Origin of the sequence: Flavobacterium sp. B183, from assembly GCF_023539155.1 — a bacterium.
Classification (GTDB): Bacteria; Bacteroidota; Bacteroidia; order Flavobacteriales; family Flavobacteriaceae; genus Flavobacterium; species Flavobacterium tructae.
Genome location: NZ_CP097434.1, coordinates 519,045 through 576,715, shown reverse-complemented (window position 1 = coordinate 576,715; position 57,671 = coordinate 519,045). Strand labels below are relative to the sequence as shown.

Genomic DNA, 57,671 nt, shown 5'->3' with positions numbered 1-57,671 from the left:
GGATATCGGCTTCAAGCCACTCTATTTTTTCAAACAGATCCACTTTTTTGTACAACTCAAAAACCGATTTGGTTTTTTGAATGTTATTTTGAGTTTTGTAAATAGCCCGAACACTTTCTCCATTCTCAATCAGATGAAGTAATAAATGTGCGCCAACTAAACCTGTACCTCCAGTTACTAATACCATTTTGTAAAGATAACTTTTTTGTTTTTAAGGTGCAAAAGCTCAAAGATGCAAAGGTCTGATTTTGCTATCAGCAATTGTAATCTTCTCTTTGTTACTAAGAATTTAGATGTTGAAATTGCTTTTTACCATTGATATTGAAACTGCTTTTTGTCATTGCCATTGTCATTGATTATATTTGCACAAATTATTTTAAAAATGAAGAATCTAGTTGAAGAATTAAAGTGGCGCGGGTTATATCATGATAGCATGCCAGGAACGGAAGAACAATTGCTAAAAGAGGTAACTGCTGCTTATATAGGTTTTGACCCAACAGCAGATTCGCTGCACATTGGCAGTATGGTTCAGATTATTTTATTGGTTCACTTAAAGAATTTTGGACATCAGCCTATCGCTTTGGTAGGAGGTGCTACCGGTATGATTGGTGATCCATCAGGGAAGTCTGATGAAAGAAATCTGTTGAACGAAGAAACTTTGGCTAAGAACGTTGCCGGTATCAAAAGTGTTTTGTCGCGTTTTCTTGACTTTAATTCAAAAGAAGCAAATGCTCCTGTTATGGTAAACAACTATGACTGGATGAAGGAATTCTCATTTATTGATTTTGCACGTGAAGTTGGAAAACGTATCACGGTAAATTATATGATGGCGAAGGATTCCGTTAAAAAGAGATTTGCCGGAGACGGTGTAGGAATGTCTTTTACAGAGTTTACCTATCAGTTAATTCAGGGTTACGATTTTTATCATTTATATAAAAATAACAATTGCGTGCTTCAAATGGGAGGTTCGGATCAATGGGGAAATATCACCACCGGAACGGAGTTGGTACGCAGAATGGGCGGAGAGAGTGCAAAAGCTTTTGCATTGACAACGCCATTGATTACAAAAGCAGACGGATCTAAATTTGGAAAATCTGAAGGTGGAAATGTTTGGTTGGATACTGATAAAACCTCAGTGTATAAATTTTACCAGTTTTGGGTGAATTCAACCGATGTTGATGCAGAGAAATACATCAAAATCTTTACGTTTTTAGATAAAGAAACGATTGATGCTTTAATCGAAGAGCACAGAACAGCTCCGCATTTAAGAGTTTTACAAAAGAAACTGGCAGAAGAAATTACCATTTTTGTTCACTCTGAAGAAGAATTGGAAAAAGCAATTCAGGCGTCGAATATTTTGTTTGGAAATTCTACAGCCGAAGATTTGAAAAAACTGGATGAAGCTACTTTTTTGGAAGTTTTTGACGGTGTTCCTCAGGCTGAAATCGCAAAAGCCGATTTAGAAAACGGTTTGGAGATTATTACGGTTTTAAACGAGAAAACGGGTTTCTTTAAATCAAACGGAGAAGCAAGACGTGCCTTAACCGCAAATTCGATCTCGGTGAACAGAGAAAAATAAAAGAAGATTTTGTCTTAACTGCAAATGATTTAATTAATAATCAGTTTGTGTTATTACAAAGCGGAAAGAAGAATTATTTTGTGATTAGAGTAAAGTAATCTTTGAGCCAGATCAAATATTTAAATTTTAAAGACCGTTTCAATACTTACTTTGGAACGGTTTTTTTTATCTGTTTTTTAGGGATTGTTTTGCGAAGTGTATAATCTAAAGTAAGCCCCTAACACTTATTTATCTCCTGGTTTTTAAGAGGTTCGTTTTCTTCTTGTGGCGTATTTTATTTGATACTCTTTGAAATCTGTTATTTCTTCTTTCAATTTCTTATTAGCATTTTTCAGCAAATCATTCTGGTGTCGCATGATACTGATCAAATCGTTCATTGCGTTTAGGTTTTCTAGCTGACTGTGAATTAATTCTTCCAATTGTAATTTCGTATAGGTGTTTCGTAGTGACATGTTTTTTAGTTTGGTTATCCGATTTTCTAAACAAACGTATTGATTTTCGGATAAAAATCCAAATCAAGTTTTAGATTTTCAGAAAAATTGTTCTGTTTTACTAGATTTATGTCTGTAAAAACAGATAATAATGACAGAATTAGGATTATTTTTTTCTAGAAAATCAGTAAATCGTTCAGATGTTTCCCGTAAAACCGGAATTAGTAAAACACGCTTGAGTGAATTAGCGAATAATACTAGTACAAAATTACGTGCAGACGAATTGTATTTGATTGCTTTGGCAATTGATGTCGATCCATGTGAATTATTAAAGGATGTTTGCAAAGGACTTAAACTTGTAGATTAAGGAATAAGGATAACACAGTCATAGCAGGAGGGTGCTTTAATTTAAATAATTGATCAGATTTATGGAAGAGCTTCTGGAACAAATTAAAAACTGCCGTGTTTGTGAAGATTACCTTAAAGATGGCGTAAATCCCGTTGTTGCTGCCAGCAGAAAGAGTAAAATTGTAATTATAGGGCAGGCACCAGGGCGAATCGTACACAATACAAATATTGCATGGAACGACAAAAGTGGAGACAATTTGAGGAATTGGCTGCAAATTGATAAAACAGTATTTTATAATACCGATAAGATAGCGTTGATGCCAATGGGTTTTTGCTTTCCGGGTACGGGAAAGACAGGAGATTTACCTCCACGTCCAGAGTGTGCACCATTATGGCATGAAAAAGTATTGAGATTAATGCCGGATGCAGAGCTTGTATTATTAATAGGGCAGTATTCGCAGAAATATTATTTAGGGGATACTATCAAAAATACATTGACCGAAACGGTACGAAATTTTGAAGATTATTTACCGTACTTTTTTCCTTTGCCGCATCCGTCACCGAGAAACAATATCTGGCAGGCCAAAAATGAATGGTTTCAGGATGTGGTTTTACCTCAGTTAAGAGAAAAAGTTAAAGAGATATTGCGAGAATAGCTTTTTAAAGAAATAAGCGTTTGTACTAGTGCCCAACTTTTTTAAAGTACTATTAAGTTACAGCCATGAATGTCGGAATTATCAAAGCGTCCTAAAAATACCTCAAAAGAGTTGTTGGGATATTTTTTAATCGATTTTTTACCGATTAAACGATTAACCAGATCAACGATTCAACTTTTACAAAACCATCAGGTTACAGCCACGAATATCAGAATTATCAAAACGTCCCAGTACCTCGAAAGAGTTGTTGGGATATTTTTTGCCTAAATCCTGAGTAGCAATAAAGGAACAGGAATTAATGTTGGCTAAATCGATAACGTTGATTCCTCCGGTTTTTCCGTCTTTAACGTAAGTGAGTGCATCTTCTGGATCACGAACTAAAATGTGCATCCATGACGGACACTCAAAAATACCTTCACCCAGAGAATAAGCTTGTCCCAGAAGTTCGGTCATGCCGTATTCCGAGTGAATAGCCGAAACACCGAAACCTGAACAAAGCTGCTCGTGTAATTCTTCACGAATCATTTCTTTTCGTTTGCCTTTCATACCGCCAGTCTCCATAATAATAGTATTCTGAAGATTGAATTGGTGTTTCTCAATCAGATCCAGTAAGGCATAAGTAACACCAATCAGGATTACATTTTGACCGGATTCGTCTAAAGCGGTTAATTTTTTTATAAGATCGTCGTGATTGTGCAGGTAGAACCCACTCTCAGGCTGATTGGAGAGTTTTATTAAATCTTCGACCATGTAAATTAACGAAGATCCATCGCGCTCGAGATAAGACGGTAAAAGCGCTAAAACAACGTAATCTTCGATATTGCCATAGAATTGTGAAAATCCATTGCGGTAACTCTCTTCGTAGAGACTTACATCAGTAACAATATGTCTGCTGGTGATTGCGCCTGTAGTTCCGCTGCTGGTAAAAGTTACCTGAGCAGGATTGTTATTAGAAACTACATGATGACTTTTGAAAAACTGAATAGGTAAAAAAGGAATTTGTTCCAATGATTTTACCTGTTGTGGATTTACTTTTAAAAAATCGCAAAAATCACGATAGACAACGTTATTCTCATGTTGAAAACGAAACACTTTTAGTGCTATTTTCTCAAATTGTTTCTGACTCGAAATCGTGAATATATCGTTGGCTGTGATCAAAACTTTTTTTGTGCAAAGATATTGTTTTTAGTGTTTAGTCACAGTATTCAGCCACAGTTTTCAGTTGTCATTTTAGGGTTTCGCAGAAACTGAAAACTGTGACTGCGACTGAAAACTAAAAAAGCTCTAATTTTCATTAGAGCTTTTGTGTTTTATCGAATAATGAGCTTTCGTGTTGCTGAAGCATTTTCTTCACTTATTTTGATGATGTAAACGCCTGGAACCAGATCAGAAACGTTTAATTCTCGAGAACTTAAATGTGTTTGAAGTACTTTTTTACCCAGAACATCAAAGATGATAATCTCTTTTTCTAAATCATTTTTAGAGGAGATAGTTACTTTTCCACCAGTTACGGGGTTAGGGTACAAGCTTAGACCCTCAATGGTTGCTACCTGTTGAGGTTTTGGTAATTGCTTACTGTCTTGTGCCGAAACACTAACAGTAAAGAAAAAAGCCAATAAGAAAGTAATATAAAAGTAATTTTTTGCCATCGCGTTATTTTGGTTAGTGTAAATATACAAAAAAAAGTACAAAAATTACACCAAAAAAAAACATCCTAAATATTTAGGATGTTTTTAACAGTTTCTACTCGAAGTAATTAGAAACCAACTACTACCGATGATTATCGATTATTGAAGTATGTCGTGATATTTAGGAATTTAATGCGATAAAAAAAGCTGCCTGAATTCAATTTCAGGCAGCTTCGTTTTTAATTTTTTGTATTTAATTACTTAGTCCAGTTTGCCCAACTTGGTAAGTCAGCACCAGCACCAGCTCCAACTGCACCAGTTGTAGTTCCTGATAATTTAGGACCAACTAAATTAGTTACAGAAGCTCCAAAAGTATAGTTTGTGATGGTAAAGTTACCAGCAGCAATGTTTGCAGTTGCACCAGCATCAGTAGACAATTTAGCTAAGTCTGCAGGCATTCCATTAGCAACATATAAGTTTGTGTAAGCTTGTTTTCCACCACCTTCTTTGTAGTTGATTGCTTTTTCGTCTGCTAAGAAAGCAGCATCACCTTTAACGATAGAGATATTAATGATTTTAGCGTTAGTCATTGGAACAGCTCCACTTGGATCTTTTGCGTTTGTAGATCCTTCAACACCTGCTTTAGTAACACCTTTAATATAAACGTTTGTAGCAGTACCTACCCATCCGTCAGCAAAATCTAATGAATCATCATAAGAGTTGATGATTGTAAGGTTAGTAGCGTTTACAGCTCCACCAAAAAACTCGATTCCGTCATCACCACTTTCAAAAGTGTAAATGTCAGATACTACAGTTCCAGAACCTACTCCGAAGAAAGAAACTCCATTGTATTCTTTTTCAGCAGTATATTTAGAACCTGTATAAGATATTTTTAAGAAGTTGATATTTCCAGAAGAATCTGCATTATCATTACCTCCGTAGCTTAAACCACCAACTTCAGTTGTACCGTTATCTCCAGTGTTTACTTTAGCATTACCAGCGATAATTAATCCACCCCAGTCACTTTGAGCAGGAGCTGCTTTTCCAGAGGTCATAATTACTGGTTTAGCGGCAGTACCGTTGATATTGATTTTAGCGTTTCTTTCTACAGCAATAAATAAAGATGTAGCAGGTGCAGTAGCAGAACTTTTAATTGTAGTTCCAGCAGGAATAATCAAAGTAGCTCCACCCTTAACAACTAAACCTCCAGTTAAAGTGTAAGTTTTAGTTGGGTCTAAAGTTACAGTACCGTCATTAATGTTTCCTTGTAAATCGTCAACTTTCAATACAAAAGTACTTGTGTTTTCGTTCTTTTTATTGTTGTCGTCAGAACTACAGCTTGTTAAAGCAAGTCCTAATATTGCAGCCATTGCAAATAATGATTTTTTCATTGTTGTTGTGTTTTATTGTTTTATTTATTCATGGCAAAGTAAATGAACATATGTTTTTGCTGAGTTAAGACCGCATTAACAATATATTAAGTATGCCGGATAATAAACAAAGCGGCTTAATGTAAAGTTTACATTGGATCATGGCTAATAAAAAAAGGTGATTAGCATTAGCTAATCACCTTTTGAGTTTTTATTGATTTCGTTTCTTTTAGAATGTGTAGCTTAAAGTAAGTCTGAAATCTGAACCTGCTTTATATGAAACTGCGGTAATATCACCAATAGATTCTTTTCCTGGTACTTTTCCCTGCTCTTGTACACGTTTGAAAGTTGGATTCAGGATGTTATTGTAAATAAGACCTAATTTTAAGTTTTTAGTTAAACTTGCATTAGCGATAAAGTCTAATTTGTTTACAGCTTTGTCAACCAGGTTACCTACTCTTGAAGTTCCAATAACAGCTAATTTATCTGAAAAATAAGAATAAGATATTGTTGCGCTGAAATCCTTTCCTTCTCTGTATTCATTTAAAAATGATAAGTTAGCATTTGCTAAAAAATTAGAAGCTCCTGTTAATTTACTTTCTGTAAAAGTAAAGTTTGCTCCAAAATCATTTTCGTTGTTTACTTTATCATTACTTAGGTCTTGGTTTGTGTATAAATAAGATCCGTTTGCGTCAAAAGTAAGTTTTGTCTTTAAGTTGTTGTCTTTTTCAATTTCAAAAATTTCTTTTTTAAATTCTACTTCAACTCCTGCTACTGTTGCTTTATCACCTGTATTTGCATAAGAAATGTCATTTGAAGAAGAGTTTAGGAACATTTCATTGATTGGATTTTGAATAATTTTTCCGAAAGCCGTTACAGAGATTAATTCTGAACTTTTCGGGAAGAATTCCCATCCTAAATCGAAGTTGTAATTTGTTGAAGCATATAATCTTGGGTTTCCTTCGTATGCTTGTGCAACATCTTCGTAAATAATTGGTACTTTTTCTTTAAACTGAGGAAGTGTATACGTTTTACTTGCAGAGAATTTTAAATTTTGCTTATCTGTCAAGGTGTATTTTGAGATTAAACTTGGTAAAATGTTAAACTTTGAATCATTAGAATTATCACCATTTGGAACTGTAGTGGTGATATAGAAAACATTTTGAGTTAATTGCTCTAATCTTGCTCCCAATATTACACTTAATCTATCCGTTAAAGAATATTGAACATTTGCAAATGCAGCATTAATATCTAAATTTCCATTGTACACTTGGTTAATTCTGTTTGAATAAGAAGAACCCCAATTTGCTTGATTTAAATACTTGTCTACGTGATGAATATCTTCTTTAGGGAAAGAAATGGTAGTTCTGTTCGGGAAGAATGAATATTGTTCCATGTTATAATCTACATCCTTGAACTTTCCTGAATAACCAACAGTTATTTTTCCTTTGTAGGTATCATCGCTTTTTTTGTTGAAATTATACGATAATGCAATATTTGCAGCGATTTCATTTTCCTTTAAGTCTTGAAAGAATCGGTGATTGTTGATGTTAGAGTTGGTGAAAAATGTATAATCTTTAGCATTAGGGGCGTATACAAAAGAGTTTTGCATACGATCCGGAATTGAACTGTTAGACATACTGTATCCTACTCCCCAGTTTAAATTCCACTGATCGTTGAATTTGTTTTTTCCTGTCAATTGATTTACAATTAATTGAGTTCTTTCAAAAGTTCCACGTTTGATAAAACCTGAAATTTGTTGAAGAGCGTCTCCGCCACCGTCAAAATTCTGGTTTGTTCCTTCGTACTCACTGTAATCCTGATCACTTGAATTTAAGAATAAAGAAGTGAAAAAGATTGAATTTTTGTTGTTGATTTTATAATCAGCAGTACCCATAACAGTTGTAGTGGTGCTATGTTTGTAAGACGTTCTGATAAAGTCAGAGAAGATGTCTCCATCAGAAGTAATTCCTCCTCTGCTGTATCCTTCTGTGTATTTGTTTTTTGCGCTAAATGAACCAGTAACAAAAGTACCGATTGAACTTTCGTCATTTATAGTAAATCTTTTACCGGCAGATAACGTATAAAAAGCATTTAATATATTCTTGTTTGCTTGTCTGTCCCAGCTTGTTGCATAGCTATATGGCTGAAGTGGAGCATTAGGAACACCAACTTTTTTAAATCCGGTATAAGTTGGTCCGTCTTGTAAGTAAAATTGATCCTGACTTAATACGTTTGTGTTAGCTCCTGTTCCAATTGAAAAAGTAACGAATGGTTTTCCATTGAATTTTTTTGCGCTAATATCAATATTTGCTCCTCCGAAATCTGCATAATTTTGAGATTCAAAAGTTTTACTAATTCCGATATTGTCTACAATATTTGTAGAGAAAATTTCCAACAAAATATTTTTGTTTGCCGGATTGTTTGATGGTAAAGGAAGGCCGTTTAAAGTAGTAACATTATAACGATCTCCTAATCCTCTTACGAAAACATTTCCCGAGTCATCCTGTTTTGAAACACCACTTACTTTAGCAACAGCATTTGCAACATCGTTAACTCCCTTTCTTGAAATTTCTTCAGCACCAATCGCAGCTTTAAATGCTACTGCATTTTTCTGTTCCAATAGCAGTGCTGATTCTTTTTGTTTGTTTACTGCCGATGATTTTACTACAACATCTTTAAGTGTAAAACTTCCTGACGAAAGTACCTGATTTACAGTGATTGTTTCATTTGCTTTTACAGTAACTGGTTTTTCTACAGATTCATATCCAACGAAACTAAAAATAATGATGTAATTTCCCGGATTTACATTTAAGGAATATTTTCCCTCAATGTCAGTGTTTGCGCTAATGTTTGTTCCCTTTAATAAAACATTTGCAAAAGGTAGGGCTTCATTGTTGGTTTCTTTGTCGGTTAATACACCAGAAATCGTACCTTTGTTTTGTGCGATCGAAATCGTACAGATGAATAATGTGATAAATAGAAATTTTAAATTGAATTTCATTTCAGTGTTGTGTTTAAATTTTTGTGCAAAGAAAAAGACGCTGTGTAAAGTTCATGTTAGCCACTTGTTATGTTTTCGTGTCGCGTAGATTATCAAATTGTTACCAGATTAAATTACCGTTAACCGCAATTTTTAACGGTCGTTTTATTAGTATATTTACCATCTCAAATGAAAATCATCGAATGTATAATAAAGAAAATTTGATGTAAAAATCTCAATTTTTGCTATTTATGAAAAAAACACAAACCAAGATTTTACTAGTTGACGATGAACCAGATATCTTAGAAATCGTTGGCTATAACCTTGCTCAGGAAGGCTACCAGATTGTAACTGCCTCTAACGGAAAAGAAGCAATTGCAAAGGCTCAGAAAGAATTGCCGGAATTGATTATTATGGATGTAATGATGGCAGAAATGGATGGAATGGAAGCTTGCGAACACATTAGAAAAATTCCCGAATTAAATAATGTTATCATAACATTCCTTACAGCAAGAAGTGAAGATTATTCACAAGTAGCTGGTTTTGATGCAGGTGCAGATGATTATATTACCAAGCCAATAAAACCGAAATTATTGGTCTCCAAAGTAAAGGCGCTGTTAAGAAGGTTAAAAGAACAAGAAGTCGTAAGTGATACCTTAAATGTAGGCGGAATAGAGATTAACCGTGAAGAATACAAGATCATTAAAGGTAACGTTGAGATTGCCTTACCAAGAAAAGAATTTGAATTGTTTTACCTGTTAGCCTCAAAACCGGGGAAAGTTTTTAAAAGAGACGAAATTCTCGATAAAGTCTGGGGGAATGAAGTGGTAGTAGGAGGAAGAACGATTGATGTTCATATTCGAAAACTTCGCGAAAAAATTGGAGAAGATCTTTTTAAAACCATAAAAGGAGTGGGGTATAAATTTGAAGTTTAGATTTTTAAGGTGCTGAGGTTCTGAGAAGTTAAGTTACTAAGAACTTTAGTCAGGATTTAAATTCATTCAAATTGTTTTAAAATATTCAATACATTTAAACCATATAAGAATTGAAGTTTATGTAATCTTCATTTTCTTATATGGTTTTTGAGTTATTCCTTTTTTGCTTTTGCCCGAAAGAATAGAACTCAAAAACAAAACTTAATTTTCTTAATCTCTTAATGATCCAATAATTTCAATGAAAATTAATTTTAAAAAAACATACAAATTTGCTGTAAAGTCAGCATTATACATAAGTCTTTTTGCAACAGGATTTGTGATGATTTTGATGTCTTTGTTTTATAAAAACCAATTGAAGTATCAATTTGCATTCGCCATAATCTTTATAATATCCATTTATGCGTTTTCGTTCCTGGTCTTGCAATACCGTGTGGAGCGTTTTATTTACAGAAGAGTCAAGAAGATATACGATGAGGTTTCATTATTAGAGACAACAACATTGATCAATCAGCCTATAACTACTGATATGGAAACGCTTTCGCGCGAGGTGAAAAAGTTTGCCACTGATAAAAAGCTGGAAATTGAAATGCTGGAAATCAGGGAGCAATACCGACGTGAGTTTCTTGGAAATGTTTCGCATGAGCTGAAAACACCTTTGTTTACGGTTCAGGGTTATGTTTCAACTTTGCTGGATGGCGCTATGGAAGATAAGAACATTCGAAAAAAATATTTAAAGCGAGCGGAGAAAGGTGTTGAGCGATTGATTTATATCGTTGAAGATCTGGACATGATCACCAAATTAGAATCAGGAGATCTGGATTTAATCATGAGCGATTTTGATATTGTAGAACTGATTCAAAACGTTTTCGATTTATTGGAGATGAAAGCCGACAAAAAGAAAATTAAACTGGCTTTTGAAAGTAAGAACATTAAGTCAGTAATCATTCGCGGAGATAAAGACAGAATTCAGCAAGTTCTGGAAAACCTGATCGTGAACTCTATTAAGTACGGTAAAGAAGGTGGTTTGACTGAGGTGGGAGTTGTTAACCTAACCAAGAAAAAAGTACTGATCCGTATTAGTGATAATGGTGAAGGTGTTGAAAAACAAAACATTCCGAGACTTTTCGAACGCTTTTACAGAGTCGATAAAAGTGGAACCCGTTCAGAAGGTGGTTCCGGATTGGGATTGGCTATTGTGAAGCACATTATTGAAGCACATAAAGAGAAAGTATATGTAGAAAGTGAGTTCGGAATTGGTTCTGAGTTCTCTTTTACGCTTGAAAAAGCAAATAAAACAGTAAAAGCCGAAGTTAAATAATTGTAAGCTTGTTGGAGTGAAGTGCCGTGAAATCTAGTGTTTTAACACTAATGAAATTTACGTAACCATTTCGAAACAATTCCTTTTTGTTATAGTAACACCTTGTTAATGATATCTTAACATAGGTGATGGATCTTTGCATTCGAAAAATTAAGGGATCAGAAAACAAAAAGAATGAAAATAAGACTAATAGCAATTCTGTTGCTAATTACCTGTGTATCAAAAGCGCAGGATTTAAGTAAAGAAGAGGTAAAAAAAGAAGTAGTACGTCTTCTTGATTCAATCAACAAAGCAAAATTGCCGGATACTGAATCCGAAAAGAATAATGATGAAACGGATAAAGATCGTTGGTACGATAAGATTTCTTTAAGAGGTTATGCACAGATACGATACAACGGTTTGTTTTCTACAAATGATAAAGTATCATGTGATCAGTGCGACAGATCATGGGGGACAACTTCTACGGCCCCGGATGCAAAAGCAAACAATGGTTTATTTATCAGACGTGCACGTTTAGTGTTTTCCGGTCAGGTTCATCCAAATGTATTTTTTTATTTTCAACCTGATTTTGCGAGTTCTCCGGTTACTGGAGTTCAGAATTTTGTTCAGGTTCGTGATTTATATTTTGACCTTTCTTTTGATAAAAAGAGAGAGTACAGATTACGTGTCGGGCAAAGTAAAATACCATACGGTTTCGAGAATATGCAGTCAAGCGGACAGCGTTTAACTTTAGATCGAAACGATGCGTTGAACAGTGCCATATTAAACGAACGTGATTTAGGAATGTTCTTTTACTGGGCACCGGCTAAAATTAGAGAGCGTTTTGAAATGTTGGTAAAAGACGGTTATAAAGGATCAGGTGATTATGGTGTTTTCGCTTTTGGAGTTTACAATGGGCAGATTGCGAATAGATTAGATGGGAACAGAGATTTGAATGTGGTGGCAAGAGTAACGTACCCATTTGTAATTGGAAGTCAGATTATCGAACCAGGAATTCAGGCTTATGCCGGAAAATGGGCTTTTTCAGGTGAAATTTCATCAGGAGTTAAAGTGAACAATTCGCAGCACGTAAAAGATCAAAGGGTAGGAGCAACTTTTGTATTGTATCCAAGACCTTTTGGAATTCAGACAGAGTACAATATAGGAAAAGGGCCAAGATACAATTCAGTAACTAACGCAGTCGATGAAACAGATCTGGACGGTGGTTATGTATTACTGAACTACAAATTAGATATTAAAAAACAAGTTATTTATCCTTTCGCCAAATTTCAATATTACGACGGAGGGAAGAAATATGAGAAAGATGCCAGAAGTTATGTCGTTAGAGATTATGAATTTGGTATAGAATGGCAGCCTCTAAAAGCCTTTGAACTTACGGCGGAATACGTGATTGCCGACAGAACTTTCCAGGACAGTGCACTTCCTGTGAACAGACAGCAAGGAAACTTATTGCGTTTGCAGGCACAGTTTAACTTCTAGTTTTCATCCTCAAAAACGGTAAACAAAGTATCCCAGTCTATCGTATCGTTAAATTGAGTCAGACCTTTAAACGACTTTACTTTTGAAAGATCTTCAATCGTAAAGTCGTCTTGCATTGCATAAGGTACTAAATTTTCCTTCTGAAGCTTTATGGCCAGATATTCCTGCTCGTATTGTCCCGGAGTTGGAATAAAAAAGGCTTTCTTGCCTAATTTTGCCAAATCCATAACGGTCGTGTAACCGGAGCGGCATAAGACAAATTCACTTTCGTTAAAAGTCTGTTCCAGCTGTTTAGAGTTCATGAAATTATAATACGTAACATTTCCGGCTTGCCATTTGGTTTGTATTTTTTCCACAATACCCTGAACAAACACTACTTTACCTTTATAATTGACAACTTCTTTCTGTAATTTTTCGTCCAAAAAAGTACGCTGAGGTTCAGGTCCTGATAGGATAATCATCAGATCATATACTTTTGGAGTGTCCTTTTTACGCATTCTGCTTAATGGACCAATATACTTTAGTTTTAGATCATCTGTTTTAAGATGCCCCAATTCTCCGGTTAGATTTACCGTGTCATTGGTGTCCGGAACCCAGCACTCTGTGTATTTTTTTATGATATGCTGATGGCATTTACTGGTGAACCAGGTGGTGTTCCCGGTCATGACATTCAATTGATGTGTCATAAATACGGAAGGAACTTTTTTACTGAAAACCCCCAATCGGTTATCCGAAATAATACCGTCTATTCCGTGTTTTTTGATCCAGCTTTTTACGATTTTTTTTTCGTCAAGGATGGCAACAATCATTTTTGGCAGGTTTTTAATCAGCTTCCATTTGAAGTTTTTAGCATTCTTGGCGTATTCGATATGATAAGATGGTAATTCAAGGGTTTGAATGTATGGAAACTCTTTTCGTAACAATGCTAACGCAACACCGTCAGAAGCAATTATCGGGATGTAATTGTTTTCCTGAAGCGCTTTTATAATAGGGATGCATCTTGTCGCATGACCTAATCCCCAGTTTAATGGAGCAACTAAAATTGTTTTGTTCGCAGAATAGTCAATGCTCATAGTGTAACACTTTTTAAAAACGAAGATAAAGAAATATGCTTTTTATGTTATTTGATACGTATTACTAAATTATTAACTCTATAAGGGTCTTCAGCCCATATAATTCGTTGTTTAGGTTTTGGAATTAGTAGTGTTTGGAAGGAAAAGTTACTTGTATGTTAACGAATATTTGGTTTCTCAATAAACAAAAAAAAGGAGTTACTGTAAGTAACCCCTTTCAGATATTGGTAAAAGGAACTTTAATCCTGAATATAGGTTTTGTTTCCATTTTTATTAATGTAGTATTTACCGCCTTTTGGTCCGGTATATACTTTTTTTCCATTGTATTCGCCAGTTACTTTATCGGCTACTTTTGGAGCTTTTTCATTCGTTTCTTTTATTGTTTTCGAAACTGTTTTTTTTGCAGCAGTGGCATCTTTTTGTGCTGCTTTTGAAGCTTCAGTTGCTTTTGCTGCTGTTTTTGTAGCGTCAGCTTTTACACCGGCGGCTTTTGTACTTGCCGCTTTGTCAGCAGTTTTTGTTGCTTTGGCAGCTTCACTTTTTGCTTTAGTGGCCTGCTTTTCGGCGGTTTTTTTAGCAGCACTTGCAGATTCTTTTGTGGCTTTTGTTGCTGCATCGCTGGCATCTTTAGCGGCTTTTTTAGATTTTGCAGTTTCTTTTTTAGCATCGGCTGTTGCTTTGTCGGCTTCTGCTTTTTTCTTTTTCGCAGCAGCTTCGGTTTTGCTTTTCGCTGCTTTTGTAATTGACTCTTGTCCATAGAAATTAGAAGACAGAAGAACTACAAAACAAAGTACTAATAATTTTTTCATAATGTTACAAGTTTAAATTCCTACTAAAATTAAACAATTTATGAATATGATTTTCGTAAAGTGTTAAAAATAAGCTCGGAGCTGTACATTTCCGGTGTGAACCACCGAGCCTGTCTCACTTTTTCGTCCCTGATAATTTAAATTCACATCTAAAAACTGTGTGATGTTTTTTTGTAAAAGAAACTTCCACACCAGGTTTTGTCCAGCCTGTAGTCCTTCCAGCATTTGAAATCCTACTGATGAAAATTCATTTCCTCTGAATTTATTCTGGTAAAAAGAAAATTCTCCGTTTACCGTTATTTTTTTCTCTCCCGCAAATGAAAAAGAAGTTCCCAATCGATTTTGAACCAGAGTTTCAAAATTTCCTATCTGATTCTCTTTATTCTGAAATTCAAAAAAGAAATCCAGACTGGTGTTTTTTGAGAACAAGTAACTCACTTTGGGAGCCATTTGGTAGCCCGTGATAGCATAGTTTTTTTCGACAAAATCTTCAGAAACCAGGTCGGTTTTAATCGTTTTGGTAAAGAAGTTAAACAGCCAGCTTTTTTGATACAAATGGGTGTATTGCAATTGATGTGAATTGTTTTGAACATTTTGCGATCCAATCGAAAGCAGGTTTTTACCTTTATTAACCAAATAAGTATAGGTAACGGAATGTTTTTGTTTGCCTCGGTTGTAGTATAGACTATTTCTGAAACTCGAATTAAGTCCCAGAATATTTTCTTCTGAAGAATTAAACGGATTCAATTCCAGACGCTCTCCCTGACTTTTTACTTTGCGATCCATAATAAAGGATGTCTGATTGTAAAAATAAGACAGGAGTTTTTTGAAACCGGTTTCGTTTTGCCACTGTAATGGGTTTAATGCCACAGATTGGGAGAATCTATTTTGATTGGTTTTGATGTAGACTCGATTCGGCAGAAAGATTCGGATGTATCGAGCCTGATCGGGAAAGGCAGCAATTTCAAATTCTTCGAGTTCCTGAATTCCGTTTCCGTTGTAATCGTTCCAGGTATAAACACCCTGACCCGTCGGAACTTCAATATAGGTAAATTCCTGTTGGGCAATCGTTCCTGAACTGGTTTCATAGGTGGTTCCAATTTGCAATAGTTGATTAAAAAAACGATCGTTATAAAGTATTCTGGAGTTTAACGAAGGTTCATTTTTTCGGGAAGCATCTGTAAAATCCAATTTGCGATAGCTGGCATATACGGCCAGATCCGTTTTCTTATTCTGAATTAATTTTGATTTTAAAAAGTAAGTTTGAGAATTGTTTACATGCTGTAAAAATCCGTTTTGCAAACTATCGTTTCGACGTTGCAAATAACCAATTTCAACAAAAACTTTAGTGCTGTCACCACGGCCAATAAAAGCACCATACTCTGAAAATCTTTGGCTTAAAGCCGAAAACTGATTAGTGATTTTATTCTTCTGCTGATTGTCTTCAAGCTGCATACTTGCGCCGACCCAGTTTTTACCAAAATGATATTTAGTTCGGGTTTGATTCCGAATAAATTTTGAAGTAGAATTTGTAGCATCTGAATTCAGGAAGCTGCCCCTGTTTTCGATCGTCCATTGCTGTAATTTAAAAAGTGCTGTTGAGGTGTGACGCGATCCGGAATAACTTTCGGAGTAATCTAACTTCTCAAATTGATAGGTAAACAATCCAATATTGGAGGTCTCTTTTTTGGCAAATAAATCAAAATTTAGTCCTGTGATCAACATGTTTTGATTCCCCAAAAGTATCTCGTTTAAATTCCAGTCGCGGTTGAATTCGATATTGTACAAACGCTCGACAGACCTAAAATCTTCCTGAACGAATTGATAGTTTGCAAAGGCATCCAAGGACCAGCTTCGTGTAAAAAGACGTTTTTTGATGTTGGTTTTAATAGCGATACCGTCATTATTAGCATCATCTATTTTAGAGAACAGGTTTTTGTCGTTGTTGCTTACTGCAATCTCAAAGTCAACGAGGGTCTTTTCGTCCGGATTGTATTTTCCTAAAAAGGTCGCTACCTGCAATTTTATAGGTGCGATCAGATTTACAAGTGGTTCGTAATTTCCTTGTAAAATTCCGTTAACAGGAGCTACATATTCATAAATGCGTTCTACCGAATTGTTGTTCTGAATGATGTAATTACCCGTATTGTTTCCGACAAGACTAAATTTTACGTTGTATAAAACAGTGCTCGCATCTTTTGAGTATTCATAAATTTCGACAGAATTGACTAATTTTTTTTTGTAAAGTATTTTAGTATCGGCATAGGTGTCTTCATACGCCGAAGGGGCTTTCATTAAATTCGGATCATCTCCGGCCTGACTTAAAATCTGAACCTGCTCTTTTGAAAGATTCTGCTGCAAGGGCTGATTCTTCATGTCGTTTTCAGAATAGAGATAACCGCCAAAACTCCAGTTTTTGCTTTCGTGAGTTCCGCCCGCATAGGTCACGAGTCTGTTGTAATTTCGTTCAGAATATTGGTACTCTACATTAATTCGCATTTCGGACGTAATCGTAAAAAGAGAAGTGAAAGTAATTTCACCGGCATTATAGTCGATCACATAATCGTTGTTTTCTCCGCGTTTCAGTAAAACACCATTTACATAAACACGCTCAGAGCCTGAAATTACCAGAACATACAGCTCCCCATTTTGTCCTTTTAATTTATATGGTCCCTGATTTCCTTCCTGGCCTGTAAAAGTACTTTTGGCATATTGTCCTTTTACAAAAGCCACCGAAGCAAAAATGTTGGTTTTGTTCTCGTCTGTACCAAAATTAAAATTGGCCGAAAGCCCCTGAACTTTTTTATTGAAATTTAAAAACTGAGTTTTTCTGTTCTCTAAAAAAACATCTCCGGCCCTGATGTTCCAGTCGTCTGTGAAAAGTTCCATGAAGATATTATCAAACTGATCCAGTTTTTGAGAGTAACCGCCATCCTGAAGCGGGATATTGCTGTCTTGTAAGGAGGCCCGTAAACTAATTTTGTCGGATATTTTTCCTGTGATCTGCAAATCCAGATTGGAATTTAGAACTGTATTTTGGTTGTTTCCAACAGTTACGCCTCTTGTAATACTTCCGGATGTATTTAAACCATCAAATGGAGTGACTTTTTTGGTGACAGCATTATCAATTTTATACAGCTTTTCAGTGCCAATGTCGTTGGATACGACCTGATTTGATTTGTATAAGGTATATTCTCGGGTTAGAAAATCGGGGTACTTTAAATAATTGACCAATAAAGTATCACCTGTTGTGACAAGTTTTTCATTGAGGAGCAAAGTACCTTTTTTAAAATCAACTTTATAAAAGGTAGAATCGAGAGGTTCGCTTTTGGTATTGAAAAGCTGAAAGAATCCCGAATTAATACTTACTTTTTCGAGATGAATAGTATCCCGACTGGCAATTATTTTCCTGGTTTTGTACGATGATACCGTTTCCTGTGCCTGAAGCCCGGAAAACCAGATGAAAATAGTAAGAACCAGTAATTTTTTCAACATAAATACTTTAACTCTCAAAAATCAAAAGTAGTATTTATAATTGGGAAATAAAGAGTCAGTAATTCAGACTAACTTATGATTGATCAGCGTTATCTCCCGCTTCTGATCTGACAGCACATCGTCATAAAAATAGAAAGTGCTAAAACAAGAGCGGTTCCCGTTTTGATCATGCTGCCGGCACGTTCTGAATTGTAAAAGAAGTAGGCCAGATAAAGACAGCTTATAACAGCAATGCTGTATTTGAGTATAAAAAGTTTCATGTTTTTAAGGGTGATTTAAAAATAATAATCAGCTGTTTTGAGCTCAGGTACTAAGAGTTTCTTGTGAAAATTAGTAGTACAGCGATTATTGCTATGGCGGTGCATATTGAATTTGGGGTTGCAAAATTTATGGTCCACCCAAGTTGTTTAATTTTTTTTGGAGGGAACAATCTTTTATCCAGAGGATTGTAATAAAAAAAATCCCAAATCCAATTGTTTGGATCGCGGTTCCAGTTGTTTTGGGTTTCTTTTGTAGGTTTAGTATTGAAATCCATTATTTTAGAGGGTTAAGTTTTTATCAGAGGAGGGGGATTTTGATAAAATGATTTAACTGTTTTTTCTACTAAAGCGATATCCTAATGCTATAATAATGATCAAAAGGCAGAGAAATAAGACTGGTCGGGTCATGGTTTTTTGGGTTTAGTGTTTTTTGGTGTTAATCAAATTCCTGTGCGTGGTTGAGCACAAGAAATTATTTATTTGTTTTTCGGTGGCGCTAATTTAGCATTTTGTAAGGTTCTCTATTATGTGATTATCGGGTATTTTTAATAAGAAATTGGCATATGTTTTTTTATTCTAAAAATAATTTGTTTTTTGTGAGTATATATGTGTAAAAGTGTCCTCTATTGTTTAGGACGGAAAAATTTGCTAAATTATGAATGTAATTGTAGGAAACAAGCTTAAAATACTTCGGAAAAATAAGAGAATGTCACAGGAAGAAGTGGCAGATTTTCTTCATATCTCACAATCAGCATATGCCAGAATGGAAAGTGGTGAAAGCAGTTCATGGGCGAATCATATTTTAAGAATCTGCGAAATTTTTGAGATAATTCCCGAGGATTTATTGAAAGTCGAACATAAAAAACAGGATCTGAATGGAGAGGGTTCCTCCACTACCACCGCTCATTTATCGGGTAAAATAATTGAGGAATATGAAGAACGTATAAAAGAGTTGAAACAAACCATTCGCGATTTGAAGAAGGTGTAGTTTTTATTTTAAGAAAGAGAAGAAAAGTAGTTAAAATAGTATTTTTTTTTAGCTTTGCACGGAATGTAACAACCTTAAACAATGGATTCCAGTAAAGAACTTTTATTCTTTTTTAGTGCATTAGGAGCTTTTAACGGAATTATCTTAAGCATCTATTTCTTCTTTTTTACTAAAAAAAGATTTCTTACAAACTATTTTTTAGGAGGTCTTTTGTTCGCTTTAAGTATACGAATCGCAAAATCAGTATTTGTTTATTTTAATCCAACTTTACCCAAAATGTATTTGCAGATTGGGCTAACAGCTTGCTTTTTCATAGGTCCTTGTTTGTACTTTTTTCTAAAATCAGCTGTAGACGAAATAAATGTAATGCCAAAATCCTGGAAACTCACGCTTCTATTTTGGGGGATCCTTAGTGTTTTAGTTGGTGTTATTTTTCCTTATGAATATTATCCGGAACTTTGGAGTTTTCGTTTTATCAGAATTATTTATCTGCAATGGTTTATTTATATTGTCGCTTCAGGGTTTACCATTAAAGCAATTCTGAAAAAAATCTTTAGCAGAAAAGAGAAAACGTCTCCATCTGAAATGTGGTTTGGAATGCTCTTTTTAGGTATCCTTTTACTTTTCGTTTTTTATTTTCTTGCTTTAATTGGAGCGCCGGCCGCAATTTATATCAGCGGTGCAGTTGTTTTTTCTTTTATTCTATACTTAGTGGTATCAATCCTTTTGTATCGAAAGAGGACTGATGATTTATTTCTGTTAAATGGCACAAAAGGTGCGGTAAAAAAAATAGATACTGAAGAGGCAGGAGTTTTATCTCAGAAGTTAGAAAGTGTAATGAATGAAAAAGCATTGTATAAAAATCCAAATCTTTCACTGCAAGACTTAGCTAAAGAGGTCAATATTACAAGCCATCAATTATCACAGTTTTTAAATAATAATTTAGGTAAGAAGTTTACCAGTTTTGTAAATGAATTCAGAATTAGAGAGGCCCGCGAAATTATAATTTCAAATGATAAGCTTACTTTAGAAGCTATTGGTTACGATGTTGGTTTTAATTCCAAATCGACATTTTTTGCGACATTTAAAAAGTATACCGGAAAAACACCTTCTTATTATCAAAGTACAGATTTTAGAAACTCAAACCAGGTGTGAATTTATAAAATTGTACTCCTGATTTCTATTTTGAAGATCTCATAACGTGATTTACTGCTGACTTTTGTTCCAAATAAAAGTCAAATTTTAATTACCACAAACGATGAGATCTGTTGTTACTCTTTATTCCTGTTTTTTATTTTTCTGTTCTATAAGCTCAAAAGCACAATCTAAACCAACAAATCAAGATAAGGTTTTAGATCAGAGTGATGAGTTAAAGGAAGTGGTCATAAAAAGCCAGCCGTCATTGATAAAACATGGAGCAAACGGAAGTGTTGAGGTTCAAGTAGCAAATACATTACTTTCCACCAGTAGTTCTGTTATTGAATTATTAGGAAGAGCTCCAAATGTTATTGTGGCTGATGGACAAATTAGTGTGCTGGGTAAAGGAGAAGCAATTATTTATCTCAATGGAATTCTGATTAACTACGAGAGATTTGCTGCAATTCCGGTTTCGCAAATTTTGAAGATTGAAGTTGTTTCCAATCCTTCCTCAAAATATGATGCCGAAGGAAAAGCAGTGATCAATATTATTACCAAAAAGAATATTGAAAGCGGAATGATGGGGACAGCAAGTCAGCAAATTACCGTTTCAAAGTTTGCCGGAACCAGTACCAATACACTGCTTGATTTTAATTATACAAAAGGCAAATTCTCTTTTATAACCAATTATGGTTTGCAATTAGGAAAAGGAAGGGAATTGTTATATACCACAAGAACAAGATCCAATACCGACGAGTATATGCAATCAAAACTGACTACAGATTGGCAAAGACAATTTAACAATTATTCCAATTTTGGATTTGGATTACAATATAGCTTCTCGGACAAACAGTACATTACGTTGGGGTATAGCAGTAATGTTGCAGATCTTGGGGGAGCGGTAAAAAGTCGAAATGCAATAACAAATAACATTGGCAGTAGCCTTTACAGTACTAACATTTCTAAAAATGATGTGTTGTTAAATCAGTTCATTAATTTAAATTATAATGTGGTAACGGATGATCTGGGTTCGTCATTATTTGTAGGCACCCAATATTCTAATTATAATGGAAATGTTAAGGATTTCATTGATGAAAATGGCCTGGTCGATAGCTTTCTGACTGAAAAATACTTGAAGAACAATGTAGAAAACACTACAAATATTACAAGCATTCAGACAGATTATGCTAAAAAGATCGATGAAGATACAACATTAGAAATGGGAACTAAATTTAGCCACGCTGCGATTAATTCTGAAACGAATTTTTTGGTATCGAAAGTAAAAGAAGGCGATTTTGAAGTGGACACCGGGCTCTCGAGTGATTTTAAATACGATGAAAAAATTGGTGCAGCTTATTTTAGTTACCTGTCATCATTAAGTGAAAAGTTTAGTTATTCGCTTGGCGCCCGTGGTGAATGGACCAATTACGATTTGCGTACCAATGCGAACGGAAATCAGGAATTTAAAAAAAGTTATGCGAATCTTTTTCCAAACGTTCTGTTGAATATGAAGGTTTCGGATGAATTAAAAGCACATGTTTCCTATGTCTCCAGAATAACAAGACCGCGGTATCAGTCTTTAAATCCATTTGTTATTTACCAGGATCCTTTTACGACCATAGAAGGAAATCCTGATTTGTTGCCGGAAAAAGTTCATGCTTTTGAAATTAGCGCATTCTACAGAAAATTCGATTTTAAAATAGGATATACACATAAAATAGATCCTATATCCGGAGCCGCTTTGCGAGGAGATAATCCAAGCAGTTATATCTTAAGATCGATAAATTTTGATAGAGAAAATACTTTTTTTGCTTCTCTTTCAAGATCGTTCAAGAATAAAATTTGGAGTTCTGTAAATACGGTAAGTGTCAGTTATAGCAAAGCGGTTGATCATAAATATTCGTATGAATTTGGGGCTGTTAAACCGCAGTTGTATTTGTATTCGAACAATACGATTACAATCCCGAATCTTTTCAAAATTCAGCTGCTTGCCTGGTATTTGGGAGACAGAAGTTACGGATTGGGTCATGATGATGATCGGTCGACAGTAACTATTGGAATTGAAAGAAACTTTTTTGATGATGCTCTGAAATTAAATTTTACAGCCAATGACATCCTTCACAAATTTAGAACTTCCGGAAATTATAATGTTGGACAAACCGAAATCTATTATCACAGGACCTATACAACAAACTATTTCAGACTGGTTGCGACCTATACTTTTGGAAACTCAAAGAAACAGACGTTCAGGAAATTGAAAACAGAAGAAGTAGAGAATAACAGAGCAAGATGATTAAAAGTAAAAGCTTTACTTAATCAAGAGGAATAATCTTTTTCATGTTTTTATTTTATGGAGTTTTTTAACTGTATATTTTTTCTTTCTAATAGTAATTGTTTCATTTTTTCATCTCCGATTTGAGATCCTCGGTTTTTTAAGAAGTAGGGGTAAAATTTTTTCTTGTTGATTTTCAGTTCGGGGTATTTTTGAAAAAGTTTTTCCTCAGCTGCTTTAAAAGCAATTAGATTGCGAACTCTTTTTCCAAAATCAACGTATCCTGTTTTTTCCTTGGCTTTTGCAAAGTCTTTGAAATTTTTAAATTTATTTTGTTCTAAGTCTTCCGTGAATTTTTTATTGAAGGTTTGATTTACATTGTCTCGAGGATATTTTATGATATCTTCCCAGTGCTTACTGTAGGCTTTATCCATTGACTCAAATAGAGGGTCGTTTTTTAATTCTTGTGAAATCTCTCCGTCTTTATTAATCATTTCATCTTTTGTACAGGATAAAAAAGAGAAAGATGATATTAAGAGGAGCATTGCAAATGATTTGATTTTGTTTTTCATAGTGAAGTAGTTTTTAATTATTGTAGAATTTTTCTTTCATTAAAATTAAGCGGTTTTTAAGAAAATTCTCAGCCGAAAATCGGTTATTTAAGGCCTGCTTTTAAATAATTGTAAAACAATTCCTATATTTATACGCAAGAAAGGTATCAATCATGAATAAGACTGTAGGGGAAAAATTAAAGATGCTGCGTAAAGCGAAAAATATGTCACAAGAAGAAGTAGCAGACAGTCTTCATATATCACCATCGGCTTATGCAAGAATGGAACGCGGAGAAAGTACTTCCTGGGCAGTTCATTTTAAAAGGATTTGCGAGGTTTTTGAAATAGCACCGGAAGAATTAGTGCGAGAGGAGATAGGGGTTAAAACTTATGAGAGTTTGATGAATATTGATCAATTGATAGACTATTCTATGCTTGGTGTTTATCGAAAGATTATCAGAAAATACGAATTAGAGATTGAAGATCTTAAAAGTATAATTAAACATTTGAATAAAGGACAGGAATAAAAAAAGCTTCACCAGTAAAGTGAAGCTTTTTAAGTATATGAATTATATAATTAACGTATAATGCAGATTTAGTTAATTTCTTTAGTAACGATTTGCATCGTTTCGCGGCTTACTTGTTTTAATAAAACGGCTTTGTTTTCTTCTACCGTTTGTGCCGCTTGTTCTGTAAAATGACGAATGGTATACAAAGTCACATTCTCGCTAAATTCTACTTTGAATTTTTTCGAAAGAATGGCGTTCAGGTCATTAAAATTCCCAAATTTATCTTCCACACAAACCGAAAAACTAATGGCAGAATTCTGAATCAGATTTACTTTTATTTTAAATTGGTGAAACAAAGCAAAAATCTCGCTGATATTCTCTTCCATAATAAAAGAAAAATCAATCGAAGAAAGAGAAATTAAAAGCTGTTCTCTTTTTACGATAAAACAAGGATATTGCGGCTCCAAATCGACACCTTTAGAAACACAAGTCCCTTTTAAAAGTGGATTAACAAAAGATTTTACGTACAACGGAATTTCCTTTTTCTGTAAAGGCTGCAATGTTTTTGGGTGAATTACAGTAGCTCCGTAGAAAGCCAGCTCGATCGCTTCACGATAAGAAATCTGGTTTAATAAACTTGCATTCTCAAAATAACGCGGATCGGCATTCATAACTCCCGGAACGTCTTTCCAAATTGTAACACTTTCTGCATTTAAGCAGTAGGCAAAAATTCCGGCAGTATAGTCAGAACCCTCACGACCTAAAGTGGTAGTAAAGTTGTTCTCATCGGCACCTAAGAATCCCTGAGTAATGTTTAGAACTTTACGAGGAACATTTTTACTGATGTTTTGTTGTGTAACCTCCCAGTCTACTTCAGCATCACGGTAGTTGGCATTGGTTTTGATAAAATTTCGAACATCCAGCCATTGCGTTTGAATGCCCATAAAATTCATAAAATGACTTAAGATAGTCGTTGAAATCAATTCTCCGAAGCTCACAATCTGATCGTAAACAAAATTATAGTTTGGAGATTTATTGTGTGCCAGGAAGTATTCCAATTCAGAGAATAGTGCTTTTACAGCAGTAAAAACAGCATGTTCTTCGTTCTCAAACAAATCCAGTAAAATTTGATTGTGGTATTTCTTTATTTCATGTACGGATGAACTCAGTTCTGATGATTTATCAAAATAATTTTTGATTACTACTTCAAGAGCATTTGTCGTTTTTCCCATTGCAGAAACTACTAAAATCACATCTTCATAACCTACTTTTTGTAAAACGTCGTATACGTTTTTAATTCCTTCGGCATCTTTAACCGATGCTCCACCAAATTTAAATACTCTCATTTTTAATTTTAGATTTTTTATTTCAGATTTCAGACCGGATGAAATCTTGTATATGTTATCATTTTTTCTGCCATGAATCTATCCTAATTAGTGAAATTCGTGGCAAAATATTGTTTTTTATAATTTTTCTAAAAACGAATTAATTCCCGTTTCGTCCATTTGAACAACTCTCCAGTCTTCAAGGATTTTTGCACCCGAATTCTCGTAGAATTTTACAGCAGGAGTATTCCAGTCGAGAACATTCCAATCGATTCTGAGAACATTATCCTGCTTTCCCTGTTTTATGATTTCGGCATAAAGTGCAGACCCTAAACCTGTACCTCTCATCTTTTCTTTAACGACCAAATCTTCAAGATGTATTGTTTTTCCTTTCCAGGTCGAGTATCGGTAATAGTAGAATGCAATTCCAACAATTTCTTTATGATTTTCGTCAGTATCAATTTCTGCAACAAACACATGAAACAGTGGTTTTTCACCAAAACCGTCACGTATTAAATCTGCTTCTGTAATCACTACGGCATTTGGTTCTTTTTCGAATATTGCCAACTCCTGTATTAATCCCAGAACCGATTTCATGTCTTCAGGATTCCCTTTTCTAATATTCATATATTCTTATTATTAAGCGTTTATTAGCTAAAAAAGTATTCTTTTGCTCAGTACTTTAGGGCTTTGTTTAGCAAATATACAATAGTGGCAAACTAACGAAATAATTTTTAAACCATTCTCACAAAAAAAACGATATTTGTGACTTAAAAACAAAATTACAACGATTTAGTAATGGAAGAACGCAATAAAACACTGGGAGAGTTTATTATTGAGAACCAAAAAGCATTTCAATATTCGTCGGGGGAGCTTTCCCGAATTATCAATTCTATACGTTTGGCGGCCAAGGTCGTAAACTATAAAGTAAACAAAGCTGGATTGGTGGATATCATTGGCGCTGCAGGAGAGCAGAATGTTCAGGGTGAAGACCAGCAAAAATTAGATGTATATGCAAACGAAGTATTTATTCAGACGTTAATTAACCGTGAGATTGTCTGTGGTATTGCTTCAGAAGAAAACGACGATTTTATTACTGTTCAGGGGAGCGACAACAGTCATAATAATAAGTACGTGATCTTAATGGATCCGCTGGACGGATCTTCAAATATCGATGTGAATGTATCAGTGGGAACCATTTTTTCGGTTTTCAGAAGAATTACACCTATCGGAACTCCGGTTACAAGCGAGGATTTTTTACAACCGGGAGTCAATCAGGTAGCAGCAGGATATGTAATCTATGGAACATCAACCATGTTGGTATACACAACAGGTCATGGTGTAAACGGATTTACCTTAAACCCTGCTATTGGAACATTCTATCTGTCACATCCGAATATGAAATTTCCAAAAAATGGGAATATCTATTCAGTCAATGAAGGAAATTATGTTCACTTCCCACAAGGAGTAAAAAATTACATTAAATATTGTCAGAGAGAAGAAGAAGACAGGCCTTATACTTCAAGATATATTGGAAGTTTAGTTTCTGACTTTCACCGAAATATGATCAAAGGCGGAATTTATATTTATCCAACCAGTTCAAAAGCACCAAAAGGAAAATTGAGATTGTTGTACGAATGCAATCCGATGGCTTTTATCGCAGAACAGGCAGGAGGAAAAGCAACAGATGGCTTTGGAAGAATTATGGAAATACAGCCAACTGAATTGCATCAAAGAGTTCCGTTTTTTTGCGGAAGTTACAACATGGTAGAAAAAGCAGAAGAATTTATGGCGGAAACAGAGTAATCTCCGTTTTTGGTTCGTTTCAAACCCGACAGGTTTTTAAAACCTGTCGGGTTTCTTTTGCGGTAAATTTTAGTTTCGGTTTAAAAACAAAAAACCCGACAGTTCAAAACTGTCGGGTTTATTTTTTATTTAGCTTTAGCTATCAGTTTGAAAACTGAAAACTGCGACTGAATACTATTTATGCATGTGTTGCATTTCGTAAACAAAAGTATCACCGTCTACTTTTTTGTCGACTAATGATAATGCTTTAGAAATAATATAGTTTACGTTGCTTGGCGTAAAACCTAAAGCGATACCTAATTTTCGTAACATCACTTCTTGTTGGTCTTCAAGATGGTGATCTACGTGTACCATTCTTGTTAAATCATACAAACGTTCTAAACGCTGTACGTGCAAATAAGGAGGATTGATAGGGTATTTTAATGGGTCGTTAAGAATTTCTTCGTATTCAGTTTCTGAAATTTCTAAACGTGCAGCCAATTTGTCCAAGAAATTTTTTTCTTCAGGATGTACAATTCCATCAGCTAGTGCTACACGAACAATAGCAGAAAAGTGACCTTTGTTTCTTTGTTTGAATTCGCTATCAAATAAATCTGAAAATGACATAATTATGGTTTTTTTATCCTACAAAGATAATTTTTATTTTAAATTATTAATTTTAAAGTTCTCATAAAATTTAACTTAATTTTTATCGGTTGTTTTAGTTTGGGACAGCTGTAATTGTTCAAAATAAATCGTAAGTTTACAACCCCTAATCATTATAATAGAGTACCCTTATGTCAGAATTTTGGATTTATTTTCAAATAGGATTAAAGCATGTTTTAGATATTAACGCTTATGATCACGTTCTTTTTTTAATTGCATTAACAACCCCTTATTTGTTTAAAGACTGGAAACGTATTTTGCTTCTTGTTTCTGTTTTTACAATTGGTCATACACTGGCTTTATTGCTTTCTGTTTACGGAATTATTGCGATAAAAGTGAATACTGTTGAGTTTTTAATTCCCATAACGATTTTAATTACTGCAGTTTTTAATCTTTTAACAGCCGGAAAGAACTCTAAAAATGATGGTTTGAATGTAGTGTTTTTTGTGACCTTATTTTTTGGAATTATACACGGACTTGGATTCTCGAATTATTTCAAAACAATTTTAGGAGGATCACCTGGTTCAAAATTACTACCTTTAGGAGAATTTGCTTTAGGAATTGAAGCAGCACAACTGGTTGTGGTTTTTGTAGTTTTGATACTATCTTATATTGTGCAGACCATATTTCGTTTTTCAAAACGTGATTGGGCACTTGTAATGTCGGCTTTTGTTATCGGAGTGGTTATTCCCATGATTATTGAAAGCCCAATTTGGAACAGATAAAATAAATGAAGAAAAAAAAATTAAATAAATACGATAACGCCTATCTGAGGATTGCCAAAGAGTGGAGTTTGTTGTCGTATTGCAAACGAAAGCAGGTAGGTGCTATTATTGTAAAAGACCGGATGATTATTTCGGATGGATACAATGGTACCCCGTCTGGTTTTGAAAATTGCTGTGAAGATGAGGAAGGATTAACCCGTTGGGACGTTCTTCATGCCGAGGCAAACGCCATTTTGAAAGTAGCAAGATCAACGCAATCCTGTGAAGGAGCGACATTGTATATTACGCTTTCACCTTGCAAAGAATGCAGCAAATTAATACATCAGTCGGGTATAAAAAGAGTGGTGTATCATGACGGATATCGTGACGATTCCGGAATTCAGTTTTTAATAAAAGCAGGTGTCGAAGTCGAACATATTCCTGTTTTAGAAGAGTAAATGAAATTTAATTCAAAATATTTACCACTTGTTATCGGAGCGACCTTAGCTCTGGGTATCGTTCTCGGAAGCCTCATGAATGCTCCCGCAGATGATCAGCTTTTGGCTAAAAATTACTCAAAAACCAAACTGAATAAGCTGATCGATTTTATCAATAATGAGTATGTTGACAGTATCAACACCGATTCAATTGTAAATCTTACAGTCGACAATATCTTATCAAAATTAGACCCGCATTCCGTTTATATCCCCCCAACAGAACAGGCCGAAGTAGCCGAAAGCATGAAAGGGGATTTTGTAGGGATTGGGATTAATTTTTACATGTACAAAGATTCTGTTGCCATTATAAAACCAATTGAAAACGGGCCTTCGGCAAAAGCCGGAATAAAGTCGGGTGACCGTATTCTATTTGCCGGAAAAACCAAACTGTTTGGGCGCAGATTGTCTTCGGATATTTTGTTCTCTAAGTTAAAAGGATTAAAAGGATCTGAGATTGAACTGACTGTTTTTAGAAGATCAGAACAAAAGAAACTTAAGTTTAAAGTAAAAAGAGATATTATTCCGATCAAAAGCGTTGATGCTTCATTGCTGTTGGGGAATAATGCCGGATATATCAAAATCAATCGTTTTGCCGAAACTACCTTTAATGAGTTTAAGAGTGGTCTGGATCGATTGAGGCAAAAAGGAATTGAGTCGCTGGTGATTGATCTTCGTGACAATGGCGGTGGTTATATGGAAGAAGCTATTGCAATTGCAGATGAATTTTTAAAAGACAAACAGCTCATCGTTTTTACTAAAAATAAAAACGGTACAACCGAGAAGACTTATGCAACCAAAGCAGGCAGTTTTGAAACCGGTAAAGTGTATGTGCTGATTAATGAAAACAGTGCATCGGCCAGTGAAATTCTGGCGGGAGCATTGCAGGATAACGACCGTGGGATCATTGTAGGCCGACGTTCTTTTGGAAAAGGTCTGGTGCAGCGTGAAATGGATTTCAACGACGGATCGGCAGTGAGGCTGACCGTGGCTCGTTATTACACCCCAACCGGAAGATCGATTCAGAAGCCTTATAAAAAAGGAAATGAAGACTATTTTAAAGAATCTGAAGCCCGTATAAAATCAGGCGAACTTTATGCAAAAGACAGTATAAAAGTGGCCGATTCTTTAAAGTTTAAAACGCCAAAAGGTAAAATTGTGTATGGCGGTGGCGGAATTGTTCCTGATGTTTTCGTGCCGATGGAGGCCGAGCATGGGAATGAAAATGTTGCCTACCTGATGCAAACCGGAATTGTGGGGCATTTCGTTTTTGAAGAATTGGATAAAAACAGAGGTGTATTTGCCGGACTTCATTTTAATGAGTTTTTGGCAAAGATGAAGGGTTCTGATCTGTATTTTAAAAAGTTCAAAACCTATGTGCTGTCAGCCGGTTTAGATTTGAAATTTGACAAAACCAAAGCGTTGGTAAATCGATATATCACTGCTGAGTTTGCCAGACAATTGTATGGCGAATTGTATTATTACGATGTTATTTTAAAAGAAGATGCCATGATCAAGGCTGTTTTGAAACCAAACAAGTAATCCCTAATCTTCATCAGATGAAAATAGAAACTATTGTAAATGCTGAGATTGAACTGTTAACGGCCATGAAAAGTGCAGATATTCCAACTTTGGAAAAGATGCTGCATGACGATTTACTTTTTAATTTACCGGACGGACAAACCATTACGAAAGAGTTTGATTTAAATTCGTATCGTTCAGGTAAGATGCAAATAGATGCATTAGAAGCTTCAGATCAGACTGTAAACGTAGTTGATGACTCGGCTGTAGTTGCGGTAACGATTTTATTAAAAGGAAGCTTTAATCATAATCCCTTTAACGGAACTTTCAGATATATCAGGGTTTGGAAACAGTTTGATGAAAATCTGAAAGTAATTGCCGGAAGCTGTATTCAATTGCAGTAAAAAAACGATCTAAGCTGGATTTTGTTAATCTGCGGTGTTTTTGTGCTAATTTTTCAGGGTTTTATCGAATACTGTCGTGTGCATGAGTTTGCACGCCGTTGTTCCATAAAGTTAAGATGTCTGTCGCTACAGCGGCGCCGCTTCCGGCTGCAATCGCTAATTGACTTCTCCATCCTGCCAAAGTTCCAATAACATAAATACCGTCGGCAACCTTGTGGTCGTCATTTTTAAGTTGGATTCGCTGTTTTTCTGGAAGTGCTTTTTTGTGTGGCTCGATATAGTGCATCAAGCCTTCTATGTCAAAAGTATTCGCTGAACCAATACCGATTACGATACTTTTTGTTTTATAAGAGTTTTTGTTGGTAGTTACAATGAAGTCCGGGTATGAACCCTCAACTTTAACTACCTTTTCGTTTTCTATCTGAGTGATATGCGGATAAGTTTTGGCTAAATCCTGAGTACTTTCTACTAACAAATCAGATCCCAGTTTGCCGGGTGTAATGCCGTAAGCATTGTAAAAAATGGCTTCCTGTAGAGAAGAGTTTTTTTGATGTGTAAAAATTCCGATTTTTTTGTCGGTTACAAAAGCTTTGTTTTTGGCTGATCCCAATACAAGAGCACAGGACATGCCTGAAACACCTCCGCCAATAATTAAAACATCAAACATAAGATTATCGTCCGTTTGTTTTTTCTTCAATTCTTTTAGAGATTCTAAAAATCAAAAGAATTAAAACGGCGCAGAATGAAGCAGCGATTCCAATAAAAGCAACTACACTGTCTCCCTGAAAAGGATTTTTGAAGTCCAGTAGCGTAATATTAAAAACGATTAATGCCAAAGCCAAAAGCACTAAAATTGAAGTAAAAATTTTCATAATGGTTGTTTGTTTGTCTAAAATAATAAAGTAGAACCGTCAGATGTGAAAAATATCTTAAAGTTATATTTTAGAAATTTTATGGGGTAAATTTATAAAAATAAATGTTAGACAAACAAACCTTTAACATTAGCAGCAAATAATTTAACAGCAATTGCTAAAAGGATTACTCCAAATGTCTTGCGAACTACGCCAAGTCCGTTTTCTCCTAATAAATTTTCTATTTTTTTAGAAGATTTCAAAACAATGTAAACCAGAATAATATTTAGTAAAATGGCAATAATAATGTTAATAGTATGAAACTGAGAACGTAATGACAATAAAGTAGTCATCGTACCGGCGCCAGCAATTAAAGGAAAGGCCAAAGGAACAATCGAGGCTGATCCCGGTTCTTCATCACGATAAATTCGGATTCCTAAAATCATTTCCAAAGCCAGAAAGAACAATACAAAGGAACCCGCAACAGCAAAAGAATGTACGTCAATTCCAATAAGATGCAAAAAACCTTCTCCGACAAAAAGAAAAGTAATCATAATCAGACCGGCTACAATCGAAGCTTTCTCTGAATCTATATGGCCAACTTTCGCTCTCAAATTTAATATAATCGGAATTGATCCTACAATATCGATTACGGCAAAAAGTACCATTCCAACGGTGATAATTTCCTTAAAATCAATTTCTAACATAATTTTTTTATTTACTGTTTAGAGATGTGCAAAAGTAGATAATAAAGTTAATGCTTTTTTGTGATATAGTGAAAGGGCTGTATTTTTGTTATAAAAACACGTGTTGTTGTTAAAAAAAACGATTTTTATAACAATTGCCAAGTTGTTTTGCATATTTGCAAGGCGTTTGGTGAAAAATGTTGCGACGGTTTTTCGTCCATGACCAACATAAAGTGTTTTGGATGAGAATCTCTTGGGTAAGTATGAGAAAAGAATAGACAGAATATCTGCTTTCTTTGCGTATCTTTGCACTTTATAAATTACAGTATTTCAATATCATGTTTCAATTAGGGAAAACCATTATTTCAGAAGATATTCTTGAAAAAGAATTTGTGTGCAACTTGTCAGCTTGTAAAGGAGCTTGCTGTGTTGATGGAGATGCAGGTGCGCCTTTGAGCGAAGCTGAGACTAAAATTCTGGAAGAAATCTATCCTAAGGTAAAACCTTTCTTGCGAAAAGAAGGTATTGCTGCCATCGAAACTCAGGGAACCTGGGTAAAAGGAACGGATGGTGATCTTGAAACGACTCTGATTGATAATAAAGACTGTGCTTATGTTATTTTTGATGGCAAGACCGCGCTTTGCGGAATTGAGCAGGCGTACAATCAGGGAATCGTAGACTGGAAAAAACCTGTTTCCTGTCATTTGTATCCAATCCGGGTGAAAGACTTTACAGAGTTCGCTGCTGTAAACTATGACAAGTGGGACATTTGCGACGATGCCTGTTCGTTAGGTAAGGAGTTGGAAGTTCCGGTGTATAAATTTGTCAAAGAAGCATTAATTCGCCGTTTTGGACAGGACTGGTATTTGGAGCTTGAAAAAGTTGCAGAAGAACTCAAAAAATCGTAAAAAATCGGTAGCCATTACCATTGCTGGGAAGTGTTCGGATTTTGATTAAAAAACATTTAAGAAGTCAGGTGAAAACTTTTAAAAACATTTAAAATTTTCTTGCTTTTTGTTTCAAAAATTCTATATTTTACTTCCAAAAATGAGATGAAATTTAATATTAATTTGCTTGTTTTCAGTATTTTAGTTATTGTATGAAAAATATCTCATTTTCGGTGTGTTGTTAAAAACTACGTCCGATTGTGAATAAGTTTGACTTTTATTTTCGGCAACAAATGACAATCTTTGTAGTCTACTGAATGAGCTAAAATTTAGTATAAAAATTAAAGAAAAATTTCATGTTACAAGTCGAGCCAATATTACAAGAAAACAAAAATCGTTTCGTTATTTTCCCAATAAAACACCATGATATTTGGGAATGGTACAAAAAGATGGAGGCTAGTTTCTGGACTGCCGAAGAAATCGATTTGCACCAAGACTTGACTGACTGGAATAATAAATTAAGTGACGACGAAAGATACTTTATCAAGCACATTTTAGCTTTTTTTGCTGCTTCTGACGGAATTGTAAATGAAAACCTTGCAGAGAACTTTGTAAATGAAGTTCAATATGCCGAAGCTAAATTTTTCTATGGCTTTCAAATTATGATGGAGAATATTCATAGTGAGACTTATTCTTTATTAATTGATACCTATGTAAAAGATGAAGCAGAGAAAGCGGAATTGTTTAATGCTTTAGAAGTTTTTCCTGCGATTGGTAAAAAAGCAGAATGGGCTTTAAAATGGATCGAATCAGATTCGTTTGCTGAAAGACTAATTGCTTTTGCAGCAGTAGAGGGGATCTTTTTCTCAGGTGCTTTCTGTTCAATTTATTGGTTGAAAAAACGTGGTTTAATGCCAGGTTTAACTTTTTCGAATGAATTGATTTCGCGTGACGAAGGTGTACACTGTGATTTTGCAGTGCACTTACACAATCATCACCTGGTTAATAAAGTCCCAAAAGACAGAATTAAAGAAATCATCGTTGATGCTTTAAATATCGAAAGAGAGTTCGTAACAGAATCTCTTCCGGTAAGTTTAATAGGAATGAATGCTACTTTAATGACGCAATATCTAGAATTTGTTGCGGATAGATTATTAGTAGAATTAGGTTGCGAGCGTGTGTATGGATCAGCGAATCCGTTCGATTTCATGGACATGATCTCTCTTCAGGGAAAAACTAATTTCTTTGAAAAACGTGTTGCGGAGTATCAAAAATCAGGTGTGATGAACACAGATAGTGATGCTCAGAAAATTTCATTTGATGCAGATTTTTAGCCAACAGCAATAAATTTAGTGTATACCAAAACACTAAAAAAATAAATCATTTTATAAGATTGAATCTTCATCCCAAATCGTTGATTCAAGTACAATTTTTAATGCCTTTCAGTTTGTTTTTCAAACTGGAAACAGACAACTATTGAGAATCCTGCAATTCTCAAAAAATAATTTAAAAACACACAATGTTTAAGCCTTGGAATTCGTTATTCCCGAGACTTTCATTTTTTCAATAACTAAAAAAGTAAGCTTATGTATGTAGTAAAAAGAGATGGCCATAAAGAGCCGGTAATGTTTGATAAGATTACAGAAAGAATCAAAAAATTGTGTTATGGTTTAAATGAACTTGTAGATCCTGTTAAGGTGGCGATGAGGGTTATTGAAGGATTGTACGATGGGGTTTCGACGTCTGAGTTGGATAATCTTGCGGCAGAAACGGCGGCTTCTATGACGATTGCGCATCCTGATTATGCACAATTGGCGGCACGTGTGGCAATTTCAAATCTACATTCCAATACCAAAAAATCGTTCTCAGAAACGATGAAGGATATGTACAATTACGTAAATCCAAGAAACGGACAAGATGCTCCGTTACTTTCGGATGAAGTATTTAAAGTAATTCAGGAAAACTCTGCTTTCTTAGATTCTCATATCATTTACACAAGAGATTTTAATTACGATTACTTTGGTTTTAAAACCTTAGAACGTTCTTATCTGTTAAAAATAAACGGTAAAATCGTCGAAAGACCACAGCACATGTTAATGCGTGTTTCGGTTGGTATTCACCTTGACGATTTAAAAGCTGTAATTGAAACCTACGACTTAATGTCTAAAAAGTTCTTTACGCATGCAACGCCAACGTTGTTTAATGCAGGAACTCCAAAACCACAAATGTCTTCTTGTTTTCTATTGGCCATGCAGGACGATAGTATTGATGGTATTTATGATACTTTAAAACAAACCGCTAAAATTTCACAATCGGCGGGAGGAATTGGACTTTCTATTCATAACGTCCGTGCGACGGGATCATACATTCGTGGTACAAACGGAACTTCAAACGGAATTGTTCCGATGTTGAGAGTTTTCAATGATACTGCTCGTTATGTAGACCAAGGTGGTGGAAAACGTAAAGGAAGTTTTGCGATTTACATCGAAACCTGGCATGCTGATATCTTTGATTTCTTAGATTTAAAGAAAAACACAGGGAAAGAAGAAATGCGTGCGAGAGATTTATTCTTCGCGATGTGGACTTCAGATTTATTCATGAAACGTGTGCAGGAAGATACTACCTGGACTTTAATGTGTCCTAATGAGTGTCCTGGTTTGTACGATGTTTATGGAGAAGAATTTGAAGCATTGTATACCGATTATGAATTTAGAGGAAAAGGTAGAAAAACGATTCGTGCACGTGAATTATGGGAGAAAATCCTGGAATCACAAATCGAAACGGGAACACCGTATATGTTGTACAAAGATGCAGCAAACCGTAAATCAAATCACAAGAATTTAGGAACCATTCGTTCGTCTAACTTGTGTACAGAGATTATGGAGTACACTTCTAAAGATGAAATTGCAGTTTGTAACCTGGCTTCTATTTCATTACCAATGTTTATTGATAACGGAAAATTCGATCACGAAGCGCTTTACAATGTAACGAAACGTGTAACACGTAACCTGAACAAGGTAATCGACAGAAACTATTACCCGGTTAAGGAAGCTGAAAATTCTAACCTTCGTCACCGTCCGGTGGGATTAGGAGTGCAAGGTTTAGCAGATGCTTTTATCATGTTGCGTATGCCATTTACAAGTGATCAGGCTAAAGCATTAAACCAGGAAATTTTCGAAACTTTATACTTTGCAGCTGTAACCGCTTCTATGGAAATGGCAAAAGAAGAAGGACCATATTCAACTTTCGCAGGTTCTCCAATGTCACAGGGAGAATTCCAATACAATATGTGGGGATTGAAAGACGAAGAATTATCAGGTCGTTGGGACTGGGCTTCCTTAAGAAAAGAAGTAATGGAGCACGGAGTTCGTAACTCATTATTAGTTGCGCCAATGCCAACAGCTTCGACTTCGCAAATTTTAGGGAACAATGAAGCTTTCGAACCGTATACCTCAAACATTTATACACGTCGTGTATTGTCTGGAGAATTCATCGTAGTAAACAAACATTTACTTCATGATTTAGTAGACAGAGGTTTGTGGAACGAAGATTTGAAACAAGAAATTATGCGTCATAACGGATCTGTTCAAAACATTGATATTATTCCACAAGATTTAAAAGATCTTTATAAAACAGTTTGGGAAATGTCGATGAAAGACATTATCGATATGTCACGTCAAAGAGGATATTTTATTGATCAGTCTCAGTCGTTAAACTTGTTCATGCAGGATGCTAACTATTCTAAACTAACGTCAATGCACTTCTACGCTTGGCAATCAGGTTTAAAAACAGGAATGTATTACCTAAGAACAAAATCAGCAGTTGATGCGATTAAGTTTACGTTGAACAACGATAAAAAAGAAGAAACATCTCCAACTTTAGTTCCGGAAACTGAAGCAATCAGCGTTGAAGATTACAAAGCAATGTTGCTAAAAGCACAAGCTGGAGATCCTGAAGATTGTGAAATGTGTGGATCTTAATGATTTTTAGAAGAAAGAAAATAGAGTAAAGAAGATAGAGTAGAGATTATTTTTATTCTTAAGTTTATAGAAAGCAGTTATCGTAAGGGTAGCTGCTTTTTTTGTTGTCGTTTGTTTTTGTCAATGTAGAGGAACGAGGTGTTTTTGTCCACTGCTATTTTAATATTGTCCAGGGTTTCAACCGTTAAATACACTGCATTTTGTCATAGGTTTTCCAGACTTGAAACTATAACTTGTAATGTATATAAATGTTGTAAAGCGCGTAATATCCTATAAAAAAATCCGTTCTAATTATTACCAAAGATTTTAAAGCCTTAGCACCTTAGTAACTAAGCAACTCAGAATCTTCTCTTTAAACCTTTAAGAGAAAGTCAAGTCTTATTGTAATAATTTCTGAATTATGAAAAAAAGCAATCTTTGGTCATTGCGATTGGGTTTTTCCGGAAAAGAATCCGATGCGATTGAAAAATTAGGAATAGAAAAATTCCTGAAGCAGTCTTATCAATCAAAATTTGATACCCAGCTCCCCGCTTTTCTGGAAGATGATCCCAAAACATTATTAGAACTCAAAGAACTTAAAGAGTCTATTAAAGTCGCAGATTCAGAGGAAAAAAAGAAAGCGCTGAAAAAAGAATTCTATTCCGCTGTGGAGTTGAGAAAATGGTGGATCGGAAAAATGCGTAATGACGAATTTCCATTACGGGAGAATATGGTTTGCTTTTGGCACAATCACTTTGTCTCTACTTCTCAAAAAGTAAAAGTCAATTACTGGATTTACCAGCACAATATGATTTTGCGGGAACATGCCTTTGGTAATTTTAAAGAGCTTACCAAGCAAATCATAAAATCGAATGCTATGGTGAAGTATCTGGATAATGTTGACAACAAAAAAGGGAAATACAACGAGAATCTCAGTCGTGAATTATTGGAACTGTTTACCATTGGAATTGGAAACTATACCGAAAGCGACATTAAGAACGGTGCAAGAGCTCTGGCCGGACTCAATTACGGCGACAACAGGGCTGCTTACAGAAGGTTTGCTGAAGATGATACAGACAAAACGTATTTTGGTAAAACCGGAAATTGGAAAGCAGATGATTTGGTCGATATTATTTTCGAACAGAAAAATATTCCATATCTCATTACCCGAAAAATTCTGGAATGGTTTATTTATGACAATCCGCCTGAAGATTTGGTCACTTACTATGGAGATTATTTTAGAAAGGTGAAATTTGAAATACAGCCTTTGTTGACTAAGATCTTTACCGAAGAGTATAAGAAAGAGAATTCAGGAACCAAAATCAAAGATCCGTTAGTTTATATTTTGCAGCTTTTAGATGAACTGCATATCGACGATCTTGATGAGGGTATGATTTTGTTTTTTCTGAAGCAGCAAGGAATGGATTTGTACAATCAGGTTAATGTGAAAGGCTGGGAGGGAGGAAATTCCTGGCTGACTTCTCAGGTGTATCTGCAGCGCAACAACACAGCCGACTTACTTTGTTCTGGAAAAAGTATTACCCGAAAAACTTTGAACACAATGACCGCTGATGATGAAAAACCAAAACCGCACTTTGAAAAAGTGGATGTAAAAATGGACTTTGATGCCAATGGTACTAATAAAACGATCATCACGGAACTTTCAAACAGATTGTTGTTTAAAGTAAATGATTCGATGCAAAAAGACATGGAGAATTTACTAAAATACGATTTCGATCCAAAAGAGGAACACGCCAATTTTGCTGTAATTCGGCTCTTCAATTATATTACAAAACTGCCCGAGTATCAATTAATTTAGAAGTTATTATCATGAACAGAAGGAATTTTCTAACGCTTACAGGAACTCTTACCGGCGGAATGTTGGTACTTCCTGATTTTTTACACGCATTTGGTTCGCAGAGCAGTTTAATTGTAGGGGAGCAATGTGTGGTGTTTGTTCAGTTAAATGGTGGGAATGATGGTCTGAATACTTTTATACCGTACGACAATCCGCTGTATTACGATTATCGTACAAAAATCGCTTTGAATAAAGACGTTGTTATTGGTAAAAATAAAGGAATGGCATTTCATCCGGCACTGAAAGATCTGGCTCAGATACAGCAAAACGGAGATTTGACTGTAATTCAGAATGTAGGTTATCCCGAACCCATCCGATCACACTTTAGAAGTCAGGAAATTTGGCAAACCGCAACAGATTCTAATAAGTATAGTAACGAAGGCTGGTTAGGACGTTATTTGGATTTACAATGCAATGGACATCAGGCTACAGCGGGAATAAATTTGGATTCGATCGATAATTTAGCTTTAAAAGGAAATGAGCCTAATTTTATAACCGTAAAAGACCCAAACCGATTTAAGGTAAAATCAGATAAAGAAGTAAATGTAACTTTGTCTGATAATCCGCAATTGGATTTTGTTCGGAAAATTGCCAATTCGGTTACAGAAGGATCGGATGAAATTCAGAAGGCATTGGCAAAATCAAAGTCGGAAATTAGCTATTCGAAAACAGAATTGTCTAAAAACCTGGAATGGATTGGCCGACTAATTAAAGGGAATCTAAATTCTAAAGTATATTATACCTCGTTGGGTGGATTTGACACTCATGACAATCAGCTGGCTTTGCACGAAAGAAAATTGGGGGAGCTTAATGACGCCTTGTATAGTTTTTATCAGGATTTGAAACAGGCAAAGTTGCTTCAGAATGTAACGGTCGTAGTTTTTTCTGAATTTGGAAGACGTGTTAGAGATAACGGAAACGGTACAGATCACGGAACTGCGGCGCCAATGTTTATAATTGGCGGAAACAACCGAGGAACAATTTTAGGTAAGAACCCTGATTTATCTAATTTGGATAATGGAGATTTGAAATATGAAATTGATTTCAGAAGTGTGTATGGCTCATTATTACAGCAAAAAATGAATTTCGATTACACTAAAATTGGAATTAAGAATGCACCAGTTTCGGGATTATTTTAGGATTGCTAGATAGCCACGAATTCACGAATTTTTTGTTTAAAAGCTGCAATAGTTTGAAATCATTTGTGAATTCGTGGCAAATAAATAGTGTTCTTAATTTACTCTATTCAAGGCAATTTTTAATTAATTTTGTACTATTGATAATGTATTAATACTGAAAATATGGAAATTAAAAATCTATCTAAATATAGTAATGCCGAAAAAATTGTTTTGGCAGAGCAATTGTGGGACAGTGTTTCTAAAGATGATTTAGAAATTTCTGATGATGTTAAAAGAGAATTAGATATTCGGATACAAAATTTAGAAGAAGGAAAGTCAGAATTGTATTCTTGGGAAGAGGTTAAGGCCCATTTAAAATCTTTGAGATAATTGTATAAACTTCAATTTGTAAAGGAAGCATTATTTGATATTGAAGATATAGTTCTTTGGTATGAAGAGTAGCGTATTGGGTTATCTTATGATTTTGAACTTTGTTTGGAAGCAGGAATTGATACCATTTTAAGGAATCCCGATGCTTTCCAAAAGAAATACAAAAATATAAAAATCCGATTTATTTCGAGATTTCCTTATGGGATCCATTATAGATTAGAAGAGTCAGAAATAATCGTACTTGGTGTCTTTCATACTTCTCGATCTCCAAAAAAATGGTCTAAAAGATTAGGGTTGTAATATTGACACTATTTAAACAGTTTCAAAAAGTGGGGATAATTCACTAATTTTTTCCTTTAAAAAAAATCACACAATTCGGAAAATTGAATTTCACGCCACAATTATTTTGCATTAATTCGTGAATTCATAGCGAAAAAACGTAGCACATTAGTACCTCAGAACCTTAGCGTCTTCAAAAAACCAATTGTAAATATCTCATTTTAAGAGGATATTTTTATATTATCTTACAAAACATCATAAATTTGTTAAGAAATCCTTTTTTGTTTCATAAAAAGTATTATTTTTTTTGGTGCGGTAAAAATAATTTATACATTCGCAGAGTATTTATTGAAAAACACAAACAAAATGACTAATAACCGTTTTTATTTTAGCAACTCTTTTTATTTCTTCTTTAGTAGAAGTGAGGATTGTGCTATGGTTATTTGAGAAAATTAAAAGACAAATAAAACTAATATACAATCCTGATGCAAATCAGGATTTTTTTTTGAATATATGACAACGAAAATTGCGATACAAGGTATTAAAGGATCTTTTCACCATCAGGTAGTGAAGGAGTATTTCTCTGAAAACGTGGATATTGATGAGTGTTTATCTTTTGAAGAATTAATTGACAGTCTGCTTTCAGGAAAATCTGAGCAGGCAGTAATGGCTATTGAAAATTCGATTGCGGGGCCAATTATTCCGAATTATGCCTTGATTGATAAGAATAATATTCACATTATTGGAGAGCATTATTTGAATATTCACCAAAATTTAATGGCTTTAAAAGGTCAGAAAATTGAGGATATAAAAGAGGTTCATTCACATCCGATGGCCTTATTGCAATGCATGGATTTTTTGAAACAATACCCAAATATTAAATTGGTTGAGGATAAAGATACGGCCGAAACAGCAAGAAGAATTCAGGAGAAACAATTGACCGGAATTGCAGCGATCGCAAGTAAAACGGCTTCAGAAATGTACAATTTAGAAATTATTGCTCCTGAAATCCAAACCATCAAAAACAATATGACCCGCTTTGTAATCATTAAAAAGCAGAATTCATTTTTGCCGGAAAATGAAATTAACAGAGCCTCAATTAAATTTGAACTGGATCATAAGAGAGGAAGTCTGGCAGCGGTTTTAAATGTAATGAGTGACTGCAAATTGAATTTGACGAAAATTCAGTCCCTTCCAAAAATTGAAACACCTTGGAAATATGCGTTTTTCGTAGACGTAACCTTTGAGAAATACGAGGATTTTGCAAAAGCCAAATCGTTATTAAATATTATGGCAGAGTATTTTAAAGTATTGGGAGAATACAAAAACACCAAGCCTTTAAGTGAGTCTTAAAGTTGAAAAGTCGAAAATCATAAAGTCAAAAAAATAATATAACAAGTTAAAAAGTTTAAATGAGCCTAAAGCATACAGCTTAAAGCCTAAAGCAAAAAAAAAAATGATCACAACAGCAAAACGATTAGATACAGTTGAAGAATACTACTTCTCCTCAAAATTGAGAGAAGTTCGTCAACTGCAATCTGAAGGGAAACCTATCATCAATATGGGCATCGGAAGCCCTGATTTGAGTCCGTCTAAAGCAGTAATTGAAGCGGTAGCCGCAGCAATTCAGGAGGAAAACGGGCATGGCTATCAAAGCTATCAGGGGTTGCCGGAATTGAGAAAAGGGATGGCTGATTTTTATCAGAACCAGTTTGGTGTTGTGTTGAATCCAAACAATGAGATTTTACCGTTGATGGGTTCGAAAGAAGGAATTATGCACATTTCGTTAGCATTTTTAAATGAAGGCGATCATGTTTTAATTCCGAATCCGGGTTACCCAACGTATACTTCGGTAACCAATTTGGTTGGAGCAGTTCCGGTTTATTATGATTTGAAAGAAGCAAATGCCTGGGAACCTGATTTTGAAGCTTTAGAGAAATTAGATCTGAAGAAAGTAAAACTGATGTGGCTGGGGTATCCCCATATGCCAACGGGCGCAAGAGGAAGCTTGACGTTATTTGAAAAATTGGTTGCTTTTGCTAAAAAACACAACATACTATTGGTTAACGACAATCCGTATAGTTTTGTTTTGAATGATAATCCAATGAGTTTGCTGCAGGTTGAAGGGGCAAAGGATGTGGCTTTAGAATTGAATTCATTGAGTAAAACATTCAATATGGCCGGCTGGAGAGTGGGGATGGTTTTAGGAAATCCTGAAATTATAGATGCTGTTTTGAAAGTAAAAAGCAACATGGACAGCGGTATGTTTTATGGAATTCAGAAAGGCGCTGTCGCAGCTTTAAATTGTGGCAAAAGCTGGTTCGAAGATCAAAATGTAATTTACAGACGTCGTAGAGAATTAACAGAAAAATTAGCAGAGAAATTGGGCTGCAAAGTTTACAAAGAAGGTGTTGGACTATTTGTTTGGGCAAAACTTCCGGAAGGAATAGCGTCAGCAGAGAAGTTTATTGATGAGATATTATATGAGAAACATATTTTCATCACGCCGGGAACTATTTTCGGAAGCAATGGCGAAGGATACATCAGATTCTCATTGTGTGTAAAAGAAGAAAAAGTACAAGAAGCGATAGAGCGATTTTAAATATATAAGATTTTAGAATCAAGAGTCTAGATTTTATCCAAATTGTCTGGCTGAGCGGAGTCGAAGCTTTTTTTTAATTAATAAATACTAATAAAATAAATAACTAAAAATGAAAAGAATACACCTACTTTATTTAATTCTATCAATTTCTTTTATTGCCTGTGAAGGTGATGAGGGATCACAAGGGTCAAACGGAGTAAACACTTTAGTAAATATGTCAGTTGAAAATCCAGGAATCAATTGTGAAAATGGAGGAGTAAGAATTGAAACAGGATTAGATAATAATTTCAATGGAATATTAGATGGTAATGAAGTTCAAAATACAAAATATGTTTGTAATGGTATAAATGGAAAAAATAGCTTAACTACTGTGATCAAAGAGCCTAAAGGGGCAAGTTGTGAAAATGGGGGAATAAAAATAAATTCTGGATTGGATCTTAATAAAAATGGTGTTTTAGAAGAAAATGAAATAACTTCTACTGCATATGTTTGTAATGGAACAGATGGAAATACGAATTTAACAAGAACCACTAATGAAAGTTCAGGAGGTAATTGTGGAAATGGAGGATTAAAGGTTGAGTATGGATTAGATTTAAATAAAGATGGGGTCTTAGATGATAACGAAGTGAAATACAAAACATATGTATGTAATGGTTTAAACGGAAATCTCAGTCTTGTTAATATTACAGATGAAGCTAAGGGAGGTGCTTGTGGGAATGGTGGAGTAAAGATAGAATCGGGCATTGATTTAAATAATAATAAAATATTAGATAATTCAGAAGTTCAAGTTACAAAATATGTGTGTAATGGAAATGGAGGAATTGTATTTGTAGAAGTTCGAGTGAGTTTGAATACTCTAAGTACAGCATATGCAAATCCAATTTCGCGAGGGATCAGATTTGATATTAGAGATTTCAAAGATGTAAAGTCAGTTGTTTTTGAGGCGAGTGCTTATGTTCTTAACTCTAATAATCATGCATTACTGGAACTTTATAACATTACAGATGGTAAAGTAATAGCAAATAGTTTAATTAGAAGCAATTATTTACCAAGCGCTTTACAAAAATTGCGATCAAATGAAATTTTAAATGGACTTCCTCAAAAAGAAGTGGAATTGGGAATAAAATTGCGTTCTGAGATTTCTGGACAATTTTCAGAAATAAATGATGCTTGCCTTATACTAAGAAGTGAATAACTGGAAATAGTCAAGTAAAAAAATATGAAAATATACGTAATAGGAATAGGATTAATTGGCGGTTCGATGGTGTTGGATATCAAGGACCAACATCCAAATGCAGCTGTTTTTGGAATTGACAGTAACGAAAAACACTTGCAGGAAGCAATTGATTTAGGAGTTATTGATCAGGAAGGACATTTTGAAGATTTGTCAGGAGCTGATTTTGTAATTGTTTCGGTTCCTGTAGATGTGGCACTAACGGTTTTGCCAAAAGTACTGGATTTAGTGGGCGATAAAACAATCGTTTTTGAAGTAGGGTCGACTAAAAAACCAATTTGCGATGCAGTAGCAAGCCACCCAAAGAGAAGAAATTTTATTGCTACACATCCAATAGCCGGTACAGAGTTCTCGGGGCCTTCGGCGGCGATAAGAGGGTTGTTTAAAGGGAAAACGAATATTATTTGCGAGGTGGAAAAAACCACTTTTAAATTGCAGGAAAAGGCATTAAAGCTTTTCAGTGAAATAGGAATGAGGATTCGATACATGGATCCGGTGTCGCACGATAAACACATTGCTTATGTGTCGCATTTATCGCACATCAGTTCATTTATGCTTGGGAAAACGGTCATGAATAAAGAAAAAGACGAACAGGATATTTTCGATATGGCGGGAAGCGGATTTGAAAGTACAGTACGTCTGGCCAAAAGTTCTCCCGCGATGTGGACCCCCATTTTTGAGCAGAATAAAGAATACGTTCTCGAAACTTTAGAAGCATACATTTCAAATCTCAGTCGGTTTAGAGATTTGCTGAAAGAAGAAGATTATAGCGCCATTTTTGAAGAAATGGAAAGCACCAATAAAATTAAAGAAATACTAAACGGATTAACAATTAAAAAATAAACTATAACAAAGATGGAAAATAAGAAAGAAATGAGAAAGTGGTTAGAAGATTTCAATTTAAATCACCCACTTGTGATAGCAGGACCATGCAGCGCAGAGACAGAAGATCAGGTATTGAAAATTGCACATGAGTTGAAAGATTCAAAAGTTAGTGTATTCAGAGCGGGAATCTGGAAACCAAGAACGCGTCCGGGAGGATTTGAAGGTGTTGGAGAAATTGGTTTGAAATGGTTACAAAAAGCAAAAGCTGAAACCGGTTTATTAATGGGAACTGAAGTAGCAACTGCAGCACACTGTAAATTGGCTTTAGAACACGATATCGACGTTTTATGGGTAGGTGCCCGTACAACGGCAAACCCTTTTGCAGTTCAGGAAATTGCAGATACTTTGAAAGGAACAGACAAAATCGTTTTGGTTAAAAACCCGGTAAACCCTGATTTAGCTTTATGGTTAGGTGGTGTGGAGCGTTTGCACATGGCAGGAATCGAAAAATTAGGGGTGATTCACAGAGGATTTTCGACTTACGAAAAAACAAAATACAGAAACATTCCGGAATGGCAAATTGCAATCGAATTGCAAAATAAATTCCCTGATCTGCCATTAATCATCGATCCGTCTCATATTACCGGAAACCGTAACATGATTTTCGAAGTGACTCAGGAAGCATTAGATTTAAATTACGATGGTATGATTATCGAAACGCATTACGATCCGGACAATGCCTGGAGTGATGCCGCTCAACAAGTAACTCCGGATGCCTTGAAGCAAATCATAAAAGATTTGACCATCAGAAAAACAGATGATACTACAGACGAGTACAACCAAAAAATGAAGAAATTAAGAGCAAACATTGATGTTTTGGATGCTAACTTATTAGAGTTGCTTGGAAAACGTATGAAAGTTGCTGATGAAATCGGGCAGGTGAAAAAAGATGCAAACGTTGCGATTCTTCAAAATAACCGTTGGAATGAAATCTTAGGAAAAATGATTTTGGAAGGAGAGAAAAAAGGACTTACCGAAGAATTCGTTTTGAGAATGTTTAAAGCAATTCACCAGGAAAGTATTGGTCACCAGGAAAAAGTTTTCAATGCATAATTTTTTCTAAGCACATAAGTGATATAAGTTAACTAGAACTTTTTAAACGCTGTTCTACGATTTTCTTATGTCACAATTTTAAAAATAGATTGTTTTTTTTACATTAAATCTCCTTTGCTTTTGGGCTTTGGAGATTTTTTTTTGAAATAAATAGTATCTTCCCAACCTTTTGATGTTTTTTGTTCTCTATAAAAGTATAAACCTAAATTTTCGTATCATGAAGTCAAAATTGTTTTCGTCTGTGCCGGGCATTTTTCGGATGAATTTGCATGTATTGTTTTTATTCTTTTTGTTTATGGGAATAAAAAGTTTCGCACAAAGTCCTGAACTAACGGTTAAAGGAGAGGATGCTGAAAAAGTGAGAATGAACAAACTTTTCGTCAATGTAAAAGTGGTAGGAAACATTGCTTATACTACTGCCGAAATGCACTTTTTTAATTCAGGAACCCGTCAGATGGAGGCAGAACTTATTTTTCCGTTACCGGAAAATGTTTCGGTTTCCAGATATGCTATTGATATTAACGGAAAAATACGTGAAGCAGTTCCGGTTAATAAAAATAAAGGGAAACAGGTTTTTGAAGCGATTGAATATCGTCGTGTTGACCCGGGATTACTGGAGAAAGTAGATGGGAATAATTTTAGAACGAGAATTTATCCGTTACTGCCAAATGGAGAACGAACCGTGATTATTGGTTACGAAGAAGAACTTTCGGCTTTTGATAAAGACAATCTGGTGTATCAATTGATGAGCCGTTTTCCAAAAAAATAGATCAGTTTGAAATTAATGTATCAGTTTTAGGAGCTTCAACGGCACCAACAGTTACTGAGAATTCAGGAAACGAGATTACTTTTTCAAAATGGAACCAATCTTTTCAGGCTTCGATCAAAAAAGAAAACTATCAGCCTGCAGAAAAAATAGTTTTTAAAATTCCATTGCAGCAGAATATTTCAAGTGTATTGATGCAGGATGTTGGTGGCCAACATTATTTTTACGGGAATACTTTTGTAGAAGGGAATAAAACAGCGAAAAAGACACTAGCTTCGATTGGTTTAATTTGGGATAACTCGCTTAGCTGTCAGAATAGAGATTTAAAAAAGGAACTGGATTTGTTAAATGTTTATTTCCAGAAAATAAAAAATACAAAAGTTACCCTGTACTTTTTGAATTATACTTTCGAAAAACGAAAAGAATTTGTAGTTTCTGATGGAAATTGGTCCGAATTAAAAGCAGTTTTAGAAAATACGAAATACGATGGCGGAACTCGTTTTTCACAAATCAGTTTTGAAAACCAGGATGAATTTTTATTTTTCACAGATGGATTATCTTCTTTGAGTGAAAATCTTTTACCCAAAACGAGGAAACCTCTTTACATAATTACCTCTTCAGTTTCTTCAGATTTTGCTTTTCTCAACTTTTCTTCAATGAAAACCGGCGGAAATTTCATCAATTTAAATCAGATAAATGCTGAAGCTGCTTTAGATAAATTGGTAAATACTAATTTAAAGTTTCTTGGAATAAAGGAGAATTTAACGGTAACTGATGTATTTCCTATAGAAGGAACTTCGGTTTCGGGAAATTTTAGTTTTTCGGGGATTTCTTTGAATCCGAAAAATGAGATTACACTTCTTTTTGGTTACGGCAACCAAGTAGTTTTGGAACGAAAAATTACGCTTGAAGCTGCTATTCAAGCTACCAAAGAAGTAAATATTGAAAAACTTTGGGCGCAGAAAAAAATTGCCAACCTCGATTTTCAATATGACAAAAATGCAGATGAAATCGAGCTTCTGGGCAAGAAATACGGAATCATAACAAAGAATACTTCATTGATTGTTCTGGAAGATATTCGCGATTATATTTCTTATGATATTATGCCGCCAGCAGAATTGCGTGCCGAATTTGACCGAATTAAAAAACAGGAACATGATGCTACACTGGCGCAGCAAAAAAATAATTGGGAAAGTATTGAAAATTATTTTAAGGAATTAAATATTTGGTGGAAAAAGAATGTTCAATACAAAGGGCAGAAAATTGCGTCTAAGTATAAATACAAAAGGCAACTTCCGCCGCCTGGTTTAGGTAGAGATGGAGGCACAGTTTATCAAGAGACTATAAAAGGAGATCCTGATGCAGTATTGACTGTAGATGAACCTGTTGGCGCAGGAACAGTCGCGACAGTAATTGAAGACAACAATGTATATAATACTGCTTCTGCACCAAAAGTAGATCAGGTTAAATTTGTTGCGCCAGTGGTAGCAAAAGCGGAAGAAGTTACTGAGGATATACCAAAAATTGCTGATATAAAAGATAAAAAAGTAGGAAGCGAAGAAATTAATAAAGTTTCAAACAGCGAAGAATTACAAGAAGTAGTTGTAGTAGGGTATGGTACTCAAAAAAAATCAGATTTAACAGGAGCTCTTGAAGAAGGCACATTAAAAAATAAAGATTTTTCAGAAGATTCAAATTTTAATGGAGGTTATTTAGCCGGAGATTCAAAAAAGCCTTTAATTATTGTTGATGGTCAGTTTTATGAGGGTGAATTAACCGATTTAAAGTCAGATGATATCGCTTCGGTAGAGGTGTTGAAAGATCCGTCGAGAATTTCTACATATGGTAGCAGAGGGGCAAATGGAGTTACTATCATAACAACGAAAAAGGACTTTTCGAATAGTGGAGTTGTAGAAACAAAAAGTTGGAATCCAGATCGATTGTATTTAAAAGCGTTGGCCTCAGCTCCAAAAGAAAAACAATATGATTTGTATTTTGAATTACGAAAAGCACAGGAAAGGAACCCAAGTTTTTATTTTGATGCGGCTCATTTTTTCTACAATCAGGGCGATGTAAAAAAAGCGTTGCTGATCCTTAGTAATATTGCTGATTTAGGGTTAGAGAATCATCAGCTTTATAAAACTTTGACTTATACTTTGCGTCAGTGGAAAGATCATAATGATGCAGTTTTTACTGCAAAACAAGTGGCAAAATGGAGAGAACATGAACCACAGAGTCTTAGAGATTATGCTTTAACACTAGAAGATGCAGGAAAATATCAAGAAGCTTTTGATCAATTAATTAAAGCGCTTGAAGTGAATTATTATGGAGAAATGAGTGGCCAGTATGAAGGTGTAGAGGATATTATTCTAATGGATGTTAATCGAATGATGACAGAACATTCTGGCATAAAAACGGGTAAGCTTGATAAAAAGTACCTTGCAAAAATGCCGGTTGATATCAGAGTTATCATGAACTGGAACCAAATGGATGTTGATTTGGATTTACATGTAATTGAGCCAACAAATGAAGAATGTTATTACAGCCATACTTCTACACAAATTGGAGGAAGATTTTCTAAAGATTTTACAGAAGGTTATGGGCCGGAGCAATATATAATTCGAAATGCAATAAAGGGGAAATATAAAATTAAAACCGATTATTTTGGAGAAACTGAATTAACTGAAAATGGTCCAGCAACATTAATGGTCGAAATTTATATTACAAGAGCAGGAAAAACGTCCAGAACTTTAAAAACGATTCAGTTAGGAAAAGTTAAAGAGAATGATATTTTAGCCGAAATTATCTGGTAAATCTTTCAAATAAAGAGTAAGCCTTTAATTTTAAAAGGCGAAGTTGCGTTGTTCAATTCTAAAAACGTAATTTTGCCTTTTATTTTTTAGTTCAAAGAATAATCTAAAAACTAAAATCAGCAATCTAAAAATATAGAATGACAGGAATCGTATATAAATCTACAGGAAGTTGGTACACTGTGAAATCAGAAAAGGGTGATTTTATAGAATGCCGTATGAAAGGGAAGTTTAGGATGAAGGGTATTAAGAGCACCAATCCAATTGCTGTAGGTGATATTGTTGATTATGAATTGGAGCAAACTTCAGATGCGGTAACCGGAACGATTTTTAATATTCACGAAAGAAAAAACTATATCGTTCGTAAATCGGTTAATTTATCCAAACAGATTCATATCATTGCATCCAATATTGATCAGGTTTTTTTACTGATTACGATTAATAATCCGCCAACAACAACGAGTTTTATAGATCGTTTTTTAGTTACAGCCGAAGCGTATGGAATTGAAGCTGTTTTGATTTTTAATAAAATCGATACTTTGGATGAAAATACTTTGGACGAACAGCTTTATCTACAACACATTTATCAGGAAATAGGATATAAGTGCCTCCGTATTTCTTCGACAGAGAATAAAGGAGTGGATAAGCTTAAAGAAATGATGGTGGGTAAAGTAAGTATGTTTTCCGGACATTCCGGTGTTGGAAAATCAACATTGGTCAATGCGATGGAACCAAGTTTGCATCTTAAAACTACTGTAATTTCAGAACAAAGTAAACAAGGGCAGCACACCACCACTTTTGCCGAAATGTACGATCTGTCTTTTAATGCGCAGATTATCGATACCCCGGGAATAAAAGGTTTTGGAATTGTTGATATGGAACCTTCAGAAATAAGCGGTTATTTTCCGGAATTCTTCCGATTAAAAGATCAGTGCAAGTTTAACAACTGTTTACATAAAGAAGAACCACATTGTGCGATCAAAGCCGCTTTGGAAAAAGATGAAATCGCCTGGTCCCGCTATAATAGTTATCTTAAGATTTTGGAAGGAGACGAAGAGCATTACCGCACGGATACTTATGGTGATGATCGTGCAGCGAGTGATGAAACGAGAAAATAAATTCAGTTAAAAGGTCGATGTTTAAAAAGTTTCGAAAGGACTTTTTTTAACTTTTTGGCTTTATAACTTTCAACTTTAAGACTTACATAAATGAGAATAGTACTGCAAAGAGTTTCAGAAGCATCCGTAACAGTCGATCAGAAAAAAGTTGCAGATATTCAGAAAGGTTTATTGGTTTTAGTGGGAATAGAAGAAGCCGATACGCAGGAAGATATTGATTGGCTGGTGGGTAAAATCATAAAAATGAGAATTTTTGCAGACGAAAACGATGTTATGAATTGTTCAATTCAGGATATCGATGGAGATATTATTGTAGTGAGTCAGTTTACACTTCATGCTTCTACTAAAAAGGGGAATCGTCCTTCATATATAAAAGCGGCAAAACCGGACTTTGCAATACCGATGTATGAGAATTTTTTACAATCCTTAGAAAGGGAATTCAATAAAAAAATACAGGCAGGAATTTTCGGTGCCGATATGAAAGTTGGTCTGGTTAATGACGGACCTGTGACTATTTTAATAGACAGTAAAAACAGAGATTAAAAAAATATTAGACGAGTGTTAAGAATTTCTAAAAAAAAATTATATTTGGCGAAATTACTTACTAAATGAAAAGCCTAGTTCTTACGTTATTTTTCTTCTTTTTCACCTTTGTTTTAACAGCTCAGAAGAGCGAATATAGTTCAGCTGCAATTGCCGACAGTCTTAAAGAAAATGCCAATGCAGTAGTTCGTTTCGATCAGATTGATATAGCGATTTTGTCTCAACGAACTATGAACGCTAAAAATCGTCGTGTTGTTACGGTTTTAAACGAAAAAGGACTTAGCGCAATACAAGCTCATGAATATTATGATAAATCAACTTCGGTGAGGAGTATCGAGGCGGTAGTTTATGATGCTTTTGGTAAGGAAATTAAAAAAGTAAAAAGGAAAGATTTTAAAGATCAGAGCGTTGTTGGAGGTAGTACGCTCTTTTCTGATAGTCGTGTTATATATTTAGACTATACTCCAATTTCCTATCCTTTCACAGTTGAGTTTAGCAGTGAGGTCCAAACTTCTTCAACTGCTTTTATTCCAAGTTGGATGCCTTTAAAAGGGTTTTATACCAGCATTGAAAAAGCAGTTCTAAATGTCGTCTATCCTGCTGATTTGGGATTTAAAAAGAAAGAACTTCAATTTTCAGGGTTCAACGTAAAGAAAACAACCGATACCAGTACGCAGCTTTCTTATACTGCAAGTACTATTTTAGCCCAAAAACAGGAAGATTATAGTCCGGTATACAGAGATCTTTTTCCTAAAGTTATGATGGGATTAGAACATTTTCATCTGGAAGGCGTTGACGGTACCGCCACAAATTGGACTGATTTTGGTAAATGGTATTCTGAAAAAATACTTTCCGGAACAACCGATTTGCCAGAGGAAACCAAAGTTAAAATAAAAGCGATTGTTGGCAACGAAAAAGACCCGATTAAAAAAGCAAAATTGGTTTACGATTTTGTTCAAAAAAAATCCAGATATGTAAGTATTCAAGTTGGAATTGGTGGTTGGAAACCTATGCTGGCGACCGATGTTGACCGCTTGGGTTATGGCGATTGTAAAGCTTTAACCAATTATACTAAAGCACTTTTACAAGCCGTAGATGTTCCGTCTTATAATACAATTTTATACGGAGATTCTAATAAAACAAATATCGAATCTGATTTTGTTTCCATGCAGGGAAATCACATGATTCTATCAATTCCGAATGGCAATCAGTATACCTGGTTAGAATGTACAAGTCAGGACGATCCTTTTGGATATCAGGGAACTTTTACCGATGATAGAGATGTATTGGTTGTTAAACCTGAGGGAGCAGAAATTGTAAGGACTAATATCTATGAAGATAAGGGGAATACTCAAATCGAAAAAGGAACTTATACAATAGATGAAAGCGGACATTTTTCCGGTTCTATTTTAATAAATTCAGAAGGATCTCAATACGCTTCGAAAACACGAATAGAGCATTTACAGCCAACGGAAAAAGAAGCACATTACAAAGAGTATTGGGATAACATCAACAATCTGAAATTGGGTAAAATAACTTTGAACAATAACAAAGAGACAATACGTTTTACCGAAGATGTTCAGCTTAGTGCTTTGAATTATGCAACAGTTTCAGGGAATAAACTAATTTTTGCCGTTGATGCATTTAATCAAAGCGCCACAAACGTAAAGAGAATCCGAAACAGAAAAAACCCCTTTCAGATTCAGCGTGGATATGCAGATACAGACGAGATTGAGGTCAATTTACCAGCAGGTTTTGCTATAGAGTTTTTGCCTTCAAACTTTGAGTTAAAAGGAAAGTTCGGCGAATATAAAACTGAAATCATCAAAAAAGAAAATAATAAATTACTCTACAAACGCTCGCTGTTTTTGAATAAAGGAAAATATTCCAACAAAGAATACGATGACTATCGTCTTTTTATGGAGCAGATAGCAAAAAATGATAATGCCAAAATTATACTAACCAAGAATTAATCAAAATGAAACCAATCAAATTTTTAAGTTTTTTAATTGTGTTGCTCTGTATGTTCAAAGTAACAGCACAAGAGTTTAAATTAGGAAAAGTGTCTGTTGCTGAATTAGAACAGAAAGTACACCCTAAAGATTCATCAGCGGCGGCTGCTATTTTGTATAGAAAAGGAACGGCCAGATTTGAATACGATGAAACGCAAGGCTTTGTTGTGGTAACGGAAGTCGAAACCAGAATTAAAATCTATAAAAAGGAAGGATACGATTGGGCAAATCAAAAAGTATGGTATTATAACGAGAATGACTTTAAAGAAAAGGTAACATTTAGCGATGCAGTTACCTATAATTTAGTGGGAGGTAAAATCGAAAAAACAAAGCTTAAGAGTGATGGAGTGTTTGACGAAGTAGTTAATAAATTCAGAGCGCAAAAAAAGATTACCATGCCTAATGTAAAAGAAGGCTCTGTTCTGGAGTTTAGATATGTTTTAAGATGTCCAAGCGATCGAATGATCAGAGAATGGGATTTTCAAACGAGTATTCCTGTAGATTATTCAGAATTTACAACTTATATTCCGGAGTATTATGTGTTTAATCCAAGACAGAAAGGGTATATTTTTCCCAAAACTACAGTAGAGAAAGCTTTAAAGACGCTCACTTTTACAAGTAAAGAAAGAAATGGTTGGCTGAACAGCTCGACAACATTTTCTACAGACAAATTAGATTATCAGGAAACCAAAACAACTTATGTGGCCAAAGATTTTCCGGCTATGAAAGAGGAGGCTTTTGTAAATAATATTGATAATTATACGGCAAGTATTCAGCATGAACTGTCGATGACTAAATTTCCGCGTGCAGAGTTTAAAATGTATTCAGTAGATTGGAACTCGGTTGTGAAAACGATTTACGAAAACAAGGATTTTGGTGCAGAGTTAAGCAAGACAGGATATTTTGAAGAAGATTTGAAAAAGAAACTGGAGGGGAAAAATAGCCTTGAAGAAAAAATACTCGTTGTTCTGCATCATGTGAAAGAAAATGTGAAATGGAATGATTATTTTGGATATTATACAGATAATGGCGTTAAGAAAGCGTATAAGGAAAAGACAGGAAATATTGCTGATATTAATTTAATGCTTACCGCGATGTTGCGTTATGCGGGCTTAACAGCAAATCCTGTTTTAGTGAGTACACGTTCTAACGGGATTTCGCTTTTTCCAAACAGAACCGCTTTTAATTATGTGATTGCGGCAGTTGAAACGCCAGAGGGGAATATACTTCTAGATGCTTCAGATAAGTATTCAACCCCTAATGTTTTGCCACTTAGAGCCCTAAATTGGTACGGTCGATTGATTAGAAAAGACGGAAGCTCTGAAGAGGTAGATTTGATGCCTAAAAAATCGTCGAATGACATTGTATTTATGAATTATAGTGTTGATCCTGATGGTAAAATCACAGGAAAAGCTAGAAGACAGTGTACGGATTACAATGCTGTGATTACGAGACATAACATTTCCAGTCTCAAAGAAGAGGAATATCTGGAAAAATTGGAAAATCAAAACAATAAAATTGAAATCAGTGAGTACTCAAAAACCAATGAAAAAGATATTCTATTGCCTATTGTAGAATCGTACTCTTTTACAGGAAGTAATTTATGTGAAGTAATTGGCGGTAAAATATATGTGAGTCCTATGTTGTTTTTTGCAAATCAGGAAAACCCATTCAAACAGGAAGTGAGAGAATATCCGGTAGATTTTGGTTTCCCGTTTACTGATAAATACAATATTACGCTTAAAATTCCTGAAGGATTCGCAGTAGAAACATTACCTGCGCCAGCGATTTTTAATATGGAAGAGAATTTAGGAACTTTTAAGTTTAACATTGCAGCAAACGATAATCTTTTACAAATCACAGTGCAACACCAGATTAATGATGCAATTGTATCTACTGAAAAATATGAAATGCTAAAAGAGTATTACAAAGGGATGATCGCTAAAGAAACAGAGAAAATTGTTTTAAAGAGAATCTAGCGGTATTAAAAGATTAGAATTATTTTTGTTGAAAAATAGAACTATGGATTTGAAAAATGCACAACTAGATGTCGATACCTGGATTAAAGAACACGGCGTTCGTTATTTTAACGAATTAACCAATATGGCACAACTTACAGAAGAAGTAGGTGAAGTCGCTCGTATTATTGCCCGCAGGTATGGAGAACAGTCAGAGAAAGAAAGCGATAAAAATAAAGATTTAGGAGAAGAACTGGCCGATGTTGTTTTTGTAGTACTCTGTCTGGCCAATCAAACCGGAATAGATTTACAAGCTGCTTTTGATAAAAAAATGGATTTAAAATCAGTTCGCGATAAAGACCGTCATAAAAACAACGATAAATTAAAATAATGTGATAAGTCCTGGTAAAGTTTTGGAGTGTCCTTTATTTAAAATAGATTTGCAAAAATGCTATAATATAATTACCCAATAATGAATTTACTACTCCAAACCACTCAACATAATTTACAAGGACAAATTGCAGTAACCGGATCAAAAAGCGAAACCAATCGTTTGTTGTTATTAAAAGCACTGTTCCCAAATATTACTTTAGCCAATACTTCAAACTCCGATGATAGTGAGGTAATGCAAAAAGCACTAATTGGCCATGACGAAATCATAGACATTCATCATGCAGGAACGGCGATGCGTTTTTTAACAGCCTACTTTGCAGTAAATGAAGGCCGCGAAGTAGTCATGACGGGTTCCAGCAGAATGCAGGAGCGCCCAATAAAGATTTTGGTAGAAGCTTTAGAACAATTGGGAGTTGAGATTTCTTATGAAAAAGAAGAAGGTTATCCGCCAATTCGAATCAAAGGAAAAAAAGTAACCGCTTCAAAAGTAACTTTGGCAGCCAACGTAAGCAGTCAGTATATTTCGGCACTTTTATTAGTGGCACCAAAACTGGAGAATGGCTTAGAATTGACTTTAGAAGGTGAAATCACTTCGATTCCATACATCAAAATGACTTTGGCTTTGCTAAATGATTTAGATATTCAGACCAGTTTTGAAGGAAATGTGATCAAAGTATATCCAAAAACAGAAGTAGCTTCTAAAGAAATGGTAGTAGAATCAGATTGGAGTTCGGCTTCGTACTTCTTTAGTTTAGTGGCTTTGGCAGATACTGCTTCTATAACGTTAAGCAGTTACAAGGAAAACAGCTTACAAGGAGATTCTGAATTGGTATCACTTTATGAAAAATTGGGAGTGAAAACTACTTTTCAGAACAATAAAATGACTTTGGTCAAACAAGAGGATTTTAAGTTTGAAAATGTAAATTTTGAATTGAACAATACTCCGGATATTGCGCAAACAATAGTAGTAACTTGTTTAGGTTTGGGAATAGGCTGTCATTTAACAGGTCTTCATACCTTGAAAATTAAAGAGACAGACCGATTGGAAGCGTTGCGAATCGAGCTTACAAAATTAGGGGCTGACATTTCAGTAACCAATGACAGTTTGACTTTGGTGGCATCAGAAAATATTAAGCACAATGTGAAGATTGCGACTTACAATGATCACCGCATGGCAATGGCATTTGCACCCTTGGCTTTAAAAGTGCCTATTGTTATTGAAGATGCCGAAGTAGTTTCAAAATCATACCCTGATTTCTGGAATGATTTGAAAGTATTAAACTTTGAAATTGTCGAAACACTATAAAAAATAGAAGCTCATTTAAGAGCTGAACATAATTCAATAACCTCCGGTTCCAACCGGAGGTTTTTTTGTGGATTTATTTTTGATTTTGATCGGGAAAAGCAACAGCGATTTTTCAGGAGTTCGGATTAAATGAACTTTGGTTTCTTCTAAAGTTAAAGAAAAGCTAAAACTTTCATTTTTAAGGAACTCTAAGGGGCAGTAAACCAAAGACTTTTGAAAATAAACAGCAAAACACTTGACAAC

The 57,671-nt window shown here is 34.9% G+C and carries 52 protein-coding genes and 1 pseudogene (1 of these 53 only partly in view); 35 read left to right on the top strand and 18 right to left on the bottom strand.

The window, feature by feature from the left end; translation table 11 throughout:
* Nucleotides 1-187, bottom strand: the start of a protein-coding gene (locus M4I44_RS02685; RefSeq protein ID WP_249966442.1) for an NAD-dependent epimerase/dehydratase family protein. 818 nt of this gene lie to the left of the window's left edge; 187 of the gene's 1,005 nt are visible here — the first part of the coding sequence; its start codon is at nt 185-187; the stop codon falls past the left edge of the window.
* A gap of 195 nt (nt 188-382) precedes the next feature.
* Between M4I44_RS02685 and tyrS the strand changes: the two are divergent.
* Nucleotides 383-1,677: pseudogene (gene tyrS / locus M4I44_RS02680) on the top strand (tyrosine--tRNA ligase).
* 144 nt (nt 1,678-1,821) lie between these two features.
* Here tyrS and M4I44_RS02675 read toward each other — a convergent pair.
* Nucleotides 1,822-2,031, bottom strand: coding sequence for a hypothetical protein (locus M4I44_RS02675; RefSeq protein ID WP_070906508.1), 210 nt, complete (start codon nt 2,029-2,031; stop codon nt 1,822-1,824).
* 130 nt (nt 2,032-2,161) lie between these two features.
* Between M4I44_RS02675 and M4I44_RS02670 the strand changes: the two genes are divergently transcribed.
* Both M4I44_RS02670 and M4I44_RS02665 read left to right on the top strand, forming a co-directional pair.
* The gene (locus M4I44_RS02670) at nt 2,162-2,377 is read left to right on the top strand and encodes a helix-turn-helix transcriptional regulator (RefSeq protein WP_249966441.1); all 216 of its coding nucleotides are present in this window, start codon (nt 2,162-2,164) and stop codon (nt 2,375-2,377) included.
* Between the two features lie 61 nt (nt 2,378-2,438).
* The gene (locus M4I44_RS02665; RefSeq protein ID WP_249966440.1) at nt 2,439-3,014 is read left to right on the top strand and encodes a uracil-DNA glycosylase family protein; all 576 of its coding nucleotides are present in this window, start codon (nt 2,439-2,441) and stop codon (nt 3,012-3,014) included.
* A gap of 177 nt (nt 3,015-3,191) precedes the next feature.
* On the opposite strand, the gene M4I44_RS02660 is transcribed toward M4I44_RS02665, so the two are convergent.
* From M4I44_RS02660 to M4I44_RS02645, 4 genes are all read right to left on the bottom strand, one after another.
* A complete protein-coding gene (locus M4I44_RS02660) occupies nt 3,192-4,172 on the bottom strand; it encodes an acyl transferase (protein ID WP_249966439.1) in 981 nt (326 codons plus the stop codon).
* 152 nt (nt 4,173-4,324) lie between these two features.
* Entirely contained in the window at nt 4,325-4,663 is a 339-nt protein-coding gene (locus M4I44_RS02655; RefSeq protein ID WP_017496209.1) for a T9SS type A sorting domain-containing protein, read from the bottom strand.
* Nucleotides 4,664-4,899: 236 nt separating this feature from the next.
* Nucleotides 4,900-6,033 (bottom strand): hypothetical protein, encoded by a 1,134-nt coding sequence (locus tag M4I44_RS02650; protein WP_249966438.1) that lies wholly within the window; start codon nt 6,031-6,033, stop codon nt 4,900-4,902.
* 208 nt (nt 6,034-6,241) lie between these two features.
* A complete protein-coding gene (locus tag M4I44_RS02645) occupies nt 6,242-9,016 on the bottom strand; it encodes a TonB-dependent receptor (protein ID WP_249966437.1) in 2,775 nt (924 codons plus the stop codon).
* A gap of 230 nt (nt 9,017-9,246) precedes the next feature.
* On the opposite strand from M4I44_RS02645, the gene M4I44_RS02640 reads away from it, so the two are divergent.
* The 3 genes from M4I44_RS02640 (at nt 9,247) to M4I44_RS02630 (ending at nt 12,727) form a co-directional block, all read left to right on the top strand.
* Nucleotides 9,247-9,930 carry a response regulator transcription factor gene (locus M4I44_RS02640; RefSeq protein WP_017496206.1) on the top strand — a complete coding sequence of 228 codons (684 nt, stop codon included), beginning with the start codon at nt 9,247-9,249 and terminating at the stop codon, nt 9,928-9,930.
* A gap of 238 nt (nt 9,931-10,168) precedes the next feature.
* A complete protein-coding gene (locus tag M4I44_RS02635; RefSeq protein ID WP_017496205.1) occupies nt 10,169-11,248 on the top strand; it encodes a cell wall metabolism sensor histidine kinase WalK in 1,080 nt (359 codons plus the stop codon).
* Between the two features lie 174 nt (nt 11,249-11,422).
* The gene (locus M4I44_RS02630; protein WP_017496204.1) at nt 11,423-12,727 is read left to right on the top strand and encodes a porin; all 1,305 of its coding nucleotides are present in this window, start codon (nt 11,423-11,425) and stop codon (nt 12,725-12,727) included.
* On the opposite strand, the gene M4I44_RS02625 is transcribed toward M4I44_RS02630, so the two are convergent.
* The 5 genes from M4I44_RS02625 to M4I44_RS02605 all read right to left on the bottom strand — a co-directional run bounded on the left by M4I44_RS02625 (nt 12,724) and on the right by M4I44_RS02605 (nt 18,639).
* Nucleotides 12,724-13,800, bottom strand: a complete 1,077-nt coding sequence (locus M4I44_RS02625; RefSeq protein WP_017496203.1) for a glycosyltransferase — start codon at nt 13,798-13,800, stop codon at nt 12,724-12,726. The two genes, M4I44_RS02630 and M4I44_RS02625, sit on opposite strands and share 4 nt — an antisense overlap.
* 239 nt (nt 13,801-14,039) lie before the next feature.
* Nucleotides 14,040-14,609: a hypothetical protein gene (locus M4I44_RS02620; protein WP_249966436.1), complete on the bottom strand. Its 570-nt coding sequence runs from the start codon at nt 14,607-14,609 to the stop codon at nt 14,040-14,042.
* A gap of 63 nt (nt 14,610-14,672) precedes the next feature.
* The gene (locus tag M4I44_RS02615) at nt 14,673-18,104 is read right to left on the bottom strand and encodes a hypothetical protein (protein ID WP_249966435.1); all 3,432 of its coding nucleotides are present in this window, start codon (nt 18,102-18,104) and stop codon (nt 14,673-14,675) included.
* An 89-nt stretch (nt 18,105-18,193) separates the two neighbouring features.
* Nucleotides 18,194-18,364 (bottom strand): hypothetical protein, encoded by a 171-nt coding sequence (locus tag M4I44_RS02610; RefSeq protein WP_017496200.1) that lies wholly within the window; start codon nt 18,362-18,364, stop codon nt 18,194-18,196.
* 50 nt (nt 18,365-18,414) lie between these two features.
* Nucleotides 18,415-18,639 (bottom strand): DUF5808 domain-containing protein, encoded by a 225-nt coding sequence (locus M4I44_RS02605; protein ID WP_249966434.1) that lies wholly within the window; start codon nt 18,637-18,639, stop codon nt 18,415-18,417.
* Between the two features lie 380 nt (nt 18,640-19,019).
* Here M4I44_RS02605 and M4I44_RS02600 point away from each other — a divergent pair, with 380 nt between their 5' ends.
* The 3 genes from M4I44_RS02600 (at nt 19,020) to M4I44_RS02590 (ending at nt 22,782) form a co-directional block, all read left to right on the top strand.
* Nucleotides 19,020-19,352 carry a helix-turn-helix transcriptional regulator gene (locus M4I44_RS02600; RefSeq protein WP_017496198.1) on the top strand — a complete coding sequence of 111 codons (333 nt, stop codon included), beginning with the start codon at nt 19,020-19,022 and terminating at the stop codon, nt 19,350-19,352.
* A gap of 81 nt (nt 19,353-19,433) precedes the next feature.
* Entirely contained in the window at nt 19,434-20,507 is a 1,074-nt protein-coding gene (locus M4I44_RS02595) for an AraC family transcriptional regulator (protein ID WP_249966433.1), read from the top strand.
* 103 nt (nt 20,508-20,610) lie between these two features.
* Nucleotides 20,611-22,782 carry a TonB-dependent receptor domain-containing protein gene (locus tag M4I44_RS02590; protein ID WP_249966432.1) on the top strand — a complete coding sequence of 724 codons (2,172 nt, stop codon included), beginning with the start codon at nt 20,611-20,613 and terminating at the stop codon, nt 22,780-22,782.
* A gap of 50 nt (nt 22,783-22,832) precedes the next feature.
* Here the strand turns inward: M4I44_RS02590 and M4I44_RS02585 are convergent, their stop codons facing one another.
* Nucleotides 22,833-23,333, bottom strand: coding sequence for a hypothetical protein (locus M4I44_RS02585; RefSeq protein ID WP_249966431.1), 501 nt, complete (start codon nt 23,331-23,333; stop codon nt 22,833-22,835).
* A gap of 152 nt (nt 23,334-23,485) precedes the next feature.
* On the opposite strand from M4I44_RS02585, the gene M4I44_RS02580 reads away from it, so the two are divergent.
* The gene (locus M4I44_RS02580; protein WP_249966430.1) at nt 23,486-23,839 is read left to right on the top strand and encodes a helix-turn-helix domain-containing protein; all 354 of its coding nucleotides are present in this window, start codon (nt 23,486-23,488) and stop codon (nt 23,837-23,839) included.
* Between the two features lie 68 nt (nt 23,840-23,907).
* Here M4I44_RS02580 and M4I44_RS02575 read toward each other — a convergent pair whose 3' ends face one another.
* Both M4I44_RS02575 and M4I44_RS02570 read right to left on the bottom strand, forming a co-directional pair.
* Nucleotides 23,908-25,167 carry an aspartate kinase gene (locus M4I44_RS02575; RefSeq protein WP_249966429.1) on the bottom strand — a complete coding sequence of 420 codons (1,260 nt, stop codon included), beginning with the start codon at nt 25,165-25,167 and terminating at the stop codon, nt 23,908-23,910.
* A 117-nt stretch (nt 25,168-25,284) separates the two neighbouring features.
* The gene (locus M4I44_RS02570; protein ID WP_249966428.1) at nt 25,285-25,773 is read right to left on the bottom strand and encodes a GNAT family N-acetyltransferase; all 489 of its coding nucleotides are present in this window, start codon (nt 25,771-25,773) and stop codon (nt 25,285-25,287) included.
* A 171-nt stretch (nt 25,774-25,944) separates the two neighbouring features.
* On the opposite strand from M4I44_RS02570, the gene fbp reads away from it, so the two are divergent.
* The gene (gene fbp, locus M4I44_RS02565) at nt 25,945-26,952 is read left to right on the top strand and encodes a class 1 fructose-bisphosphatase (protein ID WP_017496190.1); all 1,008 of its coding nucleotides are present in this window, start codon (nt 25,945-25,947) and stop codon (nt 26,950-26,952) included.
* A gap of 174 nt (nt 26,953-27,126) precedes the next feature.
* Here fbp and M4I44_RS02560 read toward each other — a convergent pair whose 3' ends face one another.
* Nucleotides 27,127-27,558 carry a TerB family tellurite resistance protein gene (locus M4I44_RS02560; protein ID WP_017496189.1) on the bottom strand — a complete coding sequence of 144 codons (432 nt, stop codon included), beginning with the start codon at nt 27,556-27,558 and terminating at the stop codon, nt 27,127-27,129.
* A 170-nt stretch (nt 27,559-27,728) separates the two neighbouring features.
* Between M4I44_RS02560 and M4I44_RS02555 the strand changes: the two genes are divergently transcribed.
* The 4 genes from M4I44_RS02555 to M4I44_RS02540 are packed head-to-tail and all read left to right on the top strand — an operon-like array spanning nt 27,729 to nt 30,720.
* The gene (locus M4I44_RS02555; protein ID WP_017496188.1) at nt 27,729-28,322 is read left to right on the top strand and encodes a HupE/UreJ family protein; all 594 of its coding nucleotides are present in this window, start codon (nt 27,729-27,731) and stop codon (nt 28,320-28,322) included.
* A gap of 5 nt (nt 28,323-28,327) precedes the next feature.
* On the top strand, nt 28,328-28,759 hold the full coding sequence (locus M4I44_RS02550) for a dCMP deaminase family protein (protein WP_249966427.1): 432 nt from the start codon (nt 28,328-28,330) through the stop codon (nt 28,757-28,759).
* Nucleotides 28,760-30,337, top strand: coding sequence for a S41 family peptidase (locus M4I44_RS02545; protein ID WP_249966426.1), 1,578 nt, complete (start codon nt 28,760-28,762; stop codon nt 30,335-30,337). It begins immediately after the preceding gene.
* A gap of 17 nt (nt 30,338-30,354) precedes the next feature.
* On the top strand, nt 30,355-30,720 hold the full coding sequence (locus M4I44_RS02540; protein WP_249966425.1) for a nuclear transport factor 2 family protein: 366 nt from the start codon (nt 30,355-30,357) through the stop codon (nt 30,718-30,720).
* Nucleotides 30,721-30,781: 61 nt separating this feature from the next.
* On the opposite strand, the gene M4I44_RS02535 is transcribed toward M4I44_RS02540, so the two are convergent.
* The 3 genes from M4I44_RS02535 to M4I44_RS02525 form a co-directional block, all read right to left on the bottom strand.
* Nucleotides 30,782-31,387, bottom strand: coding sequence for an FAD-dependent oxidoreductase (locus tag M4I44_RS02535; protein WP_026109955.1), 606 nt, complete (start codon nt 31,385-31,387; stop codon nt 30,782-30,784).
* A 4-nt stretch (nt 31,388-31,391) separates the two neighbouring features.
* Nucleotides 31,392-31,592 (bottom strand): hypothetical protein, encoded by a 201-nt coding sequence (locus M4I44_RS02530; protein ID WP_017496183.1) that lies wholly within the window; start codon nt 31,590-31,592, stop codon nt 31,392-31,394.
* Between the two features lie 107 nt (nt 31,593-31,699).
* Nucleotides 31,700-32,278: a MarC family protein gene (locus tag M4I44_RS02525; protein ID WP_070906525.1), complete on the bottom strand. Its 579-nt coding sequence runs from the start codon at nt 32,276-32,278 to the stop codon at nt 31,700-31,702.
* Between the two features lie 317 nt (nt 32,279-32,595).
* Here M4I44_RS02525 and M4I44_RS02520 point away from each other — a divergent pair, with 317 nt between their 5' ends.
* From M4I44_RS02520 to aroA, 20 genes are all read left to right on the top strand, one after another.
* Nucleotides 32,596-33,165, top strand: a complete 570-nt coding sequence (locus M4I44_RS02520; RefSeq protein WP_249966424.1) for a DUF3109 family protein — start codon at nt 32,596-32,598, stop codon at nt 33,163-33,165.
* Nucleotides 33,166-33,500: 335 nt separating this feature from the next.
* Nucleotides 33,501-34,478, top strand: a complete 978-nt coding sequence (locus tag M4I44_RS02515) for a ribonucleotide-diphosphate reductase subunit beta (RefSeq protein ID WP_070906526.1) — start codon at nt 33,501-33,503, stop codon at nt 34,476-34,478.
* A 252-nt stretch (nt 34,479-34,730) separates the two neighbouring features.
* Nucleotides 34,731-37,124: a ribonucleoside-diphosphate reductase subunit alpha gene (locus M4I44_RS02510; RefSeq protein WP_017496179.1), complete on the top strand. Its 2,394-nt coding sequence runs from the start codon at nt 34,731-34,733 to the stop codon at nt 37,122-37,124.
* A gap of 400 nt (nt 37,125-37,524) precedes the next feature.
* Entirely contained in the window at nt 37,525-38,922 is a 1,398-nt protein-coding gene (locus M4I44_RS02505) for a DUF1800 domain-containing protein (RefSeq protein WP_249966423.1), read from the top strand.
* Between the two features lie 11 nt (nt 38,923-38,933).
* Nucleotides 38,934-40,100, top strand: a complete 1,167-nt coding sequence (locus M4I44_RS02500) for a DUF1501 domain-containing protein (RefSeq protein WP_249966422.1) — start codon at nt 38,934-38,936, stop codon at nt 40,098-40,100.
* Between the two features lie 162 nt (nt 40,101-40,262).
* Nucleotides 40,263-40,469, top strand: a complete 207-nt coding sequence (locus tag M4I44_RS02495; RefSeq protein WP_017496176.1) for an addiction module protein — start codon at nt 40,263-40,265, stop codon at nt 40,467-40,469.
* 105 nt (nt 40,470-40,574) lie between these two features.
* Nucleotides 40,575-40,769 carry a hypothetical protein gene (locus M4I44_RS22570; protein ID WP_371922991.1) on the top strand — a complete coding sequence of 65 codons (195 nt, stop codon included), beginning with the start codon at nt 40,575-40,577 and terminating at the stop codon, nt 40,767-40,769.
* A gap of 492 nt (nt 40,770-41,261) precedes the next feature.
* Nucleotides 41,262-42,101 carry a prephenate dehydratase gene (locus M4I44_RS02490; protein ID WP_249966421.1) on the top strand — a complete coding sequence of 280 codons (840 nt, stop codon included), beginning with the start codon at nt 41,262-41,264 and terminating at the stop codon, nt 42,099-42,101.
* Nucleotides 42,102-42,204: 103 nt separating this feature from the next.
* Entirely contained in the window at nt 42,205-43,350 is a 1,146-nt protein-coding gene (locus M4I44_RS02485) for a pyridoxal phosphate-dependent aminotransferase (protein WP_249966420.1), read from the top strand.
* Between the two features lie 109 nt (nt 43,351-43,459).
* Nucleotides 43,460-44,545: a hypothetical protein gene (locus tag M4I44_RS02480; protein WP_249966419.1), complete on the top strand. Its 1,086-nt coding sequence runs from the start codon at nt 43,460-43,462 to the stop codon at nt 44,543-44,545.
* A 24-nt stretch (nt 44,546-44,569) separates the two neighbouring features.
* A complete protein-coding gene (locus tag M4I44_RS02475; RefSeq protein ID WP_017496172.1) occupies nt 44,570-45,427 on the top strand; it encodes a prephenate dehydrogenase in 858 nt (285 codons plus the stop codon).
* Nucleotides 45,428-45,439: 12 nt separating this feature from the next.
* Nucleotides 45,440-46,522 carry a bifunctional 3-deoxy-7-phosphoheptulonate synthase/chorismate mutase type II gene (locus tag M4I44_RS02470; RefSeq protein WP_249966418.1) on the top strand — a complete coding sequence of 361 codons (1,083 nt, stop codon included), beginning with the start codon at nt 45,440-45,442 and terminating at the stop codon, nt 46,520-46,522.
* A 217-nt stretch (nt 46,523-46,739) separates the two neighbouring features.
* Nucleotides 46,740-47,291, top strand: coding sequence for a VIT domain-containing protein (locus M4I44_RS02465; protein WP_249966417.1), 552 nt, complete (start codon nt 46,740-46,742; stop codon nt 47,289-47,291).
* Nucleotides 47,292-47,455: 164 nt separating this feature from the next.
* Complete coding sequence (locus M4I44_RS02460) at nt 47,456-50,101, top strand: TonB-dependent receptor plug domain-containing protein (protein ID WP_249966416.1); 2,646 nt, start codon at nt 47,456-47,458, stop codon at nt 50,099-50,101.
* 137 nt (nt 50,102-50,238) lie between these two features.
* Nucleotides 50,239-51,216 (top strand): ribosome small subunit-dependent GTPase A, encoded by a 978-nt coding sequence (gene rsgA / locus M4I44_RS02455; RefSeq protein WP_026109952.1) that lies wholly within the window; start codon nt 50,239-50,241, stop codon nt 51,214-51,216.
* A 90-nt stretch (nt 51,217-51,306) separates the two neighbouring features.
* Nucleotides 51,307-51,759: a D-aminoacyl-tRNA deacylase gene (dtd, locus tag M4I44_RS02450; RefSeq protein WP_017496168.1), complete on the top strand. Its 453-nt coding sequence runs from the start codon at nt 51,307-51,309 to the stop codon at nt 51,757-51,759.
* A 65-nt stretch (nt 51,760-51,824) separates the two neighbouring features.
* Nucleotides 51,825-53,732: a DUF3857 domain-containing protein gene (locus tag M4I44_RS02445; RefSeq protein ID WP_249966415.1), complete on the top strand. Its 1,908-nt coding sequence runs from the start codon at nt 51,825-51,827 to the stop codon at nt 53,730-53,732.
* A gap of 50 nt (nt 53,733-53,782) precedes the next feature.
* The gene (locus M4I44_RS02440; RefSeq protein ID WP_249966414.1) at nt 53,783-55,750 is read left to right on the top strand and encodes a DUF3857 domain-containing protein; all 1,968 of its coding nucleotides are present in this window, start codon (nt 53,783-53,785) and stop codon (nt 55,748-55,750) included.
* A gap of 43 nt (nt 55,751-55,793) precedes the next feature.
* On the top strand, nt 55,794-56,120 hold the full coding sequence (locus M4I44_RS02435; protein WP_012022600.1) for a nucleotide pyrophosphohydrolase: 327 nt from the start codon (nt 55,794-55,796) through the stop codon (nt 56,118-56,120).
* Between the two features lie 81 nt (nt 56,121-56,201).
* Nucleotides 56,202-57,428, top strand: coding sequence for a 3-phosphoshikimate 1-carboxyvinyltransferase (aroA, locus tag M4I44_RS02430; protein ID WP_017496165.1), 1,227 nt, complete (start codon nt 56,202-56,204; stop codon nt 57,426-57,428).
* Nucleotides 57,429-57,671 lie beyond the last annotated feature (243 nt).

Coding starts and splice junctions, on each gene's coding strand:
- M4I44_RS02675 (WP_070906508.1), bottom strand. CDS start 2,031: ATGTCACTACGAAACACCTATACGAAATTACAATTGGAAGAATTAATT.
- M4I44_RS02670 (WP_249966441.1), top strand. CDS start 2,162: ATGACAGAATTAGGATTATTTTTTTCTAGAAAATCAGTAAATCGTTCA.
- M4I44_RS02665 (WP_249966440.1), top strand. CDS start 2,439: ATGGAAGAGCTTCTGGAACAAATTAAAAACTGCCGTGTTTGTGAAGAT.
- M4I44_RS02655 (WP_017496209.1), bottom strand. CDS start 4,663: ATGGCAAAAAATTACTTTTATATTACTTTCTTATTGGCTTTTTTCTTT.
- M4I44_RS02650 (WP_249966438.1), bottom strand. CDS start 6,033: ATGAAAAAATCATTATTTGCAATGGCTGCAATATTAGGACTTGCTTTA.
- M4I44_RS02645 (WP_249966437.1), bottom strand. CDS start 9,016: ATGAAATTCAATTTAAAATTTCTATTTATCACATTATTCATCTGTACG.
- M4I44_RS02640 (WP_017496206.1), top strand. CDS start 9,247: ATGAAAAAAACACAAACCAAGATTTTACTAGTTGACGATGAACCAGAT.
- M4I44_RS02635 (WP_017496205.1), top strand. CDS start 10,169: ATGAAAATTAATTTTAAAAAAACATACAAATTTGCTGTAAAGTCAGCA.
- M4I44_RS02630 (WP_017496204.1), top strand. CDS start 11,423: ATGAAAATAAGACTAATAGCAATTCTGTTGCTAATTACCTGTGTATCA.
- M4I44_RS02625 (WP_017496203.1), bottom strand. CDS start 13,800: ATGAGCATTGACTATTCTGCGAACAAAACAATTTTAGTTGCTCCATTA.
- M4I44_RS02620 (WP_249966436.1), bottom strand. CDS start 14,609: ATGAAAAAATTATTAGTACTTTGTTTTGTAGTTCTTCTGTCTTCTAAT.
- M4I44_RS02615 (WP_249966435.1), bottom strand. CDS start 18,104: ATGTTGAAAAAATTACTGGTTCTTACTATTTTCATCTGGTTTTCCGGG.
- M4I44_RS02610 (WP_017496200.1), bottom strand. CDS start 18,364: ATGAAACTTTTTATACTCAAATACAGCATTGCTGTTATAAGCTGTCTT.
- M4I44_RS02605 (WP_249966434.1), bottom strand. CDS start 18,639: ATGGATTTCAATACTAAACCTACAAAAGAAACCCAAAACAACTGGAAC.
- M4I44_RS02600 (WP_017496198.1), top strand. CDS start 19,020: ATGAATGTAATTGTAGGAAACAAGCTTAAAATACTTCGGAAAAATAAG.
- M4I44_RS02595 (WP_249966433.1), top strand. CDS start 19,434: ATGGATTCCAGTAAAGAACTTTTATTCTTTTTTAGTGCATTAGGAGCT.
- M4I44_RS02590 (WP_249966432.1), top strand. CDS start 20,611: ATGAGATCTGTTGTTACTCTTTATTCCTGTTTTTTATTTTTCTGTTCT.
- M4I44_RS02585 (WP_249966431.1), bottom strand. CDS start 23,333: ATGAAAAACAAAATCAAATCATTTGCAATGCTCCTCTTAATATCATCT.
- M4I44_RS02580 (WP_249966430.1), top strand. CDS start 23,486: ATGAATAAGACTGTAGGGGAAAAATTAAAGATGCTGCGTAAAGCGAAA.
- M4I44_RS02575 (WP_249966429.1), bottom strand. CDS start 25,167: ATGAGAGTATTTAAATTTGGTGGAGCATCGGTTAAAGATGCCGAAGGA.
- M4I44_RS02570 (WP_249966428.1), bottom strand. CDS start 25,773: ATGAATATTAGAAAAGGGAATCCTGAAGACATGAAATCGGTTCTGGGA.
- fbp (WP_017496190.1), top strand. CDS start 25,945: ATGGAAGAACGCAATAAAACACTGGGAGAGTTTATTATTGAGAACCAA.
- M4I44_RS02560 (WP_017496189.1), bottom strand. CDS start 27,558: ATGTCATTTTCAGATTTATTTGATAGCGAATTCAAACAAAGAAACAAA.
- M4I44_RS02555 (WP_017496188.1), top strand. CDS start 27,729: ATGTCAGAATTTTGGATTTATTTTCAAATAGGATTAAAGCATGTTTTA.
- M4I44_RS02550 (WP_249966427.1), top strand. CDS start 28,328: ATGAAGAAAAAAAAATTAAATAAATACGATAACGCCTATCTGAGGATT.
- M4I44_RS02545 (WP_249966426.1), top strand. CDS start 28,760: ATGAAATTTAATTCAAAATATTTACCACTTGTTATCGGAGCGACCTTA.
- M4I44_RS02540 (WP_249966425.1), top strand. CDS start 30,355: ATGAAAATAGAAACTATTGTAAATGCTGAGATTGAACTGTTAACGGCC.
- M4I44_RS02535 (WP_026109955.1), bottom strand. CDS start 31,387: ATGTTTGATGTTTTAATTATTGGCGGAGGTGTTTCAGGCATGTCCTGT.
- M4I44_RS02530 (WP_017496183.1), bottom strand. CDS start 31,592: ATGAAAATTTTTACTTCAATTTTAGTGCTTTTGGCTTTGGCATTAATC.
- M4I44_RS02525 (WP_070906525.1), bottom strand. CDS start 32,278: ATGTTAGAAATTGATTTTAAGGAAATTATCACCGTTGGAATGGTACTT.
- M4I44_RS02520 (WP_249966424.1), top strand. CDS start 32,596: ATGTTTCAATTAGGGAAAACCATTATTTCAGAAGATATTCTTGAAAAA.
- M4I44_RS02515 (WP_070906526.1), top strand. CDS start 33,501: ATGTTACAAGTCGAGCCAATATTACAAGAAAACAAAAATCGTTTCGTT.
- M4I44_RS02510 (WP_017496179.1), top strand. CDS start 34,731: ATGTATGTAGTAAAAAGAGATGGCCATAAAGAGCCGGTAATGTTTGAT.
- M4I44_RS02505 (WP_249966423.1), top strand. CDS start 37,525: ATGAAAAAAAGCAATCTTTGGTCATTGCGATTGGGTTTTTCCGGAAAA.
- M4I44_RS02500 (WP_249966422.1), top strand. CDS start 38,934: ATGAACAGAAGGAATTTTCTAACGCTTACAGGAACTCTTACCGGCGGA.
- M4I44_RS02495 (WP_017496176.1), top strand. CDS start 40,263: ATGGAAATTAAAAATCTATCTAAATATAGTAATGCCGAAAAAATTGTT.
- M4I44_RS02490 (WP_249966421.1), top strand. CDS start 41,262: ATGACAACGAAAATTGCGATACAAGGTATTAAAGGATCTTTTCACCAT.
- M4I44_RS02485 (WP_249966420.1), top strand. CDS start 42,205: ATGATCACAACAGCAAAACGATTAGATACAGTTGAAGAATACTACTTC.
- M4I44_RS02480 (WP_249966419.1), top strand. CDS start 43,460: ATGAAAAGAATACACCTACTTTATTTAATTCTATCAATTTCTTTTATT.
- M4I44_RS02475 (WP_017496172.1), top strand. CDS start 44,570: ATGAAAATATACGTAATAGGAATAGGATTAATTGGCGGTTCGATGGTG.
- M4I44_RS02470 (WP_249966418.1), top strand. CDS start 45,440: ATGGAAAATAAGAAAGAAATGAGAAAGTGGTTAGAAGATTTCAATTTA.
- M4I44_RS02465 (WP_249966417.1), top strand. CDS start 46,740: ATGAAGTCAAAATTGTTTTCGTCTGTGCCGGGCATTTTTCGGATGAAT.
- rsgA (WP_026109952.1), top strand. CDS start 50,239: ATGACAGGAATCGTATATAAATCTACAGGAAGTTGGTACACTGTGAAA.
- dtd (WP_017496168.1), top strand. CDS start 51,307: ATGAGAATAGTACTGCAAAGAGTTTCAGAAGCATCCGTAACAGTCGAT.
- M4I44_RS02445 (WP_249966415.1), top strand. CDS start 51,825: ATGAAAAGCCTAGTTCTTACGTTATTTTTCTTCTTTTTCACCTTTGTT.
- M4I44_RS02440 (WP_249966414.1), top strand. CDS start 53,783: ATGTTCAAAGTAACAGCACAAGAGTTTAAATTAGGAAAAGTGTCTGTT.
- M4I44_RS02435 (WP_012022600.1), top strand. CDS start 55,794: ATGGATTTGAAAAATGCACAACTAGATGTCGATACCTGGATTAAAGAA.
- aroA (WP_017496165.1), top strand. CDS start 56,202: ATGAATTTACTACTCCAAACCACTCAACATAATTTACAAGGACAAATT.